The organism is Vibrio sp. B181a, from assembly GCF_030248375.1.
Lineage (GTDB): Bacteria > Pseudomonadota > Gammaproteobacteria > Enterobacterales > Vibrionaceae > Vibrio > Vibrio campbellii.
Map to the genome: position 1 here is coordinate 1 of NZ_JAHGAD010000037.1, position 57671 is coordinate 57671.

Below are 57671 nucleotides of genomic sequence, written 5' to 3' on the forward strand. Positions count from 1 at the left end.
AAACCGATCGGCATTAACTCATTGTTGAGTGGCATTTTTAATATCAAAGCGTAGCTGATTTAATTAAGGACAACTCAACGGGATAGTAGCCACTACATCACTATAATCATCTACCTTAACCGACACGTTATAACTATCGCCCTCAGTCGGAGTATTACATGTAACCGATACATCATACGTACCGTCTAGACTATTGAACTGAGCATCACCGAATGTTGCAATGCCCAACTGATTGATAATGCTACTCGCAAAGCGAACACTAATATTATGCCCTCCATGCGTAATGATGTTGCCAGAGCTGTCTCGTAAGGTAACAGTTATCGTTGTTGAATCTGTTATCGAGGCAGGAGTCGCGCCACTTTGAGCAACATCGACTTGAGTAACAGTGAGCGACACCGTATTTGTCAGTACTAAATCCCCAACGGTAGCACTCACGACATAACTGCCAGCAGTATCTGCAGTAACTGACACCGTGTACGTACCATCACCATTATCTGCAGGAGTACCATAGCTTAGCCCCGTACCTTCCGGGCTCAACACCAAATCACCGTAGCTTTCTGTGTAAGCACTGCCATCAGCTTTCTTTAAAGCAACCGTGATAACTGCACTATGATCGCCACCCACACCAAAGGTAGAAATATCACTTGTGATGGTAGACTGAGAATCACTTGGCGGTAAAGCCTCAAATGTGAGGTTTAGAATGCCAACGGTTCCTGAGTCATAGGTCGCAGTAACAGTGACCTCACCAACAACACTAGAGCTAATGTTGCTTGTGTACACCCCATCGCTAGTATTCACTAAATCAGTCATATCAGCAGAGCCCGCTGTAATCGTGAGCTCAGGACTGTTCGGTGCTGGAACAAACGCATTTCCAGCGTAGTCTTGCAGCGTGATGGTCAATTGAGCAGTACTACTGCCATCTGCCGCGATGGTAGTGATATCGGCTTGCAATGTCGACTGTGATAAATCAATGACGGCATTAAAAGTAAGCTCAATATCGTTAGCCAACTCAGTGCCACCTATGCTCGCACCAAGGGTATAAGTACCTGCGTTCACTGTTGTAAAGACAGCCGTATACGAACCATCACCGTTGTCTGTTTTTGATTCTTCCGTTACCCCACTAGGCACAGAGAATGAAACCTCCCCCGCAGACGATGTGTAATCAGCACCATTGGTGTCTTTTAGCTGAACCGTTACGGTGATCTGGTCACTACCATCTGCATTCGCGGAGTCTTTATCACGGCTGAACGCTGCTGCAGATAGATTTAAGACTTGAGCATAGGACAAAGAAATAGAGCTGGATAACTGGGTTCCCCCAATAGATACTCCTGCTGATTTAGTACCGGAGCTCGAACTAGAGAAACTCACAGTATAAGTACCATCACTATTATCTTGAGAAGTAACGACACTCACGCCTGCTGGTAATGAGAGCTCAAGAGTACCGCCTGAACTTGTGTAGTTGTTACCTTCCGTATCTTTCAATTGAATGGTTACTGTGATCACATCGGATCCGTCGGCATTTGCAGAACTTTTGTCCGCGCTGAACGCTGTATTTGCTAGCTCAAGGACAGGAGAAAATACGATGTCGATTGAATTACTCAATCTGTCGCCAGCTAAAGAGGCACCAATAGTAAAGCTCCCTGAAGTCGTACTTGAATACTTCGCCGTATAGCTTCCATCGCCGTTATCTGTCGAAGAGATCAGAGTCAACCCTGAAGGTTCATCAAACGATAAAGTACCTGCGGAGCTCGTGTAGCTTTGCTCTTCAGAGTCTTTCAGTTGAACCGTCACCGTGATCACTTCACTACCGTCGGCATTTGCAGAACTTTTATCACGAGTAAATTCAGTGTTGCTGAGGTCAAGAACTGGAGTAAATTCAAAGGAAATGGATTCAGCAAATTCACTGCCATCCAGTGATGCCCCGACAGTGTAAGATCCTGAAGTCGAACTCTTGTATTTCACTGTGTAAGAGCCATCCCCATTATCTTGGCTATCAACCTGAGTTAACCCAGTTGGTGTATCGAATGTGACTGTACCGCCAGAGCTGATGTAATCATTCCCTTCTTTGTCTTTTAGCTGCAAGGTGACAGTGATAACGTCAACGCCATCTGCACTAGCTGAACTCTTATCAACTGATAGATCTGCGCTGTCGGTATCTAACACCGGAGTAAACTCGATATCGATGTTATTAGATAACGCACTGCCGGCAATGGAAGCCGTGATATTGAAGGTTTGTGACGTTTTACTAGTGAAGACTGCGGTGTAAGTGCCGTCACCATTATCTTGAGAAGACACCAAAGTTAGCCCTGTGTGCTCGCCAAACGTAATGTCACCACCAGACGATGCATAGTCATTTCCATCCGCATCTTTGAGCTGAACAGTGACCGTTATTTGCTCACTTCCATCAGCATTGGCGGACACTTTATCTCGGCTAAACACGGCATTTGAGAAATCGACCACAGCCACAAATTCCACCGTAGCAGAACCTCCTAATGCATTGCCATCAATCTCTCCGGAGATAACCACTTCTTGCGCTTTTGTTGAGGTTACTTTAGCGCTGTATGTTCCATCACCATTGGAGGTGATATCTGAGATGACTACCCCTTCAGATGGCTCAGCCGTCAATGTAAGAGTGCCGGAGTTTGATTCGCGAGCCGTACCAAACTCATCACGTTCCTGAACAGTAATATTGATTTCTGCGACACCGTCTGCCAGCGCTTCTGTGTTCTCAGCAAAAACGAACGTTTGAAGGTAATCAATCGGTAATTCGGCAAGACAATATTCATTGGAGCTTGGTAACTGAATATCAAAAGTGATCGCATTATCGGCGCTCGTCGTGGCGGTTGTACGTTCACCCCAGTAATAACGGTTCTCAAAATAAGAATAGGCTGAGCCCATGTATTCAATCGACTCGACCGCATCACTTTGCGTGGCGTTACCATCAGAGTCTGTTCTCCCCCATAAATAGTGAGAATAGTCTTGGTTGTACATCCAAAAATACGCCTCAGGTGCTGCTTTAAAGCGCGTGACAGCCATATCATCGCCGGTACATACCAAACGGGTCTTGATGGCTTGTTCAATTTTGTCACAAAGCTGCAGCGACATAAGAGAAATGTTGGTGGTATCTGCTTTGGCAGTAAACTCCACTTGGGCCCAAGTTTGTCCTCCGTAGTAGTAGAGACGATATAACCCGTCTTCGACCAAGTTGGAGAAAGTGATGGTATCTCCATTCATTTGGCCCGAAGTTTCGTAAGAATAACCAGAGTAAAGGTAGTAGTAACCTGAGTCGACGGTTTGAGTTTTCGTTTCATCGATTGGACAAACTAACGATAGTCCGGTTTCGATATCAATACGAGGAGGGTTTACAATATTTAAGGTCGCCTTGAAGGATTTAGTCGAATCACTCGATACACCAAAACAGAAGTCATCGAGATCGAGCCCCTCTGTTCCATCGGCTACTTCAATGACCTCACCGTCCACTTCAATCGACGCTAATAAACTGTTGCCTTGGCTATCCAGCAAATCAAAGTGACCAGCGAAGGCAGGCACTCGATTGATATTTAGCTTCTCAGGGTTATCACCCCAACCCGAAGGTTTGTAAGCCCAACCGCCGCCAGCTTTGGCAAAGGAAAGGCGCAGTTTTTGATTATTGGGGTCACCATTTGCATCCACAACATCGACATCAAGTTGACAGCGATCTTGTCCGTACCAATCCAGATTGTAGTATGAGAGGTGAGTGATTGGTTTCGAGACGGTAAAGGTGTTTTCGTTTTCTTGCTCTATAACGGCATCACCTTCGTAGCGCCATTTACCCGTTGAGTCGGTGTAACTCCAAATAGGGATCGTGCCATCGTCTAACGCCAAAGGCTCGCCCGTTTGCGGGTTCACCGTGGATTTTGGCACTTCAAACTCCAAATTGACGCCTTCTCCATCGAATGAAGACACTTTGTTACCGCTTTCATCGCCAATTTCAATCGCCACAAAACCGGCAGAAATAAAGGTCACGCTGTCAGGTGAGGTGATATCGCTTGGGAGCTCGCCATCAAACCCGTCCGGCGATAAACCACCAGGGAAAAGGTATAGCGGGTTATTCTCATCGTCAGCTAGGCCTTTTGGATCCGCTGAAAATAGCATCATCGAAACAGAAACCTTTCCTACAGGCGTAAAAGGCTGTCCATCTTCACCGATGAATCCTGTTCCTGCAGGAATCGACAACTTAGCGGTCGCACCATCAAGGATTTTACCTCCGTCCGTGCTGTCATCTTTGGTCACTGTTGCAACATCAACGGAAGAGCGGGTCACGTGCCCATCTAGCTCAACACGTTCTTCAACAAATGTGGTCGCCTCCTCCGCTTTTTCTGACTTAGGGACAATCTCAATCCAGTAATTATCCGACATGGTGGTTTGGGTAAGATCAAACACTTGAGAGTTAGAGAAGAAGCCATCACCTCTTACAATCACCGTCATCTTAGCCACTCCACCATTCACATCGCTGGCGTTATCGACGTCAAAGGTGAATGGCACAATTCCAGACTCAGGAACCACCACGACATTACTTTGAAATGCTTCACCTTGATGGAAACCAGCCACTTCTCTTCCTAGAACATCTTGCACTCGAACGGCAAACGTCTCATCCTGATTAGCAACATCAAAAACAAACAGCAGTTCTAGATTGGACATTTCTGTCTCATCGACTCGATTAGAGACGTTAAGTGATAAGCTTTGTTGGTGAGAAATTTGAGATGTTAATGAGGTGGTCGTTTCAGTGATAGAGTCATTACAGCCAAAGACGGTAAATAATGACATTACTCCTATCAAACAATACAACCACGCCCTTCTGCACGTGTTGATCGTAACCATAAACTAGCCTTTATATTTATATGAAACACAATACATATAAATAGCAACTAACTAGTGCACCTGCAGGATGTATGGATAAAATCATACTCAGAGCACATTAAGATGAAACGAATGGTTTGGTATTCATTCTCAGCGTCTTACTTAGATAAAACGAATAAAAAAACACCACATCTTTCAACATGGTGCTTTTTGGGGGAAATTCAGGGGCGGTCTATAGCACGGCTTTGCGGCTTGGTAGGAACACTTCGCCTAACATACAGCGTACAGAGCCACCACCAATCGACTCTATGGTAGAAACGTCAAATGGCAGTAATTTACCGTGTGTCGCTAGTTGATTTCTTTGTGCTGGAGAGAACGCATCGTAAGCTGATTGAGACATAGCAATGACCTTATCGCCGCGTACCGTTTCCAGTTGTAGAATGTTGCCGCAGAACTGGTTCATCTGCTCAAGTGAAATCGAGATAACCTGCTTGTCTTTCGCCAACGATTTAAGCACAAAGCGGCGCTCAAACTCAGGGATCACTTCATCACAAATCACGCAGAACTGCTCACCCACTGCCATCATCACGTTAGTGTGGTAAATCGGCGCGCCAGAAGGCAAACGAGTTTGGAAAGAAATCACGCGATCGTAACCAATACGCTTGGCGTAATCTTCTAAAACCAGACGATCGCAACGCTGTGAGAGCGCGGCATAAACGGTTTTGTTGAAGTGGTCGAACACCATCACGCCCGTACTTTCTAGGTAGGCTTCTTCATCTAGATATTCGGTCAGTGAGTCTTGTTGATGCACTTCTCGACCCGCGTGCGCTAATGCAGCGACCAACGCATCTGGGCGAACCTCATGCTGACGGTTTTCACACGCCATCGGGAAGGTATACAAAGTACCTTCTGGGGTAGTGCTAAACCAGTTATTCGGGAACACTGCATCTGGCGTAGCGATATCAGATTGAGGGTAATCAAACTCAACCACTTGCACGCCTTCGTTTCGCAAGCTCTCAACCATCGCAACAAATTCAGCCATGGTATTACGTGAGACTTCTTCTTGGGTTAGCGATACTTGGTGTTGAAACTCGTTGTCTTGCGCAGTTTCTTCGTTAAAACGAAACTCTTTCGGCGGCACCATCACAACGCAGTTCGCGGTATGATGCAGAGCACTTTGCGTGCTTTCTTCTTTTCCATGTGCATTCTGAGGCACTGATTCGTGTAATAGCATCCAATACATTCCTTTTCACTAGAATGATGAGATTGTAAATTTATTGTTAACTTCAGTTTTGCTGTTTTTAATAATAATTCCCTCACGCAGAAGTAATAATTACTGGAAAAGCCACCATTAACCCGACTTTTTATTGTCACTTTGCCGATTTACTGTTTTGTGACGCGTGAATGGTCATCTCAAGAATAATGCACTAGCGAATTCTTTATAACCAACTAGTTACATTTAAAAAGCAATCGGTTAGACTATTTTTTCGCCTCTCACACATACGCAAAAACGTCTGCTTTTCTGGCTAGCAGACCACAATATGTCTTATCTCATACTCGGTATTAACTGCTTCGTCCAAGGCAGGAAGAATTGATGGATTCAATTACTGAGATGGCAACTATTAACTTTAGGATGAGTTATGTTTAAACGATTTGAAGGCTTTACTGAGCCGTTCCCCAAATCACAGCCTGACCAACCCCCAACCGGGATTTACGCCTTCTTGCGCCATTACACTCGTGGCTTTGAGAAACCGCTGATCATCATGTCGATCATGTCGACGATTGTGGCTATCGTAGAAGTCTCTCTGTTTGGTGCCATGGGTCAGTTGGTTGATTGGCTGTCCACCAGCAACCCAGAAACCTTTTTGCAAGACAACAAAGCGGACCTTATTTTCTACGGCACCTTACTGCTGGTTATCATGCCGATTTTGGTGGTGGTTTACTCGCTGCTGATCCACCAAACTCTGCTGGGTAACTACCCAATGTCGGTTCGCTGGCTTGCGCACCGTTACTTGCTCAATCAAAGTCTGAACTTCTATCAGGATGATTTTGCAGGTCGTGTTGCGACTAAGGTGATGCAAACCTCTCTGGCGGTGCGAGAAACCGTCATGAAGACGATGGATGTTTTCGTCTACGTCTTGGTTTACTTCACCAGCATCATCGTGATGTTGGCCGCCGCTGACTGGCGCTTGATGATCCCAATGTTGGTTTGGCTAATGGCGTACATCGCGATTCAGATCCACTTCGTTCCGAAGCTAAAGGCCGTGGCTACCGAGCAAGCAGATGCACGTTCAACCATGACAGGTCGCATTGTAGACAGCTACACCAACATTCAAACCGTTAAGCTGTTCTCGCACAGTAAACGAGAGACCGAGTACGCCGAAGAAGGCATGAAAGGCTTCTTGAGTACTGTGTATCGCCAAATGCGCTTGGTAACCGGCTTCGACGTTGCGGTGGAGATCTCCAACTATCTATTGGTGTTCTCAGTGGCTGCGCTGTCGATTTATTTGTGGCTGGATAGCGCGATTAGCGTTGGTGCCATTGCGATTGCTGTCAGCTTAGCTTTGCGTATCAACGGCATGTCGATGTGGATTATGTGGGAAGTCGGTGCCCTATTTGAAAACTTGGGTACCGTCGTAGATGGCATGAAGACGCTGTCTAAACCTATCGACATCAAAGACAAAGCCGATGCAAAAGATCTGCAAGTGCCTCAAGGTGGTATTCACTTCGACAACGTGAGCTTCCATTATGGTGAGAAAAAAGGCGTGATTAACAACCTCGACCTTAATATCAAACCGGGTGAGAAAGTGGGCTTAGTTGGGCGCTCTGGCGCAGGTAAATCAACCTTAGTAAACTTGTTATTGCGTTTCCACGATGTGGAAGAAGGCTGCATCAAAATTGATGGGCAAGAAATCTCAAGCGTCACGCAAGATTCTCTGCGCTCGAAGATTGGTATGGTGACACAAGATACTTCCCTGCTGCATCGCTCAATCCGCGATAACATCTTGTATGGCAATCCAGATGCAAGTGAAGAAGACCTGATTAAAGCGACCAAGCAAGCGCACGCACACGAGTTTATCGAAACCCTAACCGACCCGTTTGGTAACGTGGGTTATGACGCACAAGTGGGTGAGCGTGGTGTGAAACTGTCTGGCGGTCAACGCCAGCGTATTGCGATTTCACGCGTGCTGCTAAAAGACGCACCTTTACTGGTGCTTGATGAAGCGACTTCAGCACTAGATTCAGAAGTTGAAGCGGCCATTCAAGAAAGCTTGAACGAGCTAATGCAAGGTAAAACCGTTATCGCCATTGCACACCGTTTGTCGACCATTGCGCAGATGGATCGCTTGATTGTGCTTGATAAAGGCAACATCGTGGAGCAAGGTACGCACAAAGAGCTTATTGCCAACAATGGCATTTATGCTCAGCTTTGGGCACACCAAACGGGTGGTTTCCTTGGCGAAGAGTTAGAGAGTTAATGCGCTTCAATACCAATAAATACCCCAACAAAAGCGGCGCTCTAAGCGCCGTTTTTTATACGATTTTGCTATATCCACTTAAGCCATCCAATATTTCACCACACACATTTAGTGATCAAGATCACTAAAAATCTCACTTATGAAACACTTTTATGGGTGCAAGTCACAAAATTTCTGGTAGTATAGCGCCCCGTTGCGTAATCGTTAGCAGTGGACACAACGCAGAGTAGCAAGCTGGATTCATTTGTAATTTCACTTTTTGAGAAACAGCTATACTCAATCGATGGCTTAGTTATTAATCTAATAATAAGGTAATTAGCTTATGTGTAAATGTGGTTCAATGCAGATCGTACAAGTAAAACAAAGTTGGGCGGATAAATTATTCGGCTACTCAGAGCGCTGGAAATGCCAACTTTGCCGTAAGGTCTTCCGCTTCTAAAAGCACAATAAAAAATAATCTTAGAGTTTCTAAGAAAAAGCAGTGGCCCGACAATGATTGTCGGGTTTTGTTTTTTGGCGCATTCCAATTCTCCCTCCCCAAATAAATCCAAGTGAGCTCAACCTAGCATCTACCTATCGCTTAGGTATAAAATCATGCCCACTTATTACTTCATCAATTCATAAATAATCGGTCACTATGAACAAAAGTTTGCTGACTAATATCCTTGCTATCGCCATGATGGGTGCGGGATATCACATTCAAAATGATTACCTTTGGTACGCGGGTCTGTTCGCTTTTTCTGGCGCTATCACTAACTGGCTAGCCATTCATATGCTATTTGAAAAAGTACCCGGCTTATACGGATCAGGCGTCATTCCAGCACGTTTTGAAGAATTTAAATTGGCCATCAAAAACTTGATGATGGAGCAATTCTTTACTGAAGCAAACATCGACCGTTTCCTAAATAAAGAAATGGCAGGCGGCATGAAAATTAACCTTGAGCCTGTGATCGAGAAAGTCGATTTAAACCCAGCCTTTGATTCATTGGTCGAAGTCATCGAAGGCTCTCAGTTTGGTGGCATGCTTGCAATGTTTGGCGGTGCAGAAGCACTGCAACCCATGCGCCAACCGTTCGTGGAAAAGATGCAAGAGTCGATTATTGAGCTAAGTAAGAGCGACACCATTAAGGAAGCACTAAAAGAGCAAATGGAATCGCCTGCAATGATGGATGAAATCAAGCAGAACATTGAAAGCATCATTGACCAGCGCCTGAGTGAGCTGACACCCGCTTTGGTTAAAGAAATCGTGCAGAAGATGATTAAAGAGCACCTTGGTTGGCTCGTGGTTTGGGGCGGTGTGTTTGGTGGCCTTATCGGTGTACTAACCACATTCGTAAGCGCATAAAAAACTAACCAGAACTTGATATACGAAAGGAGCCTCATGGCTCCTTTTTTGTGTCTGATATCGACGTATCCCCACTCTTATTAACCGAGTAATTCAGGGTTCACACCAAATCCCGTCTTATGTTCTTCGATAACAACTTCACTTCGAGTTTGGATCACGCCCGGTAGTGTCCCAAGCTTACTCGACATAAATTCCTGATAAGCCTTCATGTTCTTTACTCGAACTTTAATCATGGTGTCGAAATCACCTGACAACGAATAACACTCTTCAATTTCAGGCATGAGCTCTACCGCTTTGGCAAATTTCTCGAAAATCGAGAAGCTGGTTTGATCAAGACGAATATGAATAAACACCTGTACATCTAGGCCAAGCTTCTCTGCATTGAGCTCTGCATGATAGCCATTTATGTAGCCTTCTTTCTCCAGCCTTTTTACGCGTTCAGAGCATGGTGATGTGGTCAAGTTCACTTGCTTTGCTAATTCCACCACTGGAATTCGCCCTCGAGAATGCAACACTCTCAAAATTTGTAAATCAATTCTATCTAGTTGATAACTCATTAACCACATCCTTGTAACAACCCAGGAGCCACCAGATTAATAGTAACTATTCAGTTTGCAAATAGTGAAATATACATCGTGTGAAACCCATATGAATTTAACGATTGCCCCGTACAAAAAAGCACCAACCGTTCCAAAAATGAAAACTTTTATGTGTGTAATTTATAAATACATTGAGCAAACTAGGTAACTTTATTTATTAGATAAATTTGTTAACAAAAAAATGGAATGGTGAACTTTGAAGAGAAAAATATGAGCTTTTAAGAAAAGAATTGAGCCAAATTGTAAGGCAATAATAGGCAAAAATATCAAGGAGAAAGCAATGTTAACCCTACAACTCGCGTACAAGCCGTTTGGTGTTGGCGAATGGACGTACACGACCGTTTCGCACGAGGTCGCAAAGTCACTGGCGTCTGAATATGCCTCTTATGGCTGGCCAGTCATGATCGATGGATTACCTTTCGCAACAGAAAAAGAGCTGGCTGCTTAAACGCCGATTACATGATCGCTGATGTCTGTCGCGCTGGATGCTGAACCACTTCACCAATAGCGCGATGGTTACAACAGCGACAGTAGTATTGTGGTTCCATCTCGTAATAATGTTCACCAGTCACGAACTTGGCCATTAATTGTGTGAAGCTCACCACTTTCCCTGTCAGTGTTTGGATTTGCTCTGGTTCACAACGCTTCATGATCACTTTGTGCTGCGTTGCTCTTCTACAAGCTGAGCAATAGATATCCGGCATTACAATCTCTCCCTGTATTTTTCGTTACTACTGACAATTGACATATTTTGTTCAAAATAATTCCACAATAAAAAAGCCCCTTCTCTTTTTTGTGTCCTAACTCCAAAAATTCCCGTACACGCACCCGAAAACTGAGACCTTGGTCAGTCCGCCTGCTTTCGGACCGAACAACGAAAAATAACACCTATGTATGCAATACAATGAACCATCACACATTACATATTATTGAGTGCTTATCTTTACATTTCTCTACAGAAAACTTCACACATTGGATTGAAATAGAAATAAGGGGGTCGTTATGCGAATTTAAGCAATTTACAGTGTGAATTATGTCCTAATCAGGTCAAATTTCATGTGCAGAATGTAATTTCAAAACACATGCTAGACTTCATCAAACCATCACCAGACGCGTTAGTGGTCGCGACTTAGTAGTGTCTCACAATCGCTCCCTCTTAGCGCGGTGTTTAACGTGATTCGCGGTGCCCAACCCAGAACCAATGAAGCGGGTGTTCAATTCCCATTTAGCGATTTAAGATACTTGGATGCTACTTCTGACCAGATCTTGATGTCTGGAGCACCCAATCCGTGAGGTAAAACCAAGATGCCAGCACAACCCACTCTCTTCACCGAACGACTTATTCTTCGCCCATTTCATCACAACGATTGTGAGCGTGTAGCTTTGCTCGCTGGTGAAAAAATCATCGCAGATATGACCGCTAACGTCCCACACCCTTACGAACCACCAATGGCAAAAACATGGATAGATGGGCATGGCCCTATGTTCTATGAGCGCAGAGGTGTCGTCTATGCCATTACATCACGTAGCACAGGGGAACTGCTTGGTGCGGTGAGTTTACCGAGAATAGAAGACGGGTACGGTACATTGGGATATTGGATTGGCGTGCCTTACTGGGGAAAGGGTTATGCTTTTGAAGCATCTAAAACCCTAGTTGAGTTTGCTCAATCATATTTCGAACTCGTCGGTATTCGTGTGATGCACTTAGCAGAGAATCAACGCTCAAAGTCAGTGATAAAGAAACTAAATGTGCCTTATATAGGAAACAAAATCCTTGGTATGCAAGGCGTAGAACGCGAAGTTTGCGTCTACCAATGCAGATTTGATGCGAATAACTAAACCTGAAAGCGTTCCGCAAACTAAAGAAAGCATTGAGTGTACGGTGGGACTTGCCTCTTAGATTTGTTGTTCAGCGAAACTAAGCGGCTCTCATCGTGACATTATGATGTGCAAAAGATAACTAGATGGAACATGGAGTCATTGGCATGGAAAGCCTCGCAAAATATCTCAATCAACAAGGGTTCCGCTGTCATGCGCTAGATCGAAAGGTCAAAGTAGAACTCGGTAGCTTCGGGCAGTTTGTTTACATTGTAAAAGATTACCAACGCGGTTGTTATATCGTTCAAAGTCACGTAACCATACAACTGATAAGCTTTGTTTTAATGTTTGGTGTTGGCTTATATGGTTTGGCTGCTCAAGGAAGTGCTCTTAGTGCGGTGATTGCAGCGATTTCTCTTGGCGGCTTAATCAACCTAATCTTAATCGAAGTAAAAACGCTTCCACTTAAACGAAACTTACAACAACTATCGAATATAGGCTTAGAAGAGGTGGAGAATAGTCATTGATACGCTACACCACGAAGGAGCCCTATCAGTTTCCTCACACTTACTCCGATAAAAGTGGTTAGCGCAATAAATAAAATAACTTGAACATAAGAGTGATAACTGAGAATGCTTAATACAAAAAAGCCAGCAGTGATGCTGGCTTTTCTCTCTCTTAGTCTTGAGCGACTTTCACGCGAATCTTGCTTTTCGCTACGCTGGTCATGTTCAGCGCTTCCAGTGCAGCAATCGCTTCTGCTTCATCTGGCATGATCACAAAGCCGAAGCCTTTTGATAAACCGGTTTCTTGATCAAGAACCAATGTACAAAGTTCCACTTTGCCGTGCTCAGAGAACAGTGCACGCATGTCTTGCTCAGTCGTTTGACGAGCCAAGTTTCTTACTAAAAGTTTCATAATGAACCTAGTGATTTGAATAACCATACAATTCTCTCAGGTTCTTCCAAGCAAACCAAGTGAATAATATTGTGCGAACAACTAGATCATTCTAAGTACATCTGTTTAAATGATTTTTCGTTTATTTTTCACCCAAAGGAGAGCCGGAATGGAAACGAAACGTCTTAAGCTAATTCCCGCTTGTTTAGAGCGTGCAGAAGAGGCACATCAAGCGGTATTACGAAGCCAAAAGACACTCGAAGTGTATCTTCCTTGGGTACCACATGTGCTCACACTAGAGGCCATGATTGAGGGAACAGAAAAAGCCATCGCGAACTTTGAAAATTTCGAAGAGGAATTACGTTATTTCATCATTGAAAAAGAGAGTGATCGCTTAATTGGTGCCGTTGGCTTAATGATTAAAGATCAGGAAGTACCCTCATTTGAAATCGGTTACTGGCAGGATGATAGCGCTGTAGGTAATGGCTACATTTCCGAAGCAGTGCTTGAACTAGAGCGCTACGCGTTCGAGGACCTTGGTGCGAGACGCATTGCGATTACCGCAGATGCAAGCAATGCTAAAAGCCGTGCGGTCGCAGAGCGTTGCGGTTATGACTTTGAAGGTGAGCTTAGACACGATCGTGTTTCTACCTCAGGGGAACTGAGTAACACGGTGGTTTACGCCAAAATCCGTCACTAAAAGCAAAAAAGCCCGCGATAGTCGCGGGCTTTGTTTTCACTTGAGAATGATTAGTCTAGCTCAACCAATTTCTTCTCGTATTCTTTGTGTTGCTCAAGTACTTCTTGCGCTGCACCACCGGTCATTTTGCTCACCACCACGATAGCGATGGTAGAGAAGATGATGCCCGGTACGATTTCGTAAACGTCGAACCAACCGCCTGTTAGCTGTTTCCAAACCACGATAGTCACGCCACCAATTAGGATACCTGCTAGTGCGCCGTTACGGTTCATACCACTCCAGTAAAGGCTAAGCACAACTGCTGGACCAAACGCAGCACCAAAGCCTGCCCAAGCGTAAGATACAAGACCAAGAACAGAGCTGTCTGGCGTCATTGCTAGGAATAGCGCGATAAGAGAAATCACGATAACGCCCACACGACCAATCATGACCACTTCTTCAGACGTTGCATCTGGCTTAATCACTTGCTTGTAGAAGTCTTCTGCTAGAGCAGATGAAGATACTAGAAGCTGTGAATCCGCAGTACTCATTACCGCCGCTAGGATTGCCGCCAATAGGATACCTGCAATCACTGGGTGGAATACCGTGTTCACCAATAGCATGAAGATTTTCTCACCATCATCAACCTGCATACCAGGGTGACCAGTTACCCACACTAGACCAACAAGACCAACTAGCATTGCACCCGCCATAGAAAGCGCAGTCCAACCCACAGCGATACGACGCGCTGTTGTTAGGTCTTTGTTTGAACGAGAAGCTTTAAAACGCGCTAGGATGTGCGGCTGACCAAAGTAACCAAGACCCCATGCCACCAAAGAGATGATCGCGACAGCCGATAGAGGCTCACCTTTTACGTCGTTCCATAGCGTTAATAGCTCTGGGTTGATGTTGTGCATATCCGTCGCTAGTTGGCCTAGGCCACCATCCATAACGGCAACAGGCACGATCATTAGCGCCGCCGCCATCAATAGACCTTGTACCAAGTCCGTCCAAGATACCGCTAGGAAACCACCAAATAGCGTGTATGAAACCACACACACCGTACCAACGATAACGGCAATGCTGTAATCCAAGCCGAATACGGTCTCAAACAGTTTACCACCTGCTACCAAGCCTGAGCTGGTGTAGAAAAGGAAGAATAGAAGAATGAAGAACGCAGAGATTGTCTGAATCAGTTTCGACTTATCGTTAAAGCGACGCGACAGGAATTCAGGCAGCGTTAGTGCATCCGTTTGAATGCTGTACGTACGTAGGCGTTTTGCACTGATTAACCAGTTTAGCCATGTACCCACAAGCAGACCACCTGCTAGCCAGAATGCTTCAATACCTGCTGCATACGCATACCCCGGAAGACCAAGTAGCAACCAGCCACTCATGTCTGATGCGCCCGCAGAAAGTGCCGCTGGCCATGGACCAAGGCTACGACCACCTAGGAAGTAGTCAGATGAATTGGAAGTCCTCTTATACGCGTAAACGCCAATGGCAACCATAATTAGTAAGTACGCCACGAAAGTGGTCGTGATAGCAAAGCTATTTTCTATCATTTGATAGTCCTCGTTATAATTATTTCCTTCCTTGCCCTCTTTGATATTTTGCCATCGCAGCAATACATCAAAGCAAGAGATACCAACCCGAGTAAGCTCTCAGGCTCTTTTGATTCAGATTGGTATCACAAGTCAGGTTAGTGGGAGTCGCTTCCCAACTCGAGTAGAGTCGCGTTACCGCCCACTGCTGTAATATTTATCGTTCGAGTACGCTCGGTAATGAAGCGCAACGACAGATGAGGATCATGAGTCAATGTCGGTGACTCTAAATCCGTTTCAGAAACTAAGCCGACGATGGCACCGTCACGCTTAGCCAGTTGCAGGTTAAGCGCGTGCTCAACCTGTGAATGCCCAACATAACCCACACTACGTACGTCACTGTCTAACAACGGGGAAGACGCATCGTACGCAACCACTTGGACTAAGTTAGATGGGAAGTTTGCTGACGCCACAGCATGCTTAACCAATTGATTAAGCTCTGCATTGTCACTGCAAATCACCACACTGTTGCCTGCAATCAAAGCACAGGTGATCATTGCAAATGTGCTGTACAGTGCGTTCTCTGTGTGTTCTAGGTTGTTTTCACAAACGACCAAAGCCACACCGCGACCCGCTGTGTACAGCTCGTTAGTTTCGCCCGTAGGACCCACTAACTGATGAGTTTCTGCCAACAGAGACGACGCTTGCTGTAAGTGGTAAGACACCACTTTGCCAACCACGCTATGCTGCTCTTCAATGGCAGATTTAAATGCCAGCAAATGCTCGCATTTGTAATCAAAATCGGTCAGATTCCACTGCTCCCACGCAGAGAATGCATCTTTAAAAAACGTGATCTGATGAACCATAATGCGACTCCTTACGCCTTCTCTGCTTGAACAAGATGTTGTTTAGTAAAGCGGTATAGGTAGTGAGGACCACCGGCCTTCGGACCCGTACCCGACAAACCTTGACCACCGAATGGCTGAACGCCAACGACCGCACCGACCTGATCGCGGTTGATGTAGCAGTTACCCACACGAGCGTGTTTTTCAATCCAACGGTAAGTGGTTTCGTTACGGCTGTGAATGCCCATTGTGAGACCAAAACCGGTTTGGTTGATTTGCTCAACCACGTTTGGCAACTCAGACGCTTTAAAGCGAACAATGTGCAAGATAGGACCGAATTGCTCTTCTTTCAGAACATCAATGCCCGAGATTTCGAACGCACTTGGTGATACAAAATCACCGTGCTGACACGCTTCATCCAACTGCAATTGAGCAACTTTGGTTTGCGTACTTGTCATGTGCTCTAGGTGAGCAAGGAGTTTGTTCTTTGCATTGCTGTCGATAACCGGACCCACATCCGTTTTGTGTAGGTGCGGAATACCAACATGCAGTTCATTCATCGCACCTTGGATAAGGTTGATGATGCGATCCGCAACGTCTTCTTGAACGAACAGAACGCGCAGAGCAGAACAACGTTGACCAGCAGAAGCGAAAGCGGAACGAATCACGTCACGCACAACTTGTTCTGGTAGTGCCGTACTATCCACAATCATGGCGTTTTGACCGCCAGTTTCAGCGATAAACGGTACTGGCTTCGCGCTACGCTCGGCAAGCGTCACGTTGATGCGCTGCGCCGTTGCTGTCGAACCAGTAAATGCCACGCCTGCAATCGCATCGTGAGATGTCAATGCATGACCGATTTCACCACCACGACCTGGCAATAGCTGAATCACACCTGCCGGGAAACCGGCTTCTAGCATCAATTCAATCGCACGCGCCGCAATTAAGCTGGTTTGCTCAGCTGGCTTAGCCACAACTGTGTTACCTGCAACCAATGCCGCTGTGACTTGACCAAGGAAGATCGCTAATGGGAAGTTCCATGGGCTGATACAAACGAATACGCCAAGCCCTTCGCGGCTAGAAATACGTTTTACGCCATCAAAGCCCTCTAATTCGAACGGTTGAAGGTTTTGCGCTTGTTTCGCGTAGTAACGACAGAAGTCGACCGCTTCACGCACTTCATCAATGCTATCGTGAATCGTCTTACCCGCTTCTTGGTGACAAATCGCCACCAGCTCAGCCAAGTTTTCTTCCATCAGATCCGCAAGCTTATCTAGGCACACTGCTTTTTGTTCAATCGCGGTGCCTTTCCACTCTGGGAATGCAGCATCAGCCGCTTCGATTGCAGCGGAAACATGATCAAGGCTTGCGAAAGCCACCTGACCCACTTCAATACGACGATCGTAAGGGGCAGTAATGATCTCTGCGGAGTTTTCCTTGATCATGCTTTCGGCATGTTTTTCGCCGTTGATGATCGGACCCGCAGTCCACTTCTGGGTTAGAAAGCTTTCAACCTGCGCTTCAAACGGCTTCGCTTCGCTATCGATATCAACGTTCACACCGTACGAGTTTTTGCGCTCTGGGAAGATGCCGGTTGGCATTGGAATTTGGCCGTTGTGCAAGGTCTCAAACGAGGTCAACATATCAACAGGGTGATGCGTCAGCTCTGAAATCGGACAGCGCGCGTCCACCAAACGATGCACAAACGAACTGTTCGCGCCGTTTTCTAGTAAGCGACGAACCAAGTAAGGCAGTAGATCCGCATGGCTACCGACTGGCGCGTAAATACGTACTGGCTGACCATAAGTGTCCATCACATGGTTATAAAGCGAATCGCCCATACCATGCAGACGTTGGAATTCGTAATCTTTGTGCTCTGCCATTACAGCAATCGCCGTAACAGTGTGCGCGTTGTGACTAGCAAACTGCGGGAAGATATTGCCACGAACGCCTTCACTTAGTAGGAAGCGAGCACACGCTAGGTAAGCAACATCCGTCGCTTCTTTGCGCGTGTAAACAGGGTAGTTCTCGTAACCCGCTTGTTGCGACCACTTGATTTCGCTGTCCCAGTACGCGCCTTTTACTAGACGCAGTGGGATCAGATCACCCTGCTCTTTCGCTAGACCGTTTAGCCATACCAATACTGGCAGTGCACGTTTCGAGTAGGCTTGAACCACCAGACCAAACTTACCCCAGCCTTTCAAAAGGTCGCTGCGGTACAGTTTTTCAAAAAGTTTTAGTGACAGCTCTAAGCGGTCCGCTTCCTCTGCATCAATCGTAATGGCAACATCCACCTCGATAGCGCGTTTAAGCAGCTGCGTTAAGGTGTCATAAAGCTCTGTCATCACGCGTTCTTCATTCGCCACTTCATAACGTGGGTGAAGTGCAGAAAGCTTGATAGAAACAGAAGGTGCAGGGCTTGTATCGCTACCGTACGTTTCGCGACCAACGGCTTCAATCGCCATTAGGTAGTCTTTGAAGTACTTGCTTGCGTCTGCCGTAGTCAGCGCCGCTTCACCCAACATATCAAAGGAGTAAGTGAAGCCTTTGTCGCGCATTGGGCGACCGTTTTTCTGTGCTTCTTCAATCGTACGACCACGTACAAACTGATGACCCATGATCTTCATGGCCTGATACATGGCTTTACGAATCACAGGTTCTGAGAATTTGTTCACCAGACGGTTTACAGCCTGACCTGGGCTCTGGGTTTCTTGCTCACCAAGACCAATCACTTTACCCGTTAGCATTAAGCCCCAAGTTGACGCGTTTACGAAGACTGAATCAGAACTCTTTAGGTGAGATTTCCAGTCAGCAACGCTTAACTTATCTTTAATCAGTGCATCCGCCGTTGCTGAGTCAGGAATACGCATCAGTGCTTCTGCAAGACACATCAGCAAGATACCTTCATGAGTATCTAAGCTGTATTCCAGCAGTAGCGCATCAATCATCTGAATTGACTTTTTATCCGCACGGATGGCTTCGATAAGCTGGGTTGTTTGGGTCGTGATTGCCGATTTTTCTTCCGCTGTCGGCGTCGCTAGTGGCAATAATTGCTCTAGCCATTGAGACTCGTCCACCATGTACAATGGCGAGATCAGTGACCACAACTTATCAAGCGGCTGCTCGATAAATTCCGGTGTTAACACGTTCGTTGCAGTAAACATGCGTTTTCCTCAATCTCTCTCCTCGAAAACCGCTTCGAGGATCATCAATGGCTGGCAGTGTATTTTGAGCCCGAGAAGAATACTTGTCAAAAACTCCGAGCTTTTTGCTAAAAACTCGCTTTTATAACAAAACATCTACATAGTCACACGCAATTACATAATATATTGTGTTGTAAAAATTCATCTTTGCCCGTCATTTACAACAAAGGCAGATAGGTTTTGAGCAATTTTTGTTTGAATAAGAAGGATTTAGATTGCGGTTTTGTGAGGAACGGACAAAAACAATGAAAACTTTCGGAGAATTACGCAAAAAAGTTCGACTTTCCTGTACAAAACGCAAGCACAAAAAAGCCGCGACTCATGCGCGGCTGTCATCAGATAAGCAACTATTCCAATATAATTAGCCAACCTGTTTCTTATACTGAGAAGGCGATAACCCTTGTAAACGAGTAAAAGTATGCGTAAAGGTACTTTGGCTCGAGAAACCAGTAAATTCAGCAATTTGTCCAAGCGTAAGGTGACCTTGTTCAATTAAGTCACGCGCCATATCAATACGTTTACCTAACACATACTGATGCGGCGTAATGCCCATCTGATCTTTAAATAAACTGTGGAACTGGCTTTCGCCCAAAAACACACTGCCCGCCAGCTGCGCCACACTGATTTTGTGGCTCAAGTGCTGCTCGATGTAACGGTCAATCGCATCCAGATCAAAGCGAGACTCTTTCCTCGACGTTTCAAATGCTGAGATATGACGCTGCATCAGAGCGATCACGGTATCGTTACACGCACGGCTTAGCAGTAAGTCATCTGGGTGATTACGCATCTCTTGCACCAGCATCTGAATCAGCTTTTGGATTTGACCATCCAACTGGAAGTAAAGATGAGAACGCTCTAGATTGTTGATTTTCTGCAGCATCTCGGGGTCATCATTGGCTGGCTTTGGCATGTTGAGCACCAAAATATCTGATTGATGAATCACGCCGCCGAAAGCATGATCAGAAGACGCCGTTACGATACAACCTTGTCCCGGACCAACCAGGTTGCCCTGTCCACGCACTTCAAATTCCGCTTGTCCTTTCAAGCCGATCACGATCTGAGTGTAAGCATGATCATGGCATTCCATATAAGACGGAAGCGTGATCAATTCTGCTGGCTTAGGCAGCATGATCTCTTTATGCAGCGGGGCTTTCGGGTTATCTGGGTTACTCATTTCAACAGTCGTCTTTACACGGTCAGCTTACACCTTGGCATCATATACCTTCTCGGTTGGGTTGCAACTCCTCCCCGAGTCAATCGCACAAGATCAAACCAACACGATCAAGGCTCTCTACATGATCATAGTTCCGGAACGATGATCATGTAAGAGTAACTTACGGTCAATGTGCAACCAATTTTTTTAACAAAAACGGGCAGATAGCAAAAATTACCAAAGGTGAGACAAACACTTAGCAAAGATCCTAGCAATGAAAATGCACATTAATGTAAAAGGTAAGATGAAAATTACGATCGAACGCGCACGAAATGCCCGAAAAACAGTGGCATAGAGGGATTTCCCCCCTTACTAACCTCTTCTCGATTCAATACATTAGACCTCGAGCTCTAGGATGCATACGACCCTGAGCTCATCGGTATCTACTTGATACCTCTAACTTACTTAGCAGACCCTCGCTACGTAATTTAGAACCTCTTCTACACGTCGACAAGATTATATCTTGTGTTGCCAGCCCGTCTTCAGGCTGGCTTTTTTTTTGCCTATCGCCAATGAAAACAATGGCATAAGCTGCTAATATATCGGACATCTCACTGTATCCTGACGTTAATCATCACGCAGAGCTATCTTGATAGACCTTCTCTCTTCCAGTTCTATCTGGCGCGATTCTCGAAAGCATGATCAAGGTAATGCGATAATGTAAACGCAGGCAAAGCAAAGTGAGGGAACGACCTGTAATCATGCAGGCGATATAGCAGTAGTGAGTCCCTTGTGAATATTCCAGTCAATACCATAGAACAGTCGCTCCTTCGACAGCTACCGGGTTGTTGGGGATGCAAAGATAAAGATTCGGTATTCCGCTATGTGAATCAGGAATACGCCGAGTTAATTGGGTACGATTCGCCCGAAGCTTGTATCGGTAAGACAGACTTCGAAATGGCTAGCCCTACCATTGAGTGCGCCCAAGACTTTCAAGAACAAGACAAGCATGTGATTGAAACCGGCGAGTCGCTGAAGATCCTTGACATACATCCTTATCCAGATGGCCATTGGCGCGCGCACATTTTTACCAAGACACCTTGGAGAGATGAAGACGGCAACATCATTGGCACCATCTTTTATGGCCGCGAGCTAACGGATACCGCTGTGATTGAAGTCGGTTATTGGGTTTGCCGAGCCATTGGTGGTGCACCAAATCAACAGTCTATCTTCCGTTTTTCTAATCTTAAACCCGAGCCAGAAAAGCTGACCTGCCGTGAGCAAGAGACGCTGTTCTTACTGCTCTATGGTAAGAAACCGCAATTCATCTCTCAGGTGATGGGGATTTCAACCAAGACAGTAGAAGGGCATGTCGCTCGTCTGCGCACTAAATTTGAAGCCAATAGTAAGAACGAGCTTATCGATAAAGCGATGGAAGCAGGTTACGGCTCCATCGTGCCAAAGACGCTGCTTAAACATCAGTTGTCTGTTGTTCTCAACGGCGAACGTTGAATTTCCAAACTAGAAAACAAAAACACCGCCCATTTCGGCGGTGTTTTTTTATCTCGTCATCGAAGTGACTACGGCGCAAGACGGTCGATGTCCCACTCACCTTCTTGATTTGAGAACAAGAAGCGGTCATGAAGACGGTGTTCACCACCTTGCCAGAACTCAATGCTTTGTGGCTTAACGCGGAAACCACCCCAGAAGGTTGGCATAGGAATCTCACCTTTAGCAAACTTCTGCTTCAGCTCTAAAAACTTACCTTCCAATACGCCACGTGCAGAGATACGGCAGCTTTGCTTGCTCGCGATCGCTGCTAATTGGCTCTCTTTCGGGCGAGAAGTGAAGTACTTCATGTTCTCCATCGGCGTTAGCTTTTCTGCCACGCCCGTGATGTGAACCTGACGCTCAAGGGGATGCCATGGGAAATGCAGGCTGATGTTGCTGTTATGCCCAAGCTGCTGCGCTTTGCGGCTGCCCAAGTTGGTGTAGAACACAAAGCCATCTTTATCGACACTTTTTAGCAGCACGATACGTTGAAACGGCATTCCGTTTTCGTCCACAGTCGCGACCGTCATCGCCGTAGGATCCGTTAGCCCCGCTTGTACCGCTTGCTCTAACCATAGGTTAAATTGATCAATCGGATCTGCTTTTAAATCTTTACGACGCAGGCCACCTTTTGTGTACTCACGACGAATATCAGCAAGTTCCATCTTCACTCCTTCACTCGTTTTTGTCGATTGTGCGCCCGATACTAAGGAAATACAAGGACAGCAAGCAAGAACCCTGATTGCAGTTTTGTGCTGTGTCACGTTGTCGCAGCAGCTCACAACATCATTAAATGCCTTTTGATAACATGGCGTTAAAAACCAGTGAGCCAATCGTGAACCTACTTAACCCCAAAGCTCTGCGCCATTTTTTGTTGGTCTTGCTCGCCATCGGTCTGGTCGGGCTAATGTTGACCCATAAATACGCAACCCAGCATCAACATGATCAGTGGCAAAGCAAGTTACAAACTCAAGCTTCACAGGTCGCCCAAGAAATCGATTATGAATTGGCAAAGTTTGAGCAAATCCCGAACTTACTCAGCCATGATCCAAGATTGCTTGAAGCCGTCAAAGTAGGTAAGCCATCAGAATCGCTCAACTTATTGCTCGCCGATTGGTTAGCACAAAGCCTCGCTGACACCATCTATGTGCACGACAAAACCGGCTTAGTTATCGCATCGAGTAACTACCAGCAAGACGACAGTTTTGTGGGCTCTAACTTTGCCTTTCGTCCTTACTTTCAGCACGCCCTAAATGGAGAGAAAGCTCAGTATGTTGCGCTGGGCGTACGCTCAAATAAGCGCGGCTATTTCTTCTCTTCCCCTCTTTGGGTTGAGGGCAAAGTCGCAGGCGTGATTACGGTTAAAGTAAACTTGGAGCAACTCGAAAAAGGGTTAACCCAAGAAAATGGTGGGTTACTGGTTACCGGTGTGCACGATGTCGTCTTCATGAGCAACTTGCCCGATTGGCGCTACCGAGCCCTATTCCCATTGTCTGAACAGGCAAAACGAGAGCTTAACCAGACTCAACAATACGGTGATACCTTGCCTCAATATCGTGGCGAGTTTACTGGGCAAAGCGGCGCGACGCAGTTGGAGAACAATCAGCTATTGGTTTCACCCAACTACCTCGCTTACGCAACAAACTTATTCGACAAAGGTTTTCGTGTTGTCGCTCTGATTAGCCAACAAGAAGTGTTTGCTGCGGTATTGCAAGCGGATGTGATTTACCTTTTGCTGTATTCGCTCGTTGGCCTAATAGCCTTAGCGTGGTTTCAAATGCTAGTCAACAAAGCACGATTAGCAAATATGAATACAAACTTGGAAGAAAAGGTCACGGAACGCACCATAGTACTGAGCCAAGCCAACCACCAGCTGCAACAAACCGTGCACCAATATGAACAGAGTCAGCAAGCGCTCAAGCAAACCCAACAAGAGCTTACTCAAGCCGCGAAACTCGCACTACTGGGCGAGCTGTCTGCCAGCATCAATCATGAAATCAACCAACCACTTGCTGCACTTCGCACCTATACAGAAAACTCTCAACGTTTGATGGCGATGGAACGCTACCCTATGGTGACAGATAATCTCGGCAAAATGCTCTCTCTCAATGACACCATTGCCGAAGTCATTGCTCGTTTGAAAGTCTTTACGCGCAAAACGGACAATAATTCGCACAACGAGGTGTCCGTGCTACATGACGCGGTACATAACGCAACGCGCATTCTGAGCAGCAAGCTGATCAAACAAGGGGTGACGCTAAAAGTGCCAAACATTGAATGCGACGTGAAACTCGCCATTCACAGCGTCGAGCTAGAGCAAGTACTGATAAATCTCTTCCATAATGCAGCCCAAGCGATGGAAGGACACTGTGTCGAGCCACAAATTTCGATCGCGATACAATGCAATGAAAGCAACTGCGATATTCTGATTTCCGACAACGGACCAGGTATGTCAGAACAAGCATTAGCCAAAGTATTCGATCCATTTTTCACCACGAAACCTGAGGGACTTGGGCTGGGTTTAACCATTTCAAAACGTATTTTAGAAAGCTATCAAGGCTCTCTCAGTGCTTACAATCACAATGCTTACAATCATAGTGCTTTCAGTGATATGGATACGCAATCCCAGCAGTCAGGCGGCATGACCTTTATTGTCAGCGTGCCTTTAGTCCCACTTCATCCTGCAGAGGAACACTCTCATGCATAATCCCGTTTTCTTTGTTGATGATGAACCCCATATCCGTGATGCGGTCACTCAAGCGCTATTAATCGAAGGGATTGACGTCACTTGCTTTCCAAACGCAGTTGAAGCGCTGCAACAAATAGACCCAAGCGCACCGGCATTGATCATCACTGATATCCACATGCCCGTGATGAATGGCCTAGAGTTTATGCGCACACTGCTAGGCAAAAATAGTCACTTTCAATTTATCGTCTTAACCGGCCATGGCGATGTGAAAACTGCCGTCGAAGCGATGAAGAGTGGTGCATACGATTTTCTCGAAAAACCCTTCTCTACCGAACAGTTACTTAAGTCACTTAATAACGCTGGCGACAAGTTGGCCTTATTACAAGAAAACGTCTGGCTTAAAAAAGAACTCGACATGCAAACCCATGTTGGTCCCAAGATGATTGGTCACAGCCAAGCCATGGTCGACATTCGCCGTACCTTGATCAGCACCCCGCTCCACCAGCCGCTGATTTTTGTCGGTGAAGATGGAACAGGAAGAAGGCTGGCTGCGCAGTTTGCTCACGATATTCACGCCTCACCGGAAAATGAATTGTTCATTGCTTCTGGCGAAGATTTGTACGAGCTTTCTCTCGATGCACTAGACAAAACCGTACATCATCTTACGGACGGTAAAAGTCATTGCAGTTTGTACCTACACAGTGCAGAACACATCTCGACAAAACAGTGGCAATGCTTATTTGAACACCCAAAACTGCAACGTGTTTTTGGCGCAGCCAACACAGTAGACAAAGGTATTGAAAGCTCAGTAAAGATGATTCGGATGCCGAATTTGAATGAACGCAAAGAAGACATCGGTCCCCTATACAAACACTTTGTGCGTCACGCAGCGAGTCGCTATCAACTCCAACCTCCTCAGATTGGTCTCGATGAGGTAAAACGGGTTACGGAACTCGATTGGCCTGAAAACATCAAACAATTGAGGCAATTTGCGGAGTTAAGAGCGCTAAAACCCGATGTGTTTAGTATGGAGGATTGGAGCAGTGAAAAGAGCATCGAAATCCAAAGTATGACTCAACGCACAGAACACTTTGAATACTGCTTGTTGTTTGACGCCTTGCAACGACACAGAGGCAGACTCAAAGAGGTTCAACTAGAATTACAAGTGTCGCGCAAAACCTTGTATGACAAACTAAAAAAACATCAGTTGGACAAAACACAGTTCAAGGCACAGTAAACAAAGGGATGCTTACCCTTTCACACATTTTTATTAACCGAGCATGCTGACATGCTCGGTTAATAATAATAAGATCAAAAAGATAAACCGTCTTTATAGAACAAGGAATGTGATGAGCCGAGACAACTACAACAAACTGAGCAGCGACGAGCTAGACTTTGTTGATGACAAAACCGCTGCTTTGCTCTTAAACACGCCAAATAGTGCCCGCTTAATGCTGTGGGTGATGGTGCTGTTTTTTGTTGCGGCCATAGGCTGGGCATCATGGGCTGAGATCGACAAAGTGACCGTAGGCCAAGGCAAAGTCATTCCATCTTCTCAAATCCAAGTGGTGCAAAACTTGGAAGGCGGCTTGGTCAAAGAGATCTTAGTCAAAGAAGGCCAACAAGTTGAGAAAGGTCAACAACTGCTGCTGATTGACGATACCCGCTTCCGCTCTGATTTTCGTGAGCGCGAACAGCAAGTTGCCAACTTAACCGCCTCGGTACTGCAGCTTTCAGCCTCAATCAACAGTGTCGAAGTCAATCGTGATTTTGACGACAGCAACTGGGAAAAGAATGTCGTTATCGACTACGGCAAACTGACGTTCCCACCAACACTTGAAGAGAACCGCCCTCGCCTGACTCAACGTCAGAAAGCAGAATACCGCGAAGACTTGGATAACCTGCGCAACCAAATTTCGGTCATAGACCAACAAGTTAAGCAGAAACAACAGGATTTGGTGGAGATTCAAGCGCGTGTGAGCAACCTTCGTCAAAGCTATCGTTATGCAAAGAAAGAACTGGATATCACCAAACCTCTGGCTGATGAAGGCGTCGTACCTAGAATTGAACTCTTAAAGCTTCAACGTCAGGTGAACGACACCCGTCGAGAAATGACGTCTAGCGAGTTGAAGATCCCTGTCATCAAATCGGGCATCCGTGAATCGATGCTCAACCGTATCGATGTCGCATTGAAATTCCGCTCCGAGCAACAAGAAAAACTCAACAGCACGCAAGACCAGCTCTCAGCACTTGTCGAATCAGCGGTAGGCTTGGAAGACCGAGTAAACCGAACCGTGGTGGTTTCTCCAGTAACGGGCACCATCAAGACATTGAACGTCAACACCGTTGGTGGCGTTATCCAGCCGGGTATGGACATCGTAGAAATCGTGCCGACCGAAGACACCTTATTAGTGGAAGCGAAGATCGCGCCGAAGGACATCGCTTTCTTGCGTCCAGATCTTCATGCGATTGTGAAATTCACTGCGTACGACTTCACTAAATACGGCGGCTTAGAAGGAGAGCTGGAACACATCAGTGCCGACACCACACAAGACGAAGAAGGCAACAGCTTCTACATCGTCCGTGTACGCACAGAGAAAACCAGTTTCGGACAAGATGCGGACTTACCTATCATTCCAGGTATGACAGCATCTGTTGATATCATCACAGGGAAACGAACGGTTCTGGAATATCTACTCAAACCGATTTTGAGCGCCAAAACCAACGCACTGAAGGAGTAAGTGTTTGCAAGGTACAAACAATGTGTTCTTACATGATGACAAGTGGTTAAATAAAAAGCACTTTTCTCACCAACGAGCCCATTTCAAGGGTACACTTGTGATGTGAGTCGAATATGCCATCCAAATTGAAGCGTAAAGTTACATTATTAATCAGCATCAGTTGTTTTTCGTTCCAAATTGGGGCGCTCAACAGCAAAGAGCAACGATGGGTCGATACGGTCACTTCAGTTTATGGTGAACGCGCAGGGCAGCGCGTCAAAACATGGCGAGAGAATTTGGATTCCTTACAAGTCCAGAGCAATAAAAAGAAACTCTCCGGTGTGAACAACTTTTTTAACCAACTCTATTTTGTCGATGACATCAATTTGTGGGGCAAAAAAGACTATTGGGCAACACCACTCGAGTTTATAGGCAGTAATGCCGGTGATTGTGAAGACTTCACGATAGCGAAGTATTTCTCATTGCTCGAACTCGGAATCCCAGATTCAAAAATGCGCTTGGTCTACGTAAAAGCGATCAGACTAAATCAATTTCATATGGTGCTGGCGTATTACCCAACACCAAGCTCTGAGCCGCTCATCCTCGACAATCTCAACCCAGAAATTGTTCGAGCTTCCAAGCGTAGCGACTTACTACCGATTTACAGTTTTAATGGTAAAAACTTGTGGCTAATGAAGTCTTCTGCCAGCAGTGGAGAGCTAGCAGGAAAAGCCTCACGTTTGAGCCTTTGGAATGACTTACGCTCGCGCGAACGTAAGTTGCAGTTAAAGAAACCTAAAATTAACTATGACGAGTGAAAAACATGACCCTATATAAGAAGCTTGTAGTGGGAATGGTTACGGTCTTTTTACTTTTGATGGCATCAGTATTCGTAATCCAGTTCAACACTACTCGAGACAGCTTGGAGCAGCAGCAACGTTCAGAGGTCAACAACACCATTAACACCGTTGGTTTGGCACTGGCACCGTATCTAAAAGACAAAGATAAGGTCGCCGTTGAATCCGTGATTAATGCGTTGTTCGACGGCAGCACTTATTCTGTCGTACGTCTCACCGCGTTAGATTCCGATTACCAAATCGTACGTTCATACCCGGTTAAACCGACGAGTGTGCCGCAATGGTTTATCGATTTAAATCTGTTCAAAGCCATTCACGATAAACGCGTGGTAACCAGCGGTTGGATGCAGCTTGCAGAGGTAGAAATCATCAGCCATCCAGGTGCAGCATACGAGCAGCTGTGGCAAGGCTTTATTCGCCTGCTGACTGCGTTTGGCGTGATCTTCCTTGCAGGCCTTTTAGCAATTTCTTACATCCTACGTCGCTCACTCAAACCTTTAGCGGCCATCGTGAAGAAAATGCACGAGATTGCTAACAACCAATTTGGCGACCCACTGGCTCGTCCAAAAACCAAAGACTTGATTGCAGTCGTCGACGGCATCAACTCGATGTCGGCACAAATCGAACTGTCATTTAAAGAGCAGGCAAAAGAAGCGCAGCGCCTGCGTGCTCAAGCTTACCTAGACCCTATCTCCAAATTGGGTAACCGTTCGTTCTACATCAACCAAGTTGATCAATGGCTGGCAGAGCAAACGCAAGGGGGTATCGTGCTACTCCATGCTGAGTACATTGGTGACATCTACGAGACCAAAGATTACCAACGCGCCGATGCCCACGTGAAAGAGTTATCTCAACGTCTCAAGAACACCATTGATGTACCGGGAGCAACCATTGCTCGTCTGTCTAGCGATGAATTTGGTCTACTATTCCCGCACATGGATGAGAGCGAGTTGCGCATTCTCGCAGACAGCATCGTCAACTGTGTGAACGGCCTTAATACCGATCCTACTGGCATGGCGAAACCAAAAGCATCACTGGGTGTCGCGCACAGTAAAGATCAGAAAACACGCACAGAAGTGCTATCGATGGTGGATAACGCCCTATCGAAAGCCAAAGCGCAGCCAGATAAAGCTTACGGCTTCGTGGGTGGTGAAAACACCTCGAACCTAATGGGTAAACAGCAATGGAAAGCGCTGGTTGAAGAAGCGATTCACAGCGATTGGATTAAATTCCGCTTCCAGTCTGCGAAGAATACTTGGGGTAAAGTGTTCCATAATGAGGTGTTCTCAAGCATCGAAAAAGATGGTGAAACCTACCGTGCGAACCAATACTTGTTTGCTCTTGAACAGTTAGAAGCAACCAACATCTTCGACCAATACGTCATCGAGTCGATGATCAAGATGCTTGAAAGTGGCGAACTAAAAGAACCAGTAGCCATCAACATTGCCCAAAGTAGCTTGTCTCAACCATCGTTCATTCGTTGGACCACCAGCATGCTAGAGAAGCACTCAAAAGTGGCTCCAATGCTGCACTTTGAGCTTCCAGAAGCGTGTTTCATTGACCATCCGCACCACACGGCTCTATTGTGTAATGCGATTCGTCAAGCGGGTGCGGAGTTCGGTGTTGATAACTACGGCCGTAACTTCCAGTCACTTGAGTACATTCAGGAATTCCGCCCGAATTACGTAAAACTGGATTATCTGTTCACCCACAACTTGCACGACGAGAAACAAAAATTCACGCTGACATCGATTTCTCGTACCGCTCACAACTTGGGTATTACGACGATTGCATCGCGTGTTGAAACACAGATTCAGTTGGATTTCCTAACCGAGCATTTCGTTGAAGTCTTCCAAGGCTTCATTGTCGACAAGGAATAACGAAGGTACACCAAGGATGAAAGACCCTTTACTGAATTCGCTCATTTACGTTAGCCGATACTTCGGGCTAGCCAACTCACCAGAAGCGCTGATTAACGGCCTTCCGCTCTCTGATGGCAAGCTCACTCCGTTTCTGCTACCACGAGCGGCGGAAAGGGCCGGATTGGTTGCCAAGGAAAACCGTGCAGAATTAGACAAGATCTCGAGCCTGATTCTGCCGGCTATCTTACTTCTAAAGGGTGGCGATTCTTGCGTTCTCAATAGCATCGATGTGGAGAAACAAGAAGCTGAAATCACGACCCTAGAAAGCGGAATGGTGCCTATCTCCATTCCGCTAGAAGACCTACTTGAGCAGTACACTGGTCGCTACTTTTTAGTTAAAAAGCAATTCCGTTATGACGAGCGCTCTCCCGAAGTGCTCAAAACCAAAGAAGGTCACTGGTTTTGGTCAACCTTGTGGCAATCGAAACGCATCTACCGCGATGTACTTATCGCTTCTCTCCTCATCAACATCTTTGCCATTGCAGCACCAATGTTCACTCGCTTGGTGTACGACAAGGTAGTACCAAACCTCGCGTTTGAGACTTTATGGGTGTTGGCGAGCGGTATCTTCGTGGTGTTCCTGTTCGACTTCTTACTCAAATCGCTGCGTAACTACTTCATCGACGTTGCGGGTAAAAAATCCGACATCCTGATTTCCTCCAAGCTGTTTAGCAAAGTGATGGGGATCCGAATGGAGTCCAAGCCACCTTCAGTGGGTGCTTTTGCTCGACACTTGCAAGAGTTCGAATCCATTCGTGAGTTCTTCACCTCGGCCACGGTAAGTGCGCTAATTGACTTACCTTTCGCAATTTTGTTCCTAGTCATCATCTGGCTGATGGCGGGCGATCTGGTATACGTACCAATGATTGGTGTGGTGATTCTGATGATTCACTCGGCGCTGATTCAAGGTCCACTTCGCCGCTCGATTGAAGAAGGTTCTCGCCTTGCTTCACAGAAATACGCCAACTTGATTGAGAGCTTATCTGGCTTAGAAACGGTGAAAATGCTAAGTGCACAAAGCCAATTCCAATACCGTTGGGAAGAAGCCGTTGCGCACATGGCAAACTGGAACATCAAGAGCCGCCGTATCACCGACAGTATTCAAAACGCAGCGGGCTTTGTGCAGCAAAGTAGTAACGTCGGCATGATCATTCTAGGCGTGTACTTGATTGCCAATGGTGACCTAACCATGGGTGGTTTGATTGCTGCAACCATGCTGAGTGGTCGAGCGATTGGTCCTATGGTTCAGCTTTCTTTGCTTTCAACTCGATACAACCAAGCGAAATCTTCAATGACCATCATCAACCAAGTGATGGAAATGCCAGACGAGCAAGAAGAAGGCAAACGCTACATTCACCGTCCTATCGTACAAGGTAAGATTGAGATTGACCGTGTGACCTTCCATTACCCAGATGCGCCAGTGGCATCGATTCGTGATTTAAGCCTAACGATTAATCCAGGTGAAAAAGTCGCAATCATCGGTCGTATTGGTTCGGGTAAAACCACGCTAGAACGCTTGATAATGGGTCTGTACAAGCCGACAGAAGGTCACGTGCGTATTGATGACACTGACATCGAACAACTTCATCACGTGGATGTACGACGCAATATCGGCTGCGTACCGCAAGATTCGAATCTGTTCTTCGGTTCTATTCGCGACAACATAACCCTAGGTCGCCCGCTCACCGATGATCGCGATGTATTAGACGCCGCCAACCGTGCGGGCGTGACCACCTTCACTCAATCAGATCCTGCGGGTCTTGAGCGTCAAGTAGGCGAAGGCGGCGGCATGCTCTCTGGTGGTCAGCGCCAAGCTGTGACGATTGCACGAGCGTTCTTGGGTCGTCCTCCAGTGCTCTTAATGGACGAGCCAACCAGTGCAATGGATAACCGTTCAGAAATGCACATCAAACACCAGTTAGCACAGCTAAAACCAAGTGAAACGCTGATTTTGATTACGCACAAAACCTCAATGCTCGACATTGTTGATCGCGTGATTGTGATGGAGAAAGGCAGCGTGATTGCTGATGGTCCGAAAGCACAAGTGCTGAATGACTTGAAGCAAGGTAAGGTTCGCGCCGTAAGCTAAAACCGCATAAGCAGAAAATCAAAGCCCCGTCGAACCCAGAGTTTTACGGGGCTTATTTATAGAGGGTTAATAAACCAAAGTAACCAAACTCTTCGAGGAATATCCAAAGCAGCACAAAACCAACAATAGCCACTAACCCCATGATGGCCCTTTCATCTTCTTCCATTGCATCCCCTCTCTGTACGTAACATCAACAAGCTACTGATCTAGATTAGCAGCTGCCGACACACCAGATATCAGGGTTCATTCCCTCTCAATTCTGAACTGAGACATAGGTCAAAAATTGCTCAGCAATAATCGTACTTTGCATTGAAAATAGTTAATTACTTGCAAGCCAAAATCGGCTATAACACGCGCCTTCTTAATATTCTCGAGTTGAAGAAATGAATCATTGGATGCATTTAGAGCAAATCAGTAAGTATTTCACGGCTGGCTCTATCGGTTATAAAGTGTTGATGGGCGTCATCATTCTGATCGCTTATCGCTTGCTTAAGAAAATCGCCAACCGTGCGATCCTAAATTTGGCAGAAGCTAAAGGCGTAAACAAAGCACGCTTGAGCTTTATTCAGCGCTGCTTCAACGTCGCGTTCTTGTTTTTGTTTGCTTCGCTTTTCGCCATCGTAACCGGTATTGGCTACGGCGATGTGTCACTCTTCCTATCGTCTATCTTTGCGGTATTGGGTGTGGCTTTCATCGCGCAATGGTCGATTCTAAGTAACATCACAGCAAGCTTTCTGATCTTCTTTGTCTTCCCATACCGCGTCGGTGACCGAATTAAAGTCGTGGATAAAGACGAAGACATCAGCGGTGAAATTCAGGAAATCCGCATGTTCCATGTGCTGATCAAGCACGACAACGGCAACCTAATCACCTACCCAAACAACTTGATGCTTCAAAAAGCGGTCTTAAAGCTGGCAAAAGAAAAAGCCAAGCCTGAGGAGCCAAAAACCACCTCACGCATTTATACCCGCAGAAAGAAATAATCCACTAAAAAGCCGATGTATCTACATCGGCTTTTTGTTTCCTCGCATTTTTTAAATACCTTCTTGACCTCAACCAAGCTTGAGGTTTTAGCCTTATTCGCACGATTCAACATCAACAATGAAAAAGGAACCATTGTGTCCAAAATTGCGATTATTTATTTCTCTAAAACCGACGTTACAGGCCAGCTAGCTCGCGCGATTGCCGCAGGCGTTGAACAACAAGGCATTGAACAACAAGGTGGATTTGAAATTTTCTCTCACCGTATTGAAGGCAGTGAGATTATTGAGGGGCGTTTTGTGAACCCTAGCCTAATGGATGAACTTGCTGAGTGCGATGCGATTATCTTTGGCTCACCGACCTATATGGGCGGCGTAGCGGCGCAGTTTAAAGCATTTGCAGATGCAAGCAGTGAATCTTGGTATTACCAAAAATGGGCAGGCAAAATCGCGGCTGGCTTTACCAGTGGTGGGGCAATGAATGGCGATCAGTCAATGACGTTGCAGTACCTACAAACGCTAGCTAGTCAGCACGGTATGATGTGGGTCGGATTGGATAAGATCAGCAATTCTGGCGAGCAGAATCTGAATCGTTATGGCGTGCAAGGTGGCATTGTTGCTCAAGGCGGTGAAGACGGTCAGTTGCATGTCTCAGATGTTGTAACGGCGGAGTATCTTGGCAAACGAGTGGCAACGCTCGTTAATAAGCTCTCTGCTCGCTAGCAATAAAAAGAAGCCCCGCTAGATACATCTTCGGGGCTTCTTATTTATCGCTTATGTTTAGCGCTACTTCTTAATGTAGAGGTCTTTCGAGTAAATACGACCCTCTACGTTGTTCTTGGCAAAACCACCAACCGTAGGACGAACCAAACGCGCTTGCATGTAGTAGTAAATCGGTGCGATTGGCATATCTGCCGCCAACAATTGCTCGGCTTGGTCATAGAATCCTTGGCGCGCTTTCTCATCCGTTGCGGCCAATGCACTATTCATCGCCTTGTCGTAGGCTTCACTGCTGTAACGCGCAAAGTTACCTGATGAACCAGAGCGCAGTAGACTCAAGAAGGTGGATGCTTCGTTGTAATCTCCGCACCACGAGGCGCGCATCACATCGAAGTCCCCTTGTTTGCGAGCGACGAGATAAGATTTCCACTCTTGGTTTTCTAATTCCACTTTCGCGCCCAAGTTGTTCTTCAACATAGAAGCAATCGCCACTGCTATGGCCTTGTTCGATTCACTGGTGTTGTACAGCAATTTGAAATCCAGAGACTTACCATCACCGTATCCCGCTTCTTTCAGCAATTCACGCGCCTTTTCATCACGCTGTTTTTGCGTCCATGTGCTGTATTCAGGCTGAGTCGCATCAAAGCCGGCGGTGTATTGATGTGCGAACGTATAAGCAGGCAGATTACCTACTTGTGTGACACCATTCGTGATCACATCACGCATCATCGAATAAGACACGGCTTTTCGAACTCGTACATCATCGAAAGGAGGACGCGTGGTGTTAAACGCATAATAGTAAGTACAAAGTAGCGGAACCGCGGTATACGCTTGCTCGTAATCTTTCTTCAGCTTTTGCGCCATGTGGGTTGGTACATCTGAGGTGATGTCCACTTCGCCCACCGCATAGCGATTGATCGATGCGTTTTGGTTCTCAAATGGAATGTATGTCACTTCAGTGAGATGAGTATCCGCGCTATCCCAGTAGTTTGGGTTCTTTTTCAGTTCAATGCGTTCATTCACCACCCATTTATCCAGAACAAATGCACCGTTGCCAACAAACTGTTGTGGGTCACTCCACGGCTTTTCGCTGTTCTCAACCGTTGCTTTGTGTACCGGCATCATCGAAGTGTGGCCTGTCATTGCGACAAAGTACGGCACTTTACTATCAAGTTCGAAACGCAGAGTGTGTTTATCGACAGCGGTGATACCGAGATCATCCAGTGGCTTCTTACCTTCTGCTACGTCGGCGATGTTTTTGATCTTAGTAAGTTTGAGATACCAAACATTAGGTGAAGCGGTTTTCGGATCCACTGCACGACGCAATGAATAAACAAAATCATCCGCTGTCACAGGATCGCCGTTCGACCATTTTGCGTCTTTACGCAGCTGGAACACAAAGGTTTGGTTGTCTTCCGTTTGCCAAGACTCCGCAACACCAGGAACGATATTGCCATCGCGGTCTTGAATGACTAATCCCTCAAACAAATCACGAATCACGTGCATCTCTGGTAAGCCTTCGGCTTTTGCAGGGTCTAGCGTCGCCGCTTCTGCATCGTTTGCTCGTACTAAGTGTTGTTCTGGTGCGAGTTGCACACCATCAGGTAAAGAATCAGCTAAAGCTGAAGCGGATAAAAATGGGGTCAATAAAGAGGAAACCAGCAACGCTGTTGAATGCTTTTTAAAATCCATATCGTTTTTCGTTCTCCTAACACGTCTTTTGAAGCAAGTACCACAATTCATCATACAAGCATTGACGAACTTTAAGTGTTCAGTTTATATCCGAGTAATCTCAAGATGCTAAGTTCAACGGCGGTGACTTGAGTTATATATAGCTTGGGTGATGAATAGATACTACTCGAACAATCAGGAGATTACGGTGAGTCTAATTCCAAGAACGGAAAGAGCGGCATTTTTAATTACGCCAACATCATATGGAAAATCGGTACTGGGCGCGCCGTTGTTGTACTTCCCAGCACAAGTAGAAAGTAACTCGCGAGGCCTCATTCTCGCTGGAACACACGGTGACGAGACAGCTTCAATCGCCGGATTATCGTGCGCGTTAAGAAGCTTGCCAGCGGAGTGTCTGAAACACGATGTGGTTTTATCGATGAACCCAGACGCAAATCAACTGGGGACACGAGCCAACGCCAATCAAGTCGATCTAAACCGTGCGTTTCCTACGCAGAATTGGACAGAGCACGGCACAGTCTATCGCTGGAGCTCACATACACCTGTTCGAGATGTGAAAGTAAAAACGGGTAGCAAAGAACAGCTAGAGCCAGAAGTTGACGCACTAATTAGTTTGATTGAACTCCGCAAACCAAAATTTGTGGTCTCGTTTCATGAGCCATTAGCGTTTGTCGATGACCCCGCTCATTCTGATTTGGCCAAATGGCTCGGCAAGCAATTCAATCTACCTATCGTTGACGATGTTGATTACGAAACGCCGGGGTCTTTCGGAACTTGGTGCAATGAACGCCAACTACCTTGTATTACGGTGGAATTACCCCCGATCTCGGCGGATCTGACGATTGAAGAACACTTAGATGCGTTTATTGCACTGCTACAACACGCTCCTGCTATTTAAACATCCGGATCTTTTAAGGGCGATCAAGTAAGGATCTGCTTGATATCGGTACTGATATCACTGATCAACTGACGCGCGCTTTCGTCTCTTTGTTGCACCAAAATAATAAACAGCAGATCCGTAATCACGTTTTGTGCCGTACGTGAAGCAATGGAAGAACTACGATGCTCTGTTTCATTGGCGATGGTATCAAACGTGATGTCGGCAATGTCTCTCAATCGGCTTCTCCCCGGAGCTGACAAAGCAATCACTTTTGCTCCCTGCTCTTTCGCCGCTTCCGCCGCCACCAGAATCTCTTTGCGTTCTCCTGAGAAAGAAATCGCGATCTGCACATCTTGTGAAGAGAGCGTACGCGCAACCGCAATTTGTACGTGACTGTCTTGCTCTGATAATGCGGTAATCCCAAGCTTAAGCAGCTTAAAACTCAAATCTTTTGCGGTAAGCGCAGAGCCGCCAATGCCCACCACTTGTACACGGCGTGCTTCACTCAACCACTTCACCGCCTGATGACACGCCTCATAAGAGAGCGCATTGGTCGTTTGGAACATAGCGTCGGTTTTCGCTTTAACCAGTTTTTGCGAAATCACCGCAATCGGGTCATCCGCCAGAATGTCACTGTGTAGCGGCGTGGATTGCATCGCTTGTTTACGACCAATCTCTTCGTTCAATGCCAATTTGAACTCGCTATAGCCTTTATAGCCAATTCTCTGGGTGAATTTGACGATGCTCGATTGGCTCACTTGCACTTGCGCAGCAAGCTCTTGACTGGTCAATTGGGCGGCTTTTTCTGCATTTTCGACAATCCAATCGCCAACCAAACGACCACTTTGAGAGAGTTGAGTACGTCTTGCGACGATTTTATTGATAACGGACACGACAAAATTCCAAAAACTTTAAATAAATTATTCCAAAACAGAAATAATCACACTTTTTTTAACTGCCTGATTAACTTAACAACCCTTGTTTCTACGTAGGTTATCTCATCAGTATTCTCTGTCATTATTCCAAATTTTCACTGAACAAAGAATAACCTCAAGTGTGATTTTTATCACCATACCTGAATATTTTATTCCATAGAATCGCCCTCAGATTGAACATTTACGAAGAGTACAAAACATGAAAATTGATTTAAGCCGATTGGTGACAGAAAGCCGCAATCCAGCGAGTGCAGAGATCGATACGCTTTCTACCATCGAGATGCTGCAAGTCATTAACCAAGAGGATCAGAAAGTCGCTTTAGCAGTGCAAGCCGTATTGCCACAAATCGCGCAAACCGTCGATGCCATTACTGCAGCGTTCGCCAATGGTGGCCGTTTGATTTACATGGGCGCAGGTACATCTGGCCGCCTTGGTATTCTTGATGCGAGTGAATGTCCTCCAACTTATGGCACACACCCAGATATGGTTATCGGTTTAATTGCTGGTGGTCATCAAGCGATTTTGAAAGCGGTAGAAAACGCAGAAGACAACGCTCAAATGGGCCAAGACGATTTAAAAGCTCTGAATCTGACTCAGCATGATGTTGTGGTTGGCATCGCTGCCAGTGGCCGTACGCCTTATGTTTTAGGTGGTTTGGAGTACGCAAAATCTGTCGGAGCAACAACGGCATCAATCGCATGTAACCCTGAATGCGCAATGGCAGAAGCGGCGGACATCGCCATTCTTCCGGTAGTGGGCTCAGAAGTCGTCACCGGCTCTTCACGCATGAAAGCGGGCACAGCACAAAAACTGGTGCTGAACATGCTGACTTCTGGCGCAATGATTCGCAGCGGCAAAGTGTTTGGCAATTTAATGGTGGATGTAGAAGCCACCAACGCCAAACTGATTCAGCGTCAAACTAACATTGTGATTGAAGCAACGGGTGCAACAAAAGAACAAGCAGAAAAAGCCCTTGAAGCGTGTGAGCGTCACTGTAAGACCGCAATTTTAATGATTCTGGCTGATTTGGATGCTGAGCAAGCCAAATCTCGCCTCGCCGAGCACAACGGTTTTATTCGTGCAGCACTAAATAATAACTAAATAGCCCTAGTCCTGAAGGATAGTCCCTATGGCCAAAATTACCTCTAACACAGTATCGCAATTGCTCGCCGCAGTGGGTGGCAGTAACAACGTAAGTAAGTGCGGTAACTGCATGACGCGTTTGCGTTTATCTCTCGCGAATAACAGCTTGGCGGATCAATCCGTCATTGAACAAATTCCCGGCGTAATGGGTGTGGTAGAAAGCGACGAGCAATTCCAGATCATTCTTGGCCCCGGTAAAGCTCAGCAAGCTGCGGATATGATGAATAAGCTGATCGACAGCTTAATCTCTGGTGACAACGAAGAGTCTGACGCACCACAACAGGACCTTTCTGCAGTCGCTGCAGAACAGAAAAAACAGATAAAGAGTAAGCAAACCAGCGCGGTTCAGCGTTTTCTGAGTAAGTTTGCCACCATCTTTACACCGCTCATTCCCGGCTTTATCGCTGCGGGTTTGCTGCTCGGTTTTGCCACGTTATTGGAACAAATCTTCGTGCTCGACCAAACGCCAAGCCAGTTTATGTTGGATTTGATTGCCTACATGAAGGTCTTTGGTAAAGGTCTGTTCGCGTTCTTAAGCATTCTAATTGGCTACAATGCTCAACAAGCTTTCGGTGGCTCAGGTGTCAATGGTGCCATACTCGCTTCACTATTTGTGTTGGGTTACAACCCCGATGCGACGTCAGGCATTTATTCAGGAATGAATGAGTTCTTCGGTTTTGCAATTGATCCTCGTGGCAACATTATTGGCGTGTTGATGGCAGCGATCATTGGTGCTCAGGTCGAGAAAAAAGTGCGTCAGTATATGCCTGACGATCTGGACATGATCTTAACCTCAGTTGTCACGCTTTTGATCATGGGTGCAGTAACGTTTTTGATCATCATGCCAATTGGTGGTGAGCTATTCAAAGGCATGTCTTGGTTGTTCCTAAACTTGAATGACAACCCATTAGGCGCCGCGATTTTGGCAGGTTTGTTCTTAATTTCCGTGGTATTTGGTATCCACCAAGGGTTTGTGCCGGTGTACTTCGCCCTGATGGAAGCACAAGGTTTTAACTCGCTGTTTCCTATCCTAGCCATGGCTGGTGGCGGTCAAGTAGGTGCTTCTATGGCGCTGTACTTCAAAGCCAAGAAAGACGCCCTACTACGCACACAAGTAAAAGGTGCCATCATTCCAGGTCTACTTGGCATCGGTGAGCCACTGATTTACGGCGTGACGCTACCGCGCGTTAAACCGTTCGTAACCGCTTGTATTGGTGGCGCAGCGGGTGGCTTCTTTATCGGCTTAGTCTCTTATCTTGGCCTGCCTGTCGGTCTAAATACCGTCTTCGGCCCATCTGGTATCGTTGCAATCCCCCTGATGACCTCGGCTAGCGGCATCTTTGCCGGCATGATGGTGTTTATCGGAGGCCTACTTATCTCTTACATCGTTGGCTTCCTTGCTACCTACTTCTTTGGCTGCAAAGACGTTGATTTAAGCTAAATCATTCTAACCCCTATAGGAATGGACTAGCTCGCGTCCTTGAGCTTTCAAGGGCGCACCCTCTCTCTACTTCTCACGACATTGATTTTATTCCGTTATTCGGAAGGGGCTTTGTCGTGCTTAAAAACAATAGAAACGAAAAGGTCGTTCACATGAAAAAGCACATTTTGACTCTACTTCTCCCTACTCTGATGGCATCAAACGCAGCGATGGCCGCTCAACTTTACCGAGCAGAAGACGGGTCGGTTTTGAACATTTACTCTCGTCTTGGCTTTAACGTCACAAATAAAAATGATGAACACGCTGATGCCAATGGCGAATTTGATGGCCGTATTGGTTTGAATGGCTCACAAACTATCAACGAACACGCCTCTGTCATTGGCCAAGCGCAATACCAAGTAGGTGCAGCCGAATACGCCAACCAAGTGAACGACAAGCCTTCTCTCACAGCACGTTACGTTTGGGCCGGTATTGATGCGCAAGATTACGGTCGAATCACAGGTGGTCGTGTTGCGTCAGGATTAATCATGTTCACCGACATTGGTGATGTGTTCGCGTCATCAGACGTATCTATGGCACGCCAAGCAAATAAAGTGGATAAAACCGCGACACAAGTTTTCCGTCAAGACGGTACGCTGCAATACCAGAACCGCATTGGTAACCTCGATGCATCGGTGGCTTACATTCTTGGTAACAGCACCTCTGAACTCGATTACGGCTACAACGCAGCATTACGTTACACCCTAGAAATGGGCGATTTAGGCACTCTCGCACCTGTGGTTGCAATGCAAAAGAACAAAGGCGATGCGCGTGAAAATAACGATACCGATTACACCTTCTGGGGCGCGGGTACGCGTTACTACTTGGGTGATTTGATGTTAGGTGCGCTTTACTCAGAAGATGAGCTAGAAGGTTACTTCTCTGAAACCAGTACTGATAAGGTCATGGAGCTGACCGCAGTTTACAGTGTAAATGATAAATGGGCGCTACGTGCAGGTTACCGCTCTCTAGAAAACAACGGCGGCGACGAGCTTGAGCTTAAAGACACAACCGTTGAAGTGCAGTACAAACTGACCCCTCGCTCTTCTATCTACACCAGTTATGTTGACCGTAATGGCTCACGCGGTTACGACAACGCACAAGAAGTCTCGTTTGGTGGTGCACATGCAGATGAAAGCTACTACCACTTCGGGCTACGTTACGAGCTGTAAATGTCCATACACTCGTTTTAGTTAGCTAAGATTTCCTCCTCGATATATTTCCTGCCTTTAAAATATCGAGGAGTGAAATCTTCCTTCTTTTCAGTTATTAGCCTTTCTATAAGTTTCCAAGTAGGCATTGCTGTCATTTATCATTACATGCATGTTTACTTTTTCATCATTCAGCAAAGTACTCTCTCATCAATTAATCATCACTGAATCAATATGAGAGCTTTATGCCTGTAAAATTCTGCTCGCACTGCAACAAACCAACCGAACACAAACGCGTGATGAAGCGCGTCAACACTCAACCAGAAAACATCAACGGCAAAACTGCCCGTTTGATGGTGTTGGTATCACGCTGTTTTACCGGTAACCACTATCACGAGTTAACGCCTCAATTCTACTGCCGCGCTTGTAATCAACACTTTCAAGGCACTGCAGAGATTAAAGACCTGCACGCTCAAGACAACCTGCCAGTTTAAAATGATTACTGCCTAAAATGATTGCTGTTTGAAATGCTCAATAAACGCCTGTGTTCGCTTTGGTAAATGCTCTCGTTTTGGATACAGAATATAGAGCGGTAGGATCGCATCAGTTTGCCATTCAGGGAGTAACGGCACGAGTTGCGATCGCTCTTCTCCGCTGAGTTTCTCCAATGCGAATTCATCCAACATGGCAACGCCGCATCCCGCAAGAGTGGCCTCAAGCATGGATTGAACCAAATTAAAGCTGAGTACACTTTGCAAAGCCACTGAAACTTTTTGCTTGGTTTCCATATGATGAAAGTGCCACGTATCGAGATTTAACACTTCATTGCGATACACAATATGGTCAAGCTGATAAAGATCTTCCGGCGTTGTTATGCTTGGCTTGTTAGACAAGTACGCTTTATGTGCGAACGGTTTACAGTGTAAAGAGCGCAGATGGTGACCGATATAACCCTCGGGTGGATTGTTCGTGAAGAAAAACGCCACATCAAAGCCAGACTCAATAAGATCCAAAGGCGTTTCAGAAAAGATCACTTCGAACGTCACTTCCGGATATAGTTGGCGAAACTCGAGCAAGGCTCGGTTCAATAACGCCGCACCAAATGATGCCGACGCCGCGATGCGCAAATGCCCAGCGACTCGGTCACTTTCCATCACTTGTTCATTAATCTGCTCCGCTCCTTCCATCAAACCCTTTACTTGCTGATAAAAGCGCAGCCCATCGTAAGTTAGATTAAATTGCCTTGTTGTACGTTGAATCAACTGTACTGACAGAACCTCTTCTAACTGCCTCAATTGACGGCTCGCGTGCGCGTTTGAGCAACGCAGTTTTTTCGCTGCACCGGCAATACTCTTCTCTTCACATAGAGCGATGTACATCGGCACGTAGCTTAGCCACTTTATTTCCATATGGTAATTATGAATCTCCAAAAACAACCTACCGGAAATAATAGAAAGGCTCTACACTGCTTACAACTTAAAATTGGAACGGAGAATCACGAATGAACGCATTCGATACTTGGTTAAAAGGGCAAGTGATCAAAGACCATGTCACTAACCCGAATATTGAGGTAGGAGACTACAGTTATTACTCGGGGTTTTATCACGGTAAAACATTTGAAGATCAATCGGTTCGTTATTTAATGGGCGACAGTGTTACCCAACAAGAGTGGCAAGATGGCGCTTATAGAGAAGTGGACAAACTGATCATTGGCAAATTCTGTTCCATCGCTTCTGGCGCGACCTTTATGATGGCTGGCAATCAAGGCCATCGGGTAGATTGGATTTCTACCTTTCCATTTTCACCTGAAGAGTTTGGAGAAGATGTACAAAGTGGCTTTGAACGCGCAGGTGATACCATAGTTGGTAATGACGTATGGATTGGCAGCGAAGCGATGATCATGCCGGGCGTGAAGATTGGAGATGGTGCAGTGATTGGTGCGCGCTCAGTCATCACTAAAGATGTTCCGCCCTACTCGATTGTTGTTGGTCACAATCATATTGTTCGCCAACGCTTTGACCACGAATGTGTCGCAATGTTGTCAGAAATCAAATGGTGGGATTGGCCCATTAACCATATTAAACAAGCAATGAAGATCATGTGCAGCAGTGATGTACGTGCGCTTAGTGCTTACTACCAAGAACACATTGCCTAACGGTTAAAAACAAAAGCCCGTGTATCTCTCAATACACGGGCTTTTTTCAATCTTCCAATTAAAGAGTTAAATCGCGACGACGTCTTCTTCCTCTAAATTTGCCGCCACTTTGATTTCGTATTGGTTAAAGCTAAACACACAACCGCCATGAGTGCGTTTGGTTGTCACCTGCTCGTCTCCAAATTGCACTGTAACACGGGTAAACACGCGATCTTTGGCTTCGACAATATTCTCTTCCAATGAGACCTCAAAGTCGTGCTCTGTGTGTTCTAGCTTCTGTTTAACCTGATCAAGACGCTCATTGTTTTGTGCTTTTAATACTTCGATTTGAGCTTGTTCTTCATCAGTACGCTCTGCTTTAGGTCGCTTCTTAAATTCAAGCTCCTTACGAATCACATCCATCGTGCCTTCTTGGGCGGACTTATATTCTTCTTTTAAGTTGGCAATACGCTCTTTGAATACAGCGTAACAGGCAAAAGCTTCGACTTTCGTTGCTGTATCACCTTCTACACCAAGCTGAGAACAAAGTACCTTACTTCCTACTTTGGCATCACCACCGCTTAAAGTGCCGTTTTTACCGCTGGCATCAAGTACCGTCAGGTTGCGTCCACACACAATGTCGTTATTCATACTGTGCACAGCCAGCTCTATGTCTTCGCCAGACTGCAATTCACAATACTGAGCGTAACTGGCACGAATCGATGCTTTGGTTCGAACGTGGCAACTCTTCGGCTGACCATCACTCACTGTGTGGCCAATAATGCCTTTCGCGACTTGGATGTCGCCTTCAGCTTGCACGTCCGCGGATTCAATAAACCCACCAACGGTAATAGAGCCGGTCGCTTTGACGATCATGCCAGATTCAATATTGCCGCCAATGATGACGTTGCCTTTAAACTTAACGTGTCCGGTATTTACGCCCACACTGTTCAGACACAGCGCATTATCAACTTCAATGGTTTTGTCTTTGATGAGAGGCGTACCAGACACAGAAGCGATAAGAAGGTTAGGATCGGCTTTGCTGATTTCGGTTCCTTTACCCGGTTTGATAGGGCTGTCTTTGCCTGCTTGAGGAGGAATCACGCGACCTTGCACAGTAAAGCCTGGAATACCCTTGGTAGCAGGCGTTCGACGCATGACCTCGTCGCCAATATCAACGGCGATGGTTTCACCTAAGTTACGTAAATCAATCTTATCACAAGTGGTTTGGCCTTCTTTCGGCTTGAGGATACGTTTGGTGATGTCTTTGACGAGAGGCGTAAAGATAGCGTCTTTACCTTTAGTTGGTTGTTTACCAACAGCGACGGGTTGAGTGAAGGTTTCTCCGGGTTTAAGTTGATTACTGACGACCATGACTTTTTTGAGCGCCAATTTGTTGATGCCTTTCGACACTCGCGCATGAGCAAGCGCTTGAACGATTTCAGGACCACGCAAACCGCGGCCACCATAAGCGCCAGTTATGTTCATACTAGCGAGCATGTCGTTGTTCGACAGTTCAACTTCTACCTGAGCATTCTTAATCTGTGCGACGACGATGCCTTCGTATGCTTCAGCTTTACGCTCACGAGCACAGTTAATGAATCGAACCACTTCAGCGTCATCAACAAACGCCTGACTGGCATTCATTGCTTGAAGCTGTTCAGGCAACTCCTTTTGATTTAGCTCACTTCCCAGTTCAACATCTCCTGGTAAGCGGGCAAAAATCCTCGTTTTGTCTTCCGACCATTCAAGGCATATCTTCCACATAACCAATCCATCTGCTACCCATCACCTAACTCAGTCTAACCAAAATCATTTTCTGAACAAACCTCTCAATTCTCAGAATCAGGCTCACATCACTAAAGGATGCCCCGCAATTTCTGAGCTTGAGGCAGACAAACACAGAATTTCTAAATCGAGTTTGGATTCATTTATTAGTCACACTACCTGAGTTTGACTGGTACATAGCGAGCGATATCTGAATAAAAGTGGAGGTATGCTTAATGGCAATAGTGACTAGACTACAAATTGCTTATTTAGCTCAAATATCAATATCGTTCAAAAGAACGAGTTCCCGTTTACAGTGTAAATTGAGATTGTCTTTACCCCCTTCCGTAGACCTTGACTAAAAAGAGCCAAATAAAAAGGGAGGATTTACAGTGTAAACCCTCCCCCTTTCAAATCTACTTTTACAGTGTAAATTACTCGCTCTGTTTACACTGTAAATTTAGTTATCAAAACTTGTAGCTCGTTTCTTATATGTGCTTCAACTTGCTTACGTCCCGGCAAGCCATATTGCTTAGCGCACTCACTCCAGTCTTTGTTTAAGAATAATTTACTGATCATCAAGTCAGACACATCAGCCAAACCACATTGCAGTAACCATTGCTGAATCCAAACAGAGACAGATTCAAAGTTGTTCCCACCTTGAGCATAACACTCGATTAAAGTGCGCTTCGTTAAATGGGACTGGCAAGTAGATACCGAGGCTGGCAAGAGCGCACGAAGCAAACTTGGCTCTAACTTAGGATAGGTAGACGCCGCACTCAATGGCAACAGTTCTTCGAACAGCGATTTGGCTTCGTTTATCCAACCTTGTTGTGAGCCACATTGACGAACCATCAACAACGAGTAACACCCACTTGCTGCATCTCGCATACTTCCAAGACGAATGGATTCAAAACCAGATTGCTTCCAAAACGTAATCAGTTCTTCTGTTGCACCAAAGCTGGTGGACAAATAAGAGATATGAGGCGGCGTAGTTTGTTCCAACTGCTTCAACATTTGTTGGCCAATACCCTGCCCTTGCAAATCTGGATGCACCGCAATTCGCATGACTCGTAAAGTAGAAAGCGTCCCCACATCAGCGTAACCAAGTTGATTGATAATAGTCACTGGCGTCAGGTGCCCTTTCGGACGACGTTTCCCAAGCTGAATATCTTTAATGAGATTCGAATCGAGGTTGCCCTCTTCCACCGTTAACATCACCCCAACGATTTCATTATTATTCTGAGCTACGTAAATCTGGCAATGTTCATCTTGCAGAAGATGCAACAAATCATTTGGCGAGGTTTGATAATGCGCATTCACGAGTAACGCAAAGCACGTTTTCAATACGGAAGGATTAGAAATCAACGCTGACTTACGGAGGTTGATTAATGAAATATCACCAAGCTCGGCAGGTTGGCTCAGGGTAAGTTCTGCATCCAGTAAAAATGCTTGGTACAACCAAGATTCCAGGTTGTCATTCACTGCCCATCGAATAGGTTGTTGAAGATGACAAAGCTTCATTCCAGGTCTTTGCTTTTGTAGCCAATCAACAAACTTAAGCGTGAAGCCACGGCCACAACCTTCATAACCATGAATGGTGGTTGAAAAGACGAGGCGATGATATTGCTCAGTAATCTGCTTGAGCATAGGAACCGGAATCGCAGCAGCTTCATCAACCAATAACAAATCACACTCAGGTAAAGCTGAGAGTAATTCATCCGGCGCAATAAACTGAATGTAGCCCTGCCCCGCTTCTAATCGATCTTTCTTAACCCGCTCTGCGGTTGATAGCATTCTCAGTGCGTGCTGATAGACCGGTTCAACCGCTTTGATGCTTGGCGCTGTGACGAGAATTCGCAGTGGCTTTTGCTCTAAAAGCTGCGCGCATGCAATGCCTAACGCACTGGTTTTTCCTCGACCACGATCGGCAGTTAATACTAACGGACGTTTACGATGCCCTGTCACCACTTTTTCGATAAAAGAAACCGCTTCAGTTTGCTCGCTATACTGATGCGCTTTTTCCGCTTGAATGAAATCTGGTAGTTGAGGTAATAGTGAATTTTCCTCAATAACGGTGAGTTGTTGCCATTGCGTTTGCATCCACAATTTGGCTTCATCCGCGTCTTGATTTTTATTGGCAACCACAATCAATAGTCCACCGCCGACAAGCGCGCCAAGAGCCGAAGTAAAACTGTTGGCATCAAGCTCTTTTCTCGCATCAAACAGCAAAACGTCACACTCGCGACCGAGCAACATATTGCCTTGTTTTGCATTTACGCAGTGGGCTTTTTCTAGTTGCCACTCCCCTACGCAGAACCAAGTTTGATTTTGTTGCTTTTGATGGAAGTCGGCAATCAAGGCGTTTTGCCAATCGGCATCACCGTAAATCACCACGCCATTACGTTGAAAGGCTTTGTAAGATTGGAGCTGTAGCTGAGAAAGGAATTCAGATTGTGCGAGCATTACGTGTATCCAAGCGTTGAACTAACGCCATGTTATCACATCTGGATTCATGGATACTTCGCCAAATTGCAGACATAAAAAAACCGCCCTGAGGCGGTTTCAAACAAGATAAGGTTTACTTCATTTTGCTCTCAACGAAAGCCAGAATTTCTTCCATCAAGCTGTCGTCTACTTTCTTCAAGTTAAGAGCAAGGTTGTTACCTTTACGGCTGTAGCTTGCACGACCTTTAACTAAATCGACTTTTTCTGCTTTCTTAGCCGGTTTCGCAGGCGCTAATTCTGCAATCCAGCTTTCGATGCTTTCTGTCACTTCTTTAGTAAGACGAGCCACACCTTGAGCGGTACTGCGCTGCCACAAATAACCTTCCGACGTACGACACTTATCCAACAAGTTTTGCTGTTGTTCGCTGTTCAACGTCGAGAATTGCTTATGCAGCTTAACAATCGTTGGACGACCTAAATCACCAACATTCGGGTAAGCTTGCAGAAGTTCAAGTGGAAGTGCCGCAGCTTTTAATGCGCCACTCACCAATGCTTCACTGCACTGGAACATTTTTGCCAACGCTTTTTGGTCTTCAGCTTCGCCACTTTCAAGCTTCGCCTGCATCTCTTTACCTTTTTCGTATAGAGAAAGTGGCTTGTGCGCGTTTGCAACATCAGAAAGGAATTTCGCGTGGTCTGTGTTGATGCCATCACCAACGTAAACCAAGAAATCCTGCCCTGCTAAGATACAAGACATACGACGGCGACTACCGTCTAATACTTCAATCTTACCATCTTCAGTGCGACGACCAACCGCTGGATACTGTTGACCACGTTCTTTCAACGTCACCAACACATCTGATAAAGCGTGTTCGTTTAGGAAAGATTGCTCACGAGCGTTCTCTGCAAATACGCTAGTGTCTGTCGCCACTTTATCTGCAGGAATTCGTACCAATTCAAATTGAACCGTACTCTCACCAGCTACAGCAAGTTCGATGGTTTGTGCTTTGTCTTTTACTGCCGTTTGCGCTTCTTGAGGTGTCGCAACACGACGCTTATTGGTTTTACCAAATAATTTCGCGTTTAATTCTGACGTTTTCAATGCCATTTATTCATTACCCCTGATTCAGTGACGGCCAGTTAGAGTGCAGTACGCGCTCCAGTTCTAGTGCACTCTTATGTACCGCATCTTGTGCAGTAGCGAGTGTTTTCTTACCACCTTCGAAGTCGCCTACGGTTAAGTCAAACACGGTGCTGTAGGTGTCAGCACAGGTTTCGAATGCGCGACTACGAGGAATGGTGGCCATCATAACTTGGTCACCTAGAAGATAGTTCATTTCAGTTAGAACAGAAACTTGCTTCTTGTTGTCGTCTTCAAACATAGTTGGCATCAAACGAACAAATTCTAGACCGTTCCAATCTTCCGGGAACATTTCGTAAACCGTTGGAAGGTGTTGGAAGAAGTTTACTGTAGAAGCCCAGTCAAGACGCTTAGCAGCACAAGGAATCAATAGCGCGTTTGATGCGTACATTGCGTTCCATACTAGCGGATCAACGTGTGGACCGGTATCAATCATAATCACGTCGAAGTCATTCGCAATCTTGTCAATCAACTGCTCTTTCAACAGACGAACGATATCTAGCGATGGGTCTTCAGAGAGTGTTTGCCACGCTTCTGCGTTGAACATGGCGTCTTCTGGGAAAGCAGAAATCGACTTCAAGTTCGGGTATTGCGTTGGCAACAGCACGTTCTTGTGTAGAAACTCACGATCGATTTCAACGCCATCTGGCACGTTACCAAGCATGATATCAACTGCAGAATAGATATTGTCGTGCTCTGCCACACTGATTTGTGGGTTCAAGAACAGACGCAGAGAACCTTGAGGGTCAAGGTCAATCAAACAAATGCGGTAACGTTTATCTAGGTTTAGCGCCAGACATGCCGCTAAGTGAACCGCTGTCATCGATTTACCCGTACCACCCTTTTGGTTTTGTACGTTGATGATCCACGGTTTGTTTTCAGAATTCTTTTTGCGTTCATGGAATTTAGGCACTTCTGCCGCATCCATTAGCATGTGCGCTTCTTCAAGCGTGATTGAATAATGGTTGGCATTATTCTTTGTAAATTGATGACCTTCCGCTTCCATCTTACCGATAGCATCGTCCAGCTTACGGCGAGTCAAACCTGAGCGGGTTTCCATCATTGCCTTAGACATTGGTGGGAAGTAGTTGTCACTACGCTCTTCCAAAACAATCTCAATACGGTCAGCTTGAACTTGTTGGGTAAGTTCCGCTAACTCTTGGAGATTTTCAATCGTTGTTTCTCTTTTCATGCCAAATTCCGTTGGAAGGATATCTGTTTTTAATTGTACAGCACTGCAATCCTAAAACAACAAAAAGGTGCACGAACATTTTGAATAACCATCACATAAAAAATACTCACAAACGCCTGTTTTATGATTTCACCTTAAAAACATCATAAAATTTAATCAAATCTATGCGAATAAAGTGCTTCAAACCTTGAAAGAATAAAAATGTCACACTGTCACGTATTTACAATGTAAATCTAACGTTTTTCCGGAACGATTATAAAAAGGCACTAAATTACGGATAGTGTTAGATGAATCTAGTGTTTGATGGTGCCTCAGCGTTTTAATTTAAAAATACAAGGAAAACCAGCCTTGATCATGCGTCCAGTATGTTTAGGCATGTAAAACAGCGATATTAAACGGAAGTATGATCAAGGAGTCTTCATGATCATACTTCCGGTAAGAACAGAAAATACGAAAGCATGATCAAGGAAGTTATGCGTCCTTGTACGCCGCACATCGATTTTTCAATGCGATCAATTTACTGGAAAAATGATCAAGTGTGTTTTGTCCTCGGAAGCATGATTTTTCACGGTCAATTTACGGCTGAATGCAGATAGACTGGGGGATAGAGGCAAAATCAGAGATAAAAACGTGGAACGATGAAAATAAATCGAAAACAAAATGTAGAACGCGATATCATGATCATGCTTCCGCCAATTTCTAGATAGCAACAAGGAACAAGGCGGCCAGCTTAAAACTGAGGAATATTTCAGCATTTGCGTAAATTGTATTCACAGTTCATTGCAGAACGATGGAAAGCGACGCTCTTGATCATTGATCCGAAGGTAAAATGCCCTTGCTTTACAGCAAATCAGAACAAACTTTTCCAAGCCTTCACGGTATTTCTGTGGATAAGTTGTACAAACATCATGATCATCGTTTCAGGACCTTTTTGATCATCTTTTCAGAAACTTAATGATCATGCTTACGAGACTTTGTGATCATGCTTTCAGGGATTTGTTGATCATCGTTTCGGAATATTCATGATCATAGTTCCAGAGTGCTACTTTGAAATACCCATTCAAAACATAGACTTACGCAACCAAAAATCTTCAGATCATTAGATCATATAATCAATAAGATCAGATTAATCAAAAAGATCAGTTATTTAAAAAACAAAGATTTTTTCTTTATTTATGATCTGTTTTTCTTTATTCTTCGGAACCATAGCAAAACTACGGCTAGTGTGATCTGGATCTAAAATGACCGCTGATGAAAAAATTCTGATTAAAGCGCCAAGAAGCCATAAGGATGGGCACCTTTTTGAGGTACACGAATCTTCTGCAGATTGGGTAGAACAATACCAACACTTCAAAGGGGTAACCAAGAGCATCTTAGAGTTGCTTAATCTGATCTCTTTACGAGGATTCAGCAGCAAAGACGGTTTGGTATCGACAACAGAAATTGTTGAAGCAACCGACGGTCAACTGACCAGAGCCGCCTTACAACAGCGCTTACGTGCTGCAGTGAACATTGGTTTGTTTCATCAAACACCAGTACGTTTTGAAGAAGGCCTTGCTGGCAAAACCATGCTGCACAAGTTCGTCAACCCGAACCAGCTGATCTCAGCGTTAGGTGCCACCAGCTTAGTTACAGAAAAAGTTCGTCAGAGCGAAAAACAAAAGCGTTCTAAGGCCTTGGCGCAAACTCAAGTGAACAAGCGCCTGTTGAATGAACATGGTTTGAATACCCCACCGATGATGAAGGATGAAGCGGATCAATTTGTCGTTTCTCCAACTAATTGGGCAGGGATCATCGACCAAGCCTTAGCGCCTCCACGCACTCGCAAGAGTTACCAGAAATCCATGGTTTCGATCTCTGGCACCAAAGCCGTGATTGAAACACGATCGTCGAAAAACATCATGACAGTGGACGATCTGATGACCTTGTTTGCTCTGTTTACGCTGACAGTGCAATACCATGATCATCACAAGGATCAGTACCACATGGACGCGGCGCATGTGCCCAACAAAACACCGTTGTACATCACGGATATCTTGTCATTACGTGGCAAGAAAGACAGTGGCCCTGCACGAGATTCAATCCGCGACAGTATTGATCGTATCGAGTTTACTGATTTCCAATTGCACGAGCTCACTGGCCGCTGGCTGAGTGAAAACATGCCAGAAGGCTTCAAGAGTGATCGTTTCCGTTTTCTTGCTCGAACCATCACTGCATCGGAAGAAGCACCAACAGAAGGCGCTGACGGTGAAATTCGCATTAAGCCAAACCTTTACATTCTCGTGTGGGAACCGTCGTTCTATGAAGAACTGCTTACGCGTGATTATTTCTTCTTGTTCCCGCCTGAAATTCTGAAACAACACACCTTGGTGTTCCAGTTGTACTCGTTCTTCCGTAGTCGTATGGTGCGTAGACACACCGATTGCATGTTATTGAGTGAGCTGAACCAAAAACTGGCACGAAACATCGAATGGCGTCGTTTCTCAATGGATCTGATCCGTGAGTTGAAGCGCCTGTCTGATGGCAAAGGGACGGAAGATCTTTTTGTTGTGAACTTATGGGGCTATCACTTAACGATCGAGACCATGATCGAAAATGGCAAAGTGATGGACTACCAAATCGACATCAAATGCGATGTGGAAGAAGTATTGCGTTACTCGCGTGCTCGTACGACCAACGCAGGAAAGCGTAATATGGCCCCTACGCTGCCAAACCCACTTCGTAATGAGATGGTTACGAGGCAGCAGCTAGACGAGCTCTCAGGCATCATAGACGGCGAATTTGAGCCTATTCAGCGTAAAGCCTCCTCTCCACGTGGTAATTTGGGCCGCCGAGTGAAGCAGAAAAAGCACTTAGTTGAGATCAACGCGGACGAGATAACCATTACTCTATCCAAATATACCTCTCCAGAAGCTCTAGAACGCAGTATAACGGCTTTATCGGCGATGACAGGGCATTCCTATGCCTCAATCAAAGAAGAGTGTTCTGACTTCATAGACAAGCTCGATTTCTTGCGAGTAGGGGATGCACTTCTGCCTTACGAGACGTTAAGCAAAACAGTCGAGCTGTTTAACAGCCAAAACGATGTCAAACATCTCACCATTGAGCGTCTAATCGCAGGCTTAGCCGTTCGTCGAAAAGTGTGTCGCCAGATTTTTGAGGGACACATGGATGAGATGGTATTCAGAGCACTTGATGAAATGGCGATTTAATATGAATCAAGCGGATGCTTTTTGAGTAATAAGCATGACTAATTGGTTCAGAATGTAACAATGAATTGCACTGATGGAAATCAGACCTAACTCTTACAAATCACTGACATTGCGGTTCCGAGGGCAGACTAAAATTTGTCCCGAATAGACAACCTTTTGTCCTTTCTGATGATTAATAGATTGGCTCATATTGTTACATTCATTCTGAATAGACTTCGCGAGTTTCTCCTCAAGAAACTCGCTTTTTTTTATCTAAAATTCCTGTCTTGTGCATTCGGAAAGTTCATTCGGAACCATCAAGCAACCTTGATCATCTTTCCGGATTAATGACGTAATCCTTGATCATGCTTCCTAGTTTCATTCCAATTTAATGATCGCATCAATGCAACGTGTGACTCGATCAAGTTACTCGCCTGCTGCTGCCACTCATTTTGATCGTGTTGCTGATTACAGAACTCTAGCGCCAGAACGGTCAAATGCTGCAAACGTTTGAGACACCAATCCTTAATAAGAATATCGGTCATCGGTTGGCAAGCCGCTTGTTCGAGCTTTGCCCCAGTGTATTGCAGGATTTGAAAGGCTTTCTGATGGTCTTGATGTCTAGCGTGTTGAAAGACTCTTAGGCAGCCATCTAACCAACAAGCGATCGCTTTACTCTGTTCGTCCGTCAGTTCTGGACCAAACACAGCAACAGGTGCTTGGTATAAGATCGCTTCTAAGCTTTCTACTTGATCATGCTTCCGATTGTCATACCAATCTGATAGTTGATCTTGCCAGGTCATCAAATCCATTAGGCTGCCTCAGTCCATTGTTTTACAAAGTGATTTGGTCCGATTTGATCATAGTCTTCGACCACAACGCTGCTGCGACTGCGGATCTCATCGGCATCTACTGAATAGTTTGGTTCACTTTCTACAAGGTTGCCAAATGGTAGATCAGGATCTGGCACTGCAGAGATCAATAACTTAGTGTATGGATGCTGTGGATTCTTTAAGATCGCTTGAGTGTCTCCCCATTCCACAATTTGTCCTTTGTACATCACCGCGGTTTCTTCTGCGATGTAATGCGCAGTCGCAAGGTCATGAGTAATGTACAGAAAGCCAATTCCTAACTCTTGCTTCATACGTTGCATCAGGTTAAGTACACCTAAACGAATCGATACATCCAGCATCGACGTCGGTTCATCAGCAAGAATGAGCTGTGAACCTACCGCCAGAGCACGGGCGAGATTGACACGCTGACGCTGACCGCCACTGAGTTCGTGAGGGAATTTGTTGAGCGTTTCCTCTGGTAGTTCGACCAAATCCAGCAGCTCTAGCAGTTTGGCTGGGATTTCTTTGTCACTCTTCACCTGCTTATGAATCTTCAGTGGGCGAGTTAAATGGTGGCGAATAGTATGGGTTGGATTTAATGAGCCAAAAGGGTCTTGGAATACCATCTGAACCTTGCTGCGGTAATCCTGAATCTCGCCGCGAGCAGTAATGTCGTTAATGTTTTTGCCGTTGAAAAGAATTTCACCATCGCTGACTGGATACACCTTGGTAATCAATCGTGCACAAGTACTTTTGCCGCAGCCGGATTCGCCTACAAGCGCTAGGGTTTTGCCGGCATAAAGATCAAAGCTCACACCTTGAAGTGCGCGAAAGGTTTCTTCTTTGGCAAAACCACCACCGACTTTGAATTCCTTGATCACGTTTTTCATTTGGATGATCGGTTCACTCATGCTGGCGCTCCTTCCGTTTGTGGCTGTTTGTGTACATCGTGAATATTTGGGAATGAAGCCCAAAGCTTTTGGGTGTATTCGTGTTGAGGATGATTGCGGATTTCGTATGAGCTATTTACTTCAACAATCTTGCCGTGGCGCATGATGGCAATGCGGTCGCACAATTGGCTCATGAGCGCTAAATCATGGGTAATAAAAAGTACCGAGAAACCAAACTCATCACGTAGTTGATAGATTTGCTGCAAGATTTCGCGTTGAACTACCACATCGAGCGCTGTGGTTGGCTCATCCATGATGATCAGCTTTGGGTTGAGGGATAGGGCTATTGCAATCACCAAACGCTGACGCATGCCGCCAGAGAACTGGTGTGGGTATTCGCCCAGACGATTTCTCGGAATGTTGACTAAGTCGAGAAGCTTCTCTGCACGGTCTTTGGCTTGCTCGTTGGTTAATCCTTTGTGGTGGCGTAATACGTCGGCAAATTGCTCCTGCACGGTGAGAACAGGATTCAGCGAGTTCATGGCGCTTTGGAACACCATTGCAATCTCGCTCCAGCGCAGCGTATTTAGCTCATTATCTGGCAGACGAAGGATATCCTTGCCTTCAAATAAAATTTGCCCACCAGAGATAAATGCAGGCGGCTTGTGTAGACGGTTGATAGAGAAAGCTATGGTACTTTTGCCACAGCCTGATTCACCCGCCAGACCAAATATTTCGCCCTTGCCAATATCGAAGCTTACCGATTTCACGGCATTAAAATCACCGTTGTCGGTGATGTAGTCCACGCATAAGTTTCTGATCTGAATGACGGGATCAGAGTGGAATGCCTGATTCAGGTTTAGTTCACTCATAATTATACCTTACCAATACAAAAGATAATTATTATCATTATCAGGTGTATAAGGTTTGCGAAAGATAAAACCGTCTGATCAGTGAAGTGACTCGAAAGTTGAGTGTAATAAAAAGAATTTTTTCCGTTATGAACGTGTGAATTTGTGGGGGAAAAATGAGAGCTGGATCAGCTCACTTTTCGTAGGGGGAATTCTTCAAATCTAAACGCTAAAAAGCGGGTTTGCAAAAACTAAATGATGAATCTATTAAAGAGTTGATGAAAGGTCGAAAGGGGTCACATTTCCCTACAGTTTTTCTTACCTCTGCATTGGGGGTTTGCTATAGATTACCCATCGAAAACATGGTGTGTTCGGAGGAAATATGTCCATTAATTCTATCGACCATGAAGAGATGAGCAACATCGCTCACAAATGGGAACTCCCAGAAGAAGAAACCGTTGTGAGACCAGAGAAAATCGTGAAATCTGCCGAAGCAAGACGTCGTATTGAAGCACTTCGTGAAATCCGTGAAAGCGGCTTGAGCATCGAAGAGGCAAGGGAACTTGGCTTAATTCACTAATTCTAACACTGCGGAATAAAAACACGGGGTAGTCATAAGGCTGCCCTTTTCATTTTTTGTTTTATAACCCATTGTTTGACTTTCTTATCCTACGTTACTAAATATTATATCAATAGCGATATGCTTTTTGTTGACTATTCGGTAGCAACGTCAGGAGTACGATTATGGTTGATCAGATCCTTTTCTACGAACCCGATGAATCCCACGGCTTCCTCTCCAATTTTTGCCAAGCTCCCATCAAAGTCTCTACCCAATCTTGGCCCACTAGCGAACACTATTACCAAGCTCAAAAATTCAGTGACCTCAAACTGCAAAACAAAATCCTCTTAGCCAAAAGCCCCGACGAAGCCTTTTCTTTAAGCCGCAAATATCAGCACCTAGTAAGAGATAATTGGGATGACGACAAACTCTCCGTGATGGCGTTTATCGTTCGTGAGAAGTTTCTGCAAAACCCTCAGCTTGCGAAACAGTTGATGCAGACCGGCAACGCGTGGCTTACCGAACATTCGCACAAAGATGCATTCTGGGGCGATGGGGGGGACGGTTCTGGAGAAAACCATTTAGGAGAGATTTTGATGAACGTACGTGCAGAGCTAAAGCATGTGAAGCCATATAACTTGGTGCGCTTTGTCGATAAAGCCAAACTGCCTACCTAATGGGGCACGTTTATCATGCATGGTTTTATCGAGAACACGACAGGAAAAGAACATCTCGCCTTGGTGTATGGCGACCCTGCAAACACTAAAGCGCCGCTGATTCGCCTGCATTCAGAATGCTTAACTGGTGATGCGCTGTTCAGTACGCGTTGTGATTGCGGCTTCTAGCTTGACCGTGCATTGCAAAACATTGTCGAAGAAGGTTGTGGCGTGCTGCTCTACTTACGCCAAGAGGGCAGGGGAATTGGCTTAATCAATAAGATTCGTGCCTATCACTTACAAGATGAAGGCGCAGACACTGTCGAAGCCAATGAGCGCCTGGGCTTTGCTGCTGATATGCGTGATTACGCGTTTTGTAAGAGGATGCTGGAGCATCTTGGAATCGATAAAGTACGTTTGATGACCAACAATCCACGTAAGCTTGCAGCGCTGAAGAAGGTGAACATCAATGTGGTTGAGCGGGTACCACTGCAAGAAGGCAATAACCCCCATAATCAACACTACCTTCAAACCAAAGCCAATAAGCTTGGCCATATGTTTGACCCCAAATTTGTCGAACAAGATTAAGCGCTCGAACAAGATTAATCATAGAGACGATATAAAAATCAAACCGCCAGCTAATCGAAGCTGGCGGTTTTTGTTACAGATTGGGCGTGAGCGGCTCGCTAGATATATTTTTTGATGATGTCGTCGAGTTTTCCGGAACTTTTTAGTTCTGCTAGGCGTTTATTGATAAAGCTCTGCACTTTGGGGTTCATCTTAGGGGAGAAAGCGAGA

The 57671-nt window shown here is 45.7% G+C and carries 44 protein-coding genes and 1 pseudogene (1 of these 45 running past the window's edge); 24 read left to right on the forward strand and 21 right to left on the reverse strand.

Annotated elements, in window-relative coordinates:
- Positions 1 to 63: 63 nt before the first annotated feature.
- Both KIO97_RS16490 and KIO97_RS16495 read right to left on the reverse strand, forming a co-directional pair.
- Positions 64 to 4806 (reverse strand): Ig-like domain-containing protein, encoded by a 4743-nt coding sequence (locus KIO97_RS16490; protein ID WP_285383462.1) that lies wholly within the window; start codon positions 4804 to 4806, stop codon positions 64 to 66.
- Positions 4807 to 5071: 265 nt separating this feature from the next.
- Positions 5072 to 6073, reverse strand: coding sequence for an arginine deiminase-related protein (locus tag KIO97_RS16495; protein ID WP_285383463.1), 1002 nt, complete (start codon positions 6071 to 6073; stop codon positions 5072 to 5074).
- 406 nt (positions 6074 to 6479) lie between these two features.
- Between KIO97_RS16495 and KIO97_RS16500 the strand changes: the two genes are divergently transcribed.
- Entirely contained in the window at positions 6480 to 8318 is a 1839-nt protein-coding gene (locus KIO97_RS16500) for an ABC transporter ATP-binding protein (RefSeq protein ID WP_285383464.1), read from the forward strand.
- Between the two features lie 637 nt (positions 8319 to 8955).
- Positions 8956 to 9663, forward strand: a complete 708-nt coding sequence (locus tag KIO97_RS16505) for a DUF445 domain-containing protein (protein WP_038888680.1) — start codon at positions 8956 to 8958, stop codon at positions 9661 to 9663.
- 80 nt (positions 9664 to 9743) lie between these two features.
- Here the strand turns inward: KIO97_RS16505 and KIO97_RS16510 are convergent, their stop codons facing one another.
- Positions 9744 to 10220: an Lrp/AsnC family transcriptional regulator gene (locus KIO97_RS16510; RefSeq protein ID WP_005449899.1), complete on the reverse strand. Its 477-nt coding sequence runs from the start codon at positions 10218 to 10220 to the stop codon at positions 9744 to 9746.
- Positions 10221 to 10542: 322 nt separating this feature from the next.
- On the opposite strand from KIO97_RS16510, the gene KIO97_RS16515 reads away from it, so the two are divergent.
- The gene (locus KIO97_RS16515; protein ID WP_005428989.1) at positions 10543 to 10710 is read left to right on the forward strand and encodes a hypothetical protein; all 168 of its coding nucleotides are present in this window, start codon (positions 10543 to 10545) and stop codon (positions 10708 to 10710) included.
- 7 nt (positions 10711 to 10717) lie between these two features.
- Here the strand turns inward: KIO97_RS16515 and KIO97_RS16520 are convergent, their stop codons facing one another.
- Positions 10718 to 10966: a hypothetical protein gene (locus tag KIO97_RS16520; RefSeq protein WP_038888678.1), complete on the reverse strand. Its 249-nt coding sequence runs from the start codon at positions 10964 to 10966 to the stop codon at positions 10718 to 10720.
- Positions 10967 to 11567: 601 nt separating this feature from the next.
- On the opposite strand from KIO97_RS16520, the gene KIO97_RS16525 reads away from it, so the two are divergent.
- Both KIO97_RS16525 and KIO97_RS16530 read left to right on the forward strand, forming a co-directional pair.
- Positions 11568 to 12101, forward strand: coding sequence for a GNAT family N-acetyltransferase (locus KIO97_RS16525; RefSeq protein ID WP_050904669.1), 534 nt, complete (start codon positions 11568 to 11570; stop codon positions 12099 to 12101).
- A gap of 125 nt (positions 12102 to 12226) precedes the next feature.
- The gene (locus tag KIO97_RS16530) at positions 12227 to 12607 is read left to right on the forward strand and encodes a hypothetical protein (RefSeq protein WP_285383465.1); all 381 of its coding nucleotides are present in this window, start codon (positions 12227 to 12229) and stop codon (positions 12605 to 12607) included.
- A gap of 151 nt (positions 12608 to 12758) precedes the next feature.
- Here the strand turns inward: KIO97_RS16530 and KIO97_RS16535 are convergent, their stop codons facing one another.
- A complete protein-coding gene (locus KIO97_RS16535) occupies positions 12759 to 12998 on the reverse strand; it encodes a hypothetical protein (RefSeq protein ID WP_005428980.1) in 240 nt (79 codons plus the stop codon).
- 148 nt (positions 12999 to 13146) lie between these two features.
- Between KIO97_RS16535 and KIO97_RS16540 the strand changes: the two genes are divergently transcribed.
- A complete protein-coding gene (locus KIO97_RS16540; protein WP_038888673.1) occupies positions 13147 to 13677 on the forward strand; it encodes a GNAT family N-acetyltransferase in 531 nt (176 codons plus the stop codon).
- Positions 13678 to 13727: 50 nt separating this feature from the next.
- Here the strand turns inward: KIO97_RS16540 and putP are convergent, their stop codons facing one another.
- The 4 genes from putP to KIO97_RS16560 form a co-directional block, all read right to left on the reverse strand.
- Entirely contained in the window at positions 13728 to 15221 is a 1494-nt protein-coding gene (putP, locus tag KIO97_RS16545; protein ID WP_045371327.1) for a sodium/proline symporter PutP, read from the reverse strand.
- 137 nt (positions 15222 to 15358) lie between these two features.
- A complete protein-coding gene (locus tag KIO97_RS16550; protein WP_038888670.1) occupies positions 15359 to 16066 on the reverse strand; it encodes a 1-pyrroline-5-carboxylate dehydrogenase in 708 nt (235 codons plus the stop codon).
- An 11-nt stretch (positions 16067 to 16077) separates the two neighbouring features.
- Positions 16078 to 19209, reverse strand: a complete 3132-nt coding sequence (gene putA, locus KIO97_RS16555; protein ID WP_285383466.1) for a bifunctional proline dehydrogenase/L-glutamate gamma-semialdehyde dehydrogenase PutA — start codon at positions 19207 to 19209, stop codon at positions 16078 to 16080.
- A gap of 400 nt (positions 19210 to 19609) precedes the next feature.
- Positions 19610 to 20422, reverse strand: a complete 813-nt coding sequence (locus KIO97_RS16560; protein WP_045371321.1) for an AraC family transcriptional regulator — start codon at positions 20420 to 20422, stop codon at positions 19610 to 19612.
- Positions 20423 to 21193: 771 nt separating this feature from the next.
- On the opposite strand from KIO97_RS16560, the gene KIO97_RS16565 reads away from it, so the two are divergent.
- A complete protein-coding gene (locus KIO97_RS16565) occupies positions 21194 to 21913 on the forward strand; it encodes a PAS domain-containing protein (RefSeq protein ID WP_005428959.1) in 720 nt (239 codons plus the stop codon).
- Between the two features lie 68 nt (positions 21914 to 21981).
- Here the strand turns inward: KIO97_RS16565 and pdxH are convergent, their stop codons facing one another.
- Entirely contained in the window at positions 21982 to 22617 is a 636-nt protein-coding gene (pdxH, locus tag KIO97_RS16570; protein WP_285383467.1) for a pyridoxamine 5'-phosphate oxidase, read from the reverse strand.
- A 128-nt stretch (positions 22618 to 22745) separates the two neighbouring features.
- Between pdxH and KIO97_RS16575 the strand changes: the two genes are divergently transcribed.
- The 8 genes from KIO97_RS16575 to KIO97_RS16610 all read left to right on the forward strand — a co-directional run bounded on the left by KIO97_RS16575 (position 22746) and on the right by KIO97_RS16610 (position 33932).
- Positions 22746 to 24659, forward strand: coding sequence for an ATP-binding protein (locus KIO97_RS16575; protein ID WP_285383468.1), 1914 nt, complete (start codon positions 22746 to 22748; stop codon positions 24657 to 24659).
- Complete coding sequence (locus KIO97_RS16580; protein ID WP_285383469.1) at positions 24652 to 25878, forward strand: sigma-54 dependent transcriptional regulator; 1227 nt, start codon at positions 24652 to 24654, stop codon at positions 25876 to 25878. Before KIO97_RS16575 ends, KIO97_RS16580 begins: the two co-directional genes overlap by 8 nt.
- Before the next feature lie 112 nt (positions 25879 to 25990).
- Positions 25991 to 27382 (forward strand): HlyD family type I secretion periplasmic adaptor subunit, encoded by a 1392-nt coding sequence (locus KIO97_RS16585; RefSeq protein ID WP_045371313.1) that lies wholly within the window; start codon positions 25991 to 25993, stop codon positions 27380 to 27382.
- A gap of 113 nt (positions 27383 to 27495) precedes the next feature.
- Complete coding sequence (locus KIO97_RS16590) at positions 27496 to 28179, forward strand: transglutaminase-like cysteine peptidase (protein ID WP_012130390.1); 684 nt, start codon at positions 27496 to 27498, stop codon at positions 28177 to 28179.
- A gap of 5 nt (positions 28180 to 28184) precedes the next feature.
- Positions 28185 to 30098, forward strand: coding sequence for a LapD/MoxY N-terminal periplasmic domain-containing protein (locus KIO97_RS16595; protein WP_285383470.1), 1914 nt, complete (start codon positions 28185 to 28187; stop codon positions 30096 to 30098).
- 16 nt (positions 30099 to 30114) lie between these two features.
- Positions 30115 to 32229: a type I secretion system permease/ATPase gene (locus KIO97_RS16600; protein ID WP_005428951.1), complete on the forward strand. Its 2115-nt coding sequence runs from the start codon at positions 30115 to 30117 to the stop codon at positions 32227 to 32229.
- A 395-nt stretch (positions 32230 to 32624) separates the two neighbouring features.
- Positions 32625 to 33212: a mechanosensitive ion channel family protein gene (locus KIO97_RS16605; RefSeq protein ID WP_045382991.1), complete on the forward strand. Its 588-nt coding sequence runs from the start codon at positions 32625 to 32627 to the stop codon at positions 33210 to 33212.
- Positions 33213 to 33347: 135 nt separating this feature from the next.
- Positions 33348 to 33932: a flavodoxin family protein gene (locus KIO97_RS16610; RefSeq protein WP_285383471.1), complete on the forward strand. Its 585-nt coding sequence runs from the start codon at positions 33348 to 33350 to the stop codon at positions 33930 to 33932.
- Between the two features lie 63 nt (positions 33933 to 33995).
- Here the strand turns inward: KIO97_RS16610 and KIO97_RS16615 are convergent, their stop codons facing one another.
- Positions 33996 to 35621 (reverse strand): ABC transporter substrate-binding protein, encoded by a 1626-nt coding sequence (locus KIO97_RS16615; RefSeq protein WP_228903947.1) that lies wholly within the window; start codon positions 35619 to 35621, stop codon positions 33996 to 33998.
- A 187-nt stretch (positions 35622 to 35808) separates the two neighbouring features.
- Here KIO97_RS16615 and mpaA point away from each other — a divergent pair, with 187 nt between their 5' ends.
- The gene (mpaA, locus tag KIO97_RS16620) at positions 35809 to 36519 is read left to right on the forward strand and encodes a murein tripeptide amidase MpaA (RefSeq protein ID WP_285383472.1); all 711 of its coding nucleotides are present in this window, start codon (positions 35809 to 35811) and stop codon (positions 36517 to 36519) included.
- A gap of 23 nt (positions 36520 to 36542) precedes the next feature.
- Here mpaA and KIO97_RS16625 read toward each other — a convergent pair whose 3' ends face one another.
- Entirely contained in the window at positions 36543 to 37394 is an 852-nt protein-coding gene (locus tag KIO97_RS16625; protein ID WP_005428937.1) for an SIS domain-containing protein, read from the reverse strand.
- A 241-nt stretch (positions 37395 to 37635) separates the two neighbouring features.
- Between KIO97_RS16625 and murQ the strand changes: the two genes are divergently transcribed.
- The 4 genes from murQ to KIO97_RS16645 all read left to right on the forward strand — a co-directional run bounded on the left by murQ (position 37636) and on the right by KIO97_RS16645 (position 41705).
- Positions 37636 to 38538, forward strand: coding sequence for an N-acetylmuramic acid 6-phosphate etherase (gene murQ, locus KIO97_RS16630; RefSeq protein ID WP_285383473.1), 903 nt, complete (start codon positions 37636 to 37638; stop codon positions 38536 to 38538).
- 28 nt (positions 38539 to 38566) lie between these two features.
- Complete coding sequence (gene murP, locus KIO97_RS16635) at positions 38567 to 40021, forward strand: PTS N-acetylmuramic acid transporter subunit IIBC (RefSeq protein ID WP_285383474.1); 1455 nt, start codon at positions 38567 to 38569, stop codon at positions 40019 to 40021.
- Positions 40022 to 40173: 152 nt separating this feature from the next.
- Positions 40174 to 41232, forward strand: a complete 1059-nt coding sequence (locus tag KIO97_RS16640; RefSeq protein WP_285383475.1) for a porin — start codon at positions 40174 to 40176, stop codon at positions 41230 to 41232.
- A 224-nt stretch (positions 41233 to 41456) separates the two neighbouring features.
- Positions 41457 to 41705 (forward strand): hypothetical protein, encoded by a 249-nt coding sequence (locus KIO97_RS16645; RefSeq protein ID WP_285383476.1) that lies wholly within the window; start codon positions 41457 to 41459, stop codon positions 41703 to 41705.
- A gap of 12 nt (positions 41706 to 41717) precedes the next feature.
- On the opposite strand, the gene KIO97_RS16650 is transcribed toward KIO97_RS16645, so the two are convergent.
- On the reverse strand, positions 41718 to 42620 hold the full coding sequence (locus tag KIO97_RS16650; RefSeq protein WP_285383477.1) for a LysR family transcriptional regulator: 903 nt from the start codon (positions 42618 to 42620) through the stop codon (positions 41718 to 41720).
- A 92-nt stretch (positions 42621 to 42712) separates the two neighbouring features.
- On the opposite strand from KIO97_RS16650, the gene KIO97_RS16655 reads away from it, so the two are divergent.
- Entirely contained in the window at positions 42713 to 43366 is a 654-nt protein-coding gene (locus KIO97_RS16655) for a CatB-related O-acetyltransferase (RefSeq protein WP_285383478.1), read from the forward strand.
- Positions 43367 to 43432: 66 nt separating this feature from the next.
- On the opposite strand, the gene KIO97_RS16660 is transcribed toward KIO97_RS16655, so the two are convergent.
- The 4 genes from KIO97_RS16660 to KIO97_RS16675 form a co-directional block, all read right to left on the reverse strand.
- Positions 43433 to 45112 (reverse strand): DUF342 domain-containing protein, encoded by a 1680-nt coding sequence (locus tag KIO97_RS16660; RefSeq protein ID WP_285383479.1) that lies wholly within the window; start codon positions 45110 to 45112, stop codon positions 43433 to 43435.
- Positions 45113 to 45559: 447 nt separating this feature from the next.
- On the reverse strand, positions 45560 to 47578 hold the full coding sequence (locus KIO97_RS16665) for a tRNA(Met) cytidine acetyltransferase TmcA (protein ID WP_285383480.1): 2019 nt from the start codon (positions 47576 to 47578) through the stop codon (positions 45560 to 45562).
- Between the two features lie 115 nt (positions 47579 to 47693).
- Positions 47694 to 48668, reverse strand: coding sequence for a ParB/RepB/Spo0J family partition protein (locus KIO97_RS16670; protein ID WP_285383481.1), 975 nt, complete (start codon positions 48666 to 48668; stop codon positions 47694 to 47696).
- 7 nt (positions 48669 to 48675) lie between these two features.
- A complete protein-coding gene (locus KIO97_RS16675; RefSeq protein WP_005428912.1) occupies positions 48676 to 49893 on the reverse strand; it encodes an AAA family ATPase in 1218 nt (405 codons plus the stop codon).
- A gap of 1241 nt (positions 49894 to 51134) precedes the next feature.
- Here KIO97_RS16675 and KIO97_RS16680 point away from each other — a divergent pair.
- A complete protein-coding gene (locus KIO97_RS16680) occupies positions 51135 to 53105 on the forward strand; it encodes a replication initiator protein RctB domain-containing protein (protein ID WP_285383482.1) in 1971 nt (656 codons plus the stop codon).
- Between the two features lie 323 nt (positions 53106 to 53428).
- Here KIO97_RS16680 and KIO97_RS16685 read toward each other — a convergent pair whose 3' ends face one another.
- From KIO97_RS16685 to KIO97_RS16695, 3 genes are read right to left on the reverse strand one after another with little or no spacing between them, the layout of a single operon-like run.
- Positions 53429 to 53896 (reverse strand): transcriptional regulator, encoded by a 468-nt coding sequence (locus KIO97_RS16685; RefSeq protein WP_255902346.1) that lies wholly within the window; start codon positions 53894 to 53896, stop codon positions 53429 to 53431.
- A complete protein-coding gene (locus tag KIO97_RS16690) occupies positions 53896 to 54828 on the reverse strand; it encodes an ATP-binding cassette domain-containing protein (RefSeq protein ID WP_050904844.1) in 933 nt (310 codons plus the stop codon). Before KIO97_RS16690 ends, KIO97_RS16685 begins: the two co-directional genes overlap by 1 nt.
- Complete coding sequence (locus KIO97_RS16695; protein WP_045399602.1) at positions 54825 to 55679, reverse strand: ABC transporter ATP-binding protein; 855 nt, start codon at positions 55677 to 55679, stop codon at positions 54825 to 54827. The genes KIO97_RS16690 and KIO97_RS16695 overlap by 4 nt, the downstream gene beginning before the upstream one ends.
- A 361-nt stretch (positions 55680 to 56040) precedes the next feature.
- Here KIO97_RS16695 and KIO97_RS16700 point away from each other — a divergent pair, with 361 nt between their 5' ends.
- The gene (locus KIO97_RS16700) at positions 56041 to 56238 is read left to right on the forward strand and encodes a hypothetical protein (RefSeq protein ID WP_005428900.1); all 198 of its coding nucleotides are present in this window, start codon (positions 56041 to 56043) and stop codon (positions 56236 to 56238) included.
- Positions 56239 to 56402: 164 nt separating this feature from the next.
- Positions 56403 to 57461 (forward strand): annotated as a pseudogene (gene ribA / locus KIO97_RS16705) (GTP cyclohydrolase II).
- Positions 57462 to 57559: 98 nt separating this feature from the next.
- Here ribA and KIO97_RS16710 read toward each other — a convergent pair.
- Positions 57560 to 57671: the final stretch of an ABC transporter substrate-binding protein gene (locus KIO97_RS16710; protein ID WP_285383483.1), read on the reverse strand. It continues 644 nt past the right edge of the window; the window shows 112 of its 756 coding nt (coding positions 645-756); the start codon falls outside the window, past its right edge; it ends in the stop codon at positions 57560 to 57562.

Excerpts from the sequence above, each read along its gene's own strand:
- putA (WP_285383466.1), bottom strand. The coding sequence starts at position 19,209 with ATGTTTACTGCAACGAACGTGTTAACACCGGAATTTATCGAGCAGCCG.
- KIO97_RS16550 (WP_038888670.1), bottom strand. The coding sequence starts at position 16,066 with ATGGTTCATCAGATCACGTTTTTTAAAGATGCATTCTCTGCGTGGGAG.
- KIO97_RS16645 (WP_285383476.1), top strand. The coding sequence starts at position 41,457 with ATGCCTGTAAAATTCTGCTCGCACTGCAACAAACCAACCGAACACAAA.
- KIO97_RS16695 (WP_045399602.1), bottom strand. The coding sequence starts at position 55,679 with ATGAGTGAACTAAACCTGAATCAGGCATTCCACTCTGATCCCGTCATT.
- KIO97_RS16500 (WP_285383464.1), top strand. The coding sequence starts at position 6,480 with ATGTTTAAACGATTTGAAGGCTTTACTGAGCCGTTCCCCAAATCACAG.
- KIO97_RS16590 (WP_012130390.1), top strand. The coding sequence starts at position 27,496 with ATGCCATCCAAATTGAAGCGTAAAGTTACATTATTAATCAGCATCAGT.
- KIO97_RS16490 (WP_285383462.1), bottom strand. The coding sequence starts at position 4,806 with ATGTCATTATTTACCGTCTTTGGCTGTAATGACTCTATCACTGAAACG.
- KIO97_RS16510 (WP_005449899.1), bottom strand. The coding sequence starts at position 10,220 with ATGAGTTATCAACTAGATAGAATTGATTTACAAATTTTGAGAGTGTTG.
- KIO97_RS16660 (WP_285383479.1), bottom strand. The coding sequence starts at position 45,112 with ATGTGGAAGATATGCCTTGAATGGTCGGAAGACAAAACGAGGATTTTT.
- KIO97_RS16495 (WP_285383463.1), bottom strand. The coding sequence starts at position 6,073 with ATGCTATTACACGAATCAGTGCCTCAGAATGCACATGGAAAAGAAGAA.
- KIO97_RS16600 (WP_005428951.1), top strand. The coding sequence starts at position 30,115 with ATGAAAGACCCTTTACTGAATTCGCTCATTTACGTTAGCCGATACTTC.
- pdxH (WP_285383467.1), bottom strand. The coding sequence starts at position 22,617 with ATGGAACTTGCTGATATTCGTCGTGAGTACACAAAAGGTGGCCTGCGT.
- KIO97_RS16615 (WP_228903947.1), bottom strand. The coding sequence starts at position 35,621 with ATGGATTTTAAAAAGCATTCAACAGCGTTGCTGGTTTCCTCTTTATTG.
- KIO97_RS16530 (WP_285383465.1), top strand. The coding sequence starts at position 12,227 with ATGGAACATGGAGTCATTGGCATGGAAAGCCTCGCAAAATATCTCAAT.
- KIO97_RS16650 (WP_285383477.1), bottom strand. The coding sequence starts at position 42,620 with ATGGAAATAAAGTGGCTAAGCTACGTGCCGATGTACATCGCTCTATGT.
- KIO97_RS16525 (WP_050904669.1), top strand. The coding sequence starts at position 11,568 with ATGCCAGCACAACCCACTCTCTTCACCGAACGACTTATTCTTCGCCCA.
- KIO97_RS16675 (WP_005428912.1), bottom strand. The coding sequence starts at position 49,893 with ATGAAAAGAGAAACAACGATTGAAAATCTCCAAGAGTTAGCGGAACTT.
- putP (WP_045371327.1), bottom strand. The coding sequence starts at position 15,221 with ATGATAGAAAATAGCTTTGCTATCACGACCACTTTCGTGGCGTACTTA.
- KIO97_RS16640 (WP_285383475.1), top strand. The coding sequence starts at position 40,174 with ATGAAAAAGCACATTTTGACTCTACTTCTCCCTACTCTGATGGCATCA.
- KIO97_RS16605 (WP_045382991.1), top strand. The coding sequence starts at position 32,625 with ATGCATTTAGAGCAAATCAGTAAGTATTTCACGGCTGGCTCTATCGGT.
- KIO97_RS16505 (WP_038888680.1), top strand. The coding sequence starts at position 8,956 with ATGAACAAAAGTTTGCTGACTAATATCCTTGCTATCGCCATGATGGGT.
- KIO97_RS16535 (WP_005428980.1), bottom strand. The coding sequence starts at position 12,998 with ATGAAACTTTTAGTAAGAAACTTGGCTCGTCAAACGACTGAGCAAGAC.
- KIO97_RS16540 (WP_038888673.1), top strand. The coding sequence starts at position 13,147 with ATGGAAACGAAACGTCTTAAGCTAATTCCCGCTTGTTTAGAGCGTGCA.
- KIO97_RS16655 (WP_285383478.1), top strand. The coding sequence starts at position 42,713 with ATGAACGCATTCGATACTTGGTTAAAAGGGCAAGTGATCAAAGACCAT.
- KIO97_RS16580 (WP_285383469.1), top strand. The coding sequence starts at position 24,652 with ATGCATAATCCCGTTTTCTTTGTTGATGATGAACCCCATATCCGTGAT.
- KIO97_RS16670 (WP_285383481.1), bottom strand. The coding sequence starts at position 48,668 with ATGGCATTGAAAACGTCAGAATTAAACGCGAAATTATTTGGTAAAACC.
- KIO97_RS16595 (WP_285383470.1), top strand. The coding sequence starts at position 28,185 with ATGACCCTATATAAGAAGCTTGTAGTGGGAATGGTTACGGTCTTTTTA.
- KIO97_RS16685 (WP_255902346.1), bottom strand. The coding sequence starts at position 53,896 with ATGGATTTGATGACCTGGCAAGATCAACTATCAGATTGGTATGACAAT.
- KIO97_RS16520 (WP_038888678.1), bottom strand. The coding sequence starts at position 10,966 with ATGCCGGATATCTATTGCTCAGCTTGTAGAAGAGCAACGCAGCACAAA.
- KIO97_RS16515 (WP_005428989.1), top strand. The coding sequence starts at position 10,543 with ATGTTAACCCTACAACTCGCGTACAAGCCGTTTGGTGTTGGCGAATGG.
- KIO97_RS16680 (WP_285383482.1), top strand. The coding sequence starts at position 51,135 with ATGACCGCTGATGAAAAAATTCTGATTAAAGCGCCAAGAAGCCATAAG.
- KIO97_RS16690 (WP_050904844.1), bottom strand. The coding sequence starts at position 54,828 with ATGAGTGAACCGATCATCCAAATGAAAAACGTGATCAAGGAATTCAAA.
- murQ (WP_285383473.1), top strand. The coding sequence starts at position 37,636 with ATGAAAATTGATTTAAGCCGATTGGTGACAGAAAGCCGCAATCCAGCG.
- murP (WP_285383474.1), top strand. The coding sequence starts at position 38,567 with ATGGCCAAAATTACCTCTAACACAGTATCGCAATTGCTCGCCGCAGTG.
- KIO97_RS16575 (WP_285383468.1), top strand. The coding sequence starts at position 22,746 with ATGCCTTTTGATAACATGGCGTTAAAAACCAGTGAGCCAATCGTGAAC.
- KIO97_RS16700 (WP_005428900.1), top strand. The coding sequence starts at position 56,041 with ATGTCCATTAATTCTATCGACCATGAAGAGATGAGCAACATCGCTCAC.
- KIO97_RS16560 (WP_045371321.1), bottom strand. The coding sequence starts at position 20,422 with ATGAGTAACCCAGATAACCCGAAAGCCCCGCTGCATAAAGAGATCATG.
- KIO97_RS16585 (WP_045371313.1), top strand. The coding sequence starts at position 25,991 with ATGAGCCGAGACAACTACAACAAACTGAGCAGCGACGAGCTAGACTTT.
- KIO97_RS16665 (WP_285383480.1), bottom strand. The coding sequence starts at position 47,578 with ATGCTCGCACAATCTGAATTCCTTTCTCAGCTACAGCTCCAATCTTAC.